The organism is Flavivirga algicola (assembly GCF_012910715.1).
Lineage (GTDB): Bacteria > Bacteroidota > Bacteroidia > Flavobacteriales > Flavobacteriaceae > Flavivirga > Flavivirga algicola.
Genome location: NZ_JABBHF010000010.1, coordinates 173,014 through 213,838, shown reverse-complemented (window position 1 = coordinate 213,838; position 40,825 = coordinate 173,014). Strand labels below are relative to the sequence as shown.

Annotated in this window: 27 protein-coding genes; 17 read left to right on the top strand and 10 right to left on the bottom strand. The window is 35.0% G+C overall.

Annotated features, from left to right (window positions below):
* Nucleotides 1–55 precede the first annotated feature (55 nt).
* Nucleotides 56–1,051, bottom strand: coding sequence for an IS110 family RNA-guided transposase (locus tag HHX25_RS16910; protein WP_169670953.1), 996 nt, complete (start codon nt 1,049–1,051; stop codon nt 56–58).
* Between the two features lie 437 nt (nt 1,052–1,488).
* Here HHX25_RS16910 and HHX25_RS16905 point away from each other — a divergent pair, with 437 nt between their 5' ends.
* Nucleotides 1,489–1,815, top strand: coding sequence for a hypothetical protein (locus HHX25_RS16905; protein WP_169675940.1), 327 nt, complete (start codon nt 1,489–1,491; stop codon nt 1,813–1,815).
* Between the two features lie 10 nt (nt 1,816–1,825).
* Complete coding sequence (locus tag HHX25_RS16900; RefSeq protein ID WP_169675938.1) at nt 1,826–2,356, top strand: RNA polymerase sigma-70 factor; 531 nt, start codon at nt 1,826–1,828, stop codon at nt 2,354–2,356.
* A gap of 104 nt (nt 2,357–2,460) precedes the next feature.
* Here HHX25_RS16900 and HHX25_RS16895 read toward each other — a convergent pair whose 3' ends face one another.
* The 3 genes from HHX25_RS16895 to HHX25_RS16885 all read right to left on the bottom strand — a co-directional run bounded on the left by HHX25_RS16895 (nt 2,461) and on the right by HHX25_RS16885 (nt 4,617).
* The gene (locus HHX25_RS16895) at nt 2,461–2,766 is read right to left on the bottom strand and encodes a GIY-YIG nuclease family protein (RefSeq protein ID WP_169675936.1); all 306 of its coding nucleotides are present in this window, start codon (nt 2,764–2,766) and stop codon (nt 2,461–2,463) included.
* A 529-nt stretch (nt 2,767–3,295) separates the two neighbouring features.
* The gene (locus HHX25_RS16890) at nt 3,296–3,643 is read right to left on the bottom strand and encodes a hypothetical protein (RefSeq protein WP_169675934.1); all 348 of its coding nucleotides are present in this window, start codon (nt 3,641–3,643) and stop codon (nt 3,296–3,298) included.
* A complete protein-coding gene (locus HHX25_RS16885) occupies nt 3,643–4,617 on the bottom strand; it encodes a polyprenyl synthetase family protein (protein WP_169675932.1) in 975 nt (324 codons plus the stop codon). Before HHX25_RS16885 ends, HHX25_RS16890 begins: the two co-directional genes overlap by 1 nt.
* Before the next feature lie 124 nt (nt 4,618–4,741).
* On the opposite strand from HHX25_RS16885, the gene HHX25_RS16880 reads away from it, so the two are divergent.
* The 4 genes from HHX25_RS16880 (at nt 4,742) to HHX25_RS16865 (ending at nt 11,507) form a co-directional block, all read left to right on the top strand.
* On the top strand, nt 4,742–5,347 hold the full coding sequence (locus tag HHX25_RS16880) for a TetR/AcrR family transcriptional regulator (protein ID WP_169675930.1): 606 nt from the start codon (nt 4,742–4,744) through the stop codon (nt 5,345–5,347).
* A 1-nt stretch (nt 5,348) separates the two neighbouring features.
* Nucleotides 5,349–6,692 (top strand): TolC family protein, encoded by a 1,344-nt coding sequence (locus tag HHX25_RS16875; RefSeq protein ID WP_169675928.1) that lies wholly within the window; start codon nt 5,349–5,351, stop codon nt 6,690–6,692.
* Between the two features lie 12 nt (nt 6,693–6,704).
* The gene (locus HHX25_RS16870) at nt 6,705–7,874 is read left to right on the top strand and encodes an efflux RND transporter periplasmic adaptor subunit (protein WP_169675926.1); all 1,170 of its coding nucleotides are present in this window, start codon (nt 6,705–6,707) and stop codon (nt 7,872–7,874) included.
* A 96-nt stretch (nt 7,875–7,970) separates the two neighbouring features.
* Nucleotides 7,971–11,507, top strand: a complete 3,537-nt coding sequence (locus tag HHX25_RS16865; protein WP_169675924.1) for an efflux RND transporter permease subunit — start codon at nt 7,971–7,973, stop codon at nt 11,505–11,507.
* A 150-nt stretch (nt 11,508–11,657) separates the two neighbouring features.
* On the opposite strand, the gene HHX25_RS16860 is transcribed toward HHX25_RS16865, so the two are convergent.
* Entirely contained in the window at nt 11,658–14,537 is a 2,880-nt protein-coding gene (locus tag HHX25_RS16860; protein WP_169675921.1) for a TonB-dependent receptor, read from the bottom strand.
* A gap of 256 nt (nt 14,538–14,793) precedes the next feature.
* Between HHX25_RS16860 and aspS the strand changes: the two genes are divergently transcribed.
* From aspS to HHX25_RS16845, 3 genes are all read left to right on the top strand, one after another.
* Nucleotides 14,794–16,548, top strand: coding sequence for an aspartate--tRNA ligase (gene aspS, locus HHX25_RS16855; RefSeq protein WP_169675919.1), 1,755 nt, complete (start codon nt 14,794–14,796; stop codon nt 16,546–16,548).
* A gap of 45 nt (nt 16,549–16,593) precedes the next feature.
* Nucleotides 16,594–18,381: a chloride channel protein gene (locus tag HHX25_RS16850; protein WP_169675917.1), complete on the top strand. Its 1,788-nt coding sequence runs from the start codon at nt 16,594–16,596 to the stop codon at nt 18,379–18,381.
* 167 nt (nt 18,382–18,548) lie between these two features.
* A complete protein-coding gene (locus HHX25_RS16845; RefSeq protein WP_169675915.1) occupies nt 18,549–18,785 on the top strand; it encodes a hypothetical protein in 237 nt (78 codons plus the stop codon).
* Between the two features lie 117 nt (nt 18,786–18,902).
* On the opposite strand, the gene HHX25_RS16840 is transcribed toward HHX25_RS16845, so the two are convergent.
* On the bottom strand, nt 18,903–19,352 hold the full coding sequence (locus HHX25_RS16840) for a nucleoside deaminase (RefSeq protein ID WP_169675913.1): 450 nt from the start codon (nt 19,350–19,352) through the stop codon (nt 18,903–18,905).
* A gap of 41 nt (nt 19,353–19,393) precedes the next feature.
* On the opposite strand from HHX25_RS16840, the gene dxs reads away from it, so the two are divergent.
* The gene (dxs, locus tag HHX25_RS16835; RefSeq protein WP_169675911.1) at nt 19,394–21,163 is read left to right on the top strand and encodes a 1-deoxy-D-xylulose-5-phosphate synthase; all 1,770 of its coding nucleotides are present in this window, start codon (nt 19,394–19,396) and stop codon (nt 21,161–21,163) included.
* Between the two features lie 477 nt (nt 21,164–21,640).
* On the opposite strand, the gene HHX25_RS16830 is transcribed toward dxs, so the two are convergent.
* From HHX25_RS16830 to HHX25_RS16820, 3 genes are all read right to left on the bottom strand, one after another.
* The gene (locus HHX25_RS16830) at nt 21,641–22,327 is read right to left on the bottom strand and encodes a fibronectin type III domain-containing protein (RefSeq protein ID WP_169675909.1); all 687 of its coding nucleotides are present in this window, start codon (nt 22,325–22,327) and stop codon (nt 21,641–21,643) included.
* A gap of 10 nt (nt 22,328–22,337) precedes the next feature.
* The gene (locus tag HHX25_RS16825) at nt 22,338–26,327 is read right to left on the bottom strand and encodes a thrombospondin type 3 repeat-containing protein (RefSeq protein ID WP_169675907.1); all 3,990 of its coding nucleotides are present in this window, start codon (nt 26,325–26,327) and stop codon (nt 22,338–22,340) included.
* 75 nt (nt 26,328–26,402) lie between these two features.
* On the bottom strand, nt 26,403–27,746 hold the full coding sequence (locus HHX25_RS16820) for a deoxyguanosinetriphosphate triphosphohydrolase (protein ID WP_169675905.1): 1,344 nt from the start codon (nt 27,744–27,746) through the stop codon (nt 26,403–26,405).
* A gap of 163 nt (nt 27,747–27,909) precedes the next feature.
* Here HHX25_RS16820 and HHX25_RS16815 point away from each other — a divergent pair, with 163 nt between their 5' ends.
* From HHX25_RS16815 to HHX25_RS16800, 4 genes are all read left to right on the top strand, one after another.
* Entirely contained in the window at nt 27,910–28,290 is a 381-nt protein-coding gene (locus HHX25_RS16815; protein WP_169675903.1) for a carboxypeptidase-like regulatory domain-containing protein, read from the top strand.
* Nucleotides 28,291–29,060: 770 nt separating this feature from the next.
* Complete coding sequence (locus HHX25_RS16810) at nt 29,061–31,814, top strand: TonB-dependent receptor (protein WP_169675901.1); 2,754 nt, start codon at nt 29,061–29,063, stop codon at nt 31,812–31,814.
* Nucleotides 31,815–32,067: 253 nt separating this feature from the next.
* Nucleotides 32,068–34,122 (top strand): hypothetical protein, encoded by a 2,055-nt coding sequence (locus HHX25_RS16805; protein ID WP_169675899.1) that lies wholly within the window; start codon nt 32,068–32,070, stop codon nt 34,120–34,122.
* A 213-nt stretch (nt 34,123–34,335) separates the two neighbouring features.
* Nucleotides 34,336–35,709 carry a thrombospondin type 3 repeat-containing protein gene (locus HHX25_RS16800; RefSeq protein ID WP_169675897.1) on the top strand — a complete coding sequence of 458 codons (1,374 nt, stop codon included), beginning with the start codon at nt 34,336–34,338 and terminating at the stop codon, nt 35,707–35,709.
* 81 nt (nt 35,710–35,790) lie between these two features.
* On the opposite strand, the gene HHX25_RS16795 is transcribed toward HHX25_RS16800, so the two are convergent.
* Nucleotides 35,791–36,144 (bottom strand): toxin-antitoxin system YwqK family antitoxin, encoded by a 354-nt coding sequence (locus HHX25_RS16795; protein ID WP_169675894.1) that lies wholly within the window; start codon nt 36,142–36,144, stop codon nt 35,791–35,793.
* A 384-nt stretch (nt 36,145–36,528) separates the two neighbouring features.
* Between HHX25_RS16795 and HHX25_RS16790 the strand changes: the two genes are divergently transcribed.
* The 3 genes from HHX25_RS16790 to ppnP all read left to right on the top strand — a co-directional run bounded on the left by HHX25_RS16790 (nt 36,529) and on the right by ppnP (nt 40,559).
* Nucleotides 36,529–37,719: a porin gene (locus HHX25_RS16790; RefSeq protein ID WP_169675892.1), complete on the top strand. Its 1,191-nt coding sequence runs from the start codon at nt 36,529–36,531 to the stop codon at nt 37,717–37,719.
* Nucleotides 37,720–37,789: 70 nt separating this feature from the next.
* On the top strand, nt 37,790–40,075 hold the full coding sequence (locus tag HHX25_RS16785) for an inorganic phosphate transporter (protein ID WP_169675890.1): 2,286 nt from the start codon (nt 37,790–37,792) through the stop codon (nt 40,073–40,075).
* Between the two features lie 202 nt (nt 40,076–40,277).
* Complete coding sequence (ppnP, locus tag HHX25_RS16780; protein ID WP_169675888.1) at nt 40,278–40,559, top strand: pyrimidine/purine nucleoside phosphorylase; 282 nt, start codon at nt 40,278–40,280, stop codon at nt 40,557–40,559.
* The last annotated feature ends 266 nt before the right edge of the window (nt 40,560–40,825 follow it).

Sequence of the window (40,825 nt, the reverse complement as noted above, 5' to 3'; positions counted from 1 at the left end):
GCTCACGTATTCTATGATTAAAACAAATTTTTACCGATAAATTTATTAGTTTATTTCAAGCAGCATATTTTTTAATATCTACATAAGGGGTTCCTCTTTGTACTACTGCAAAAACTCTGGCCAATAATTTATTTCTTATCACATTTATTGTGCTCCTTCTATTTTTACCTTCTTCGACTTTCTGCTCATAATATAATTTCATTTCAATATTATGTTGGATGGCTGTTTTAGCACACATATCCAGCAAACTCTTTATCTTTTTATTGGCATAGTGGCTTATCCTTGTCCTCTTTCGAATACTACTTCCTGAAGAATATGGAAATGGGGCTATTCCGCAATATGAAGCAAATTTCCGAGCATTCTTAAACTTCGTAAAACCGTTGGTATGAACGATTAAAAACAAAGCAGTTTGAGCACCTATACCTTTAATGCTGGTTATCAGTCTGTAATGCTCTTTTAGTTTAGAGCTACTATCAATGATATTCTTCATTTGACCTTCTATAGCTTTAATCTCAATTGACAAATATCGGATCAATTTCTTATGGGATTGAAAGAAAATCCTGTTTTCAACTCTACAAAACAGCCTCTGGTATTCTCCCAATGAATTTTTATAGCCTGCTCTGTGCTTTACCATTCGGTCACGAAGTGATAGTAGCCGTTTTAATTTATTAATTGCATTAGTAGGCATTTGAAACAGAGTAATTTCATCCCTGAGCCTATATGCATATAAGGCTATTTTAGTGGCATCTATTTTATCGTTCTTACCTCGGACTATTCCCAAAGACTTTTTTATTTCCAGTCCAGAGATCACTGCAAAGGAAATATTGTCTTCGGACAAAAACACGGACAACCCATGTGAATACAGTCCTGTATGTTCAAAAACAAATATCGTTTCCGTGTTTAAATAACGTGTGTTCTTTCTCACCCATTTCAGCATTTTTCCATATCCTTTCAATGTGTTTTCAAAAACGTTGAACGCCTGACTACTATGAATCCTTACATCCAAAGTCAATTTACTAATGTCGATCCCTACCGTTTCTTTAATTTTCATAATTTTATGTTTTAAGTTAATGGTTACATTGACTAAAACCTTTAATAGGTAAACGCTATGATTCTATTTGGTCCTTTGTAACCAGTTTTAAAGAACGGAGACTAATACGTGAGATAGTTCTTGTTTACTAACGGGCGTGCAAGTTCACTCCGTTCTTTTTACTACCCTTAAAATTAATAACAATTTTAAAGGGTAAGAGTCTTCCCCAGACCCCATCTTTTTAACATAATTATAAATCCCTTTTTTAATCTTTAATAAAAACAAATCTAAAGGTACCCGGGCGTGGGCTCTCTTATCGCTGCACGGTATACCAGTACCTCTTTTCAGGTAAGTTGAGTTCCACGCCTTTTTTACTTCTAAACATAAAGGTTTAACGGGCATTTGCCCATTTTTTGGAAACTCAAAAAAAATTAAGTTTCATCAAAAAAATTTAAGCCATGCCGCAAGCCAAAACCCAGAAATTGCCACAACCCTTTTTAGTATCATGCTACACCAACATTGCCCTAATAACAATGTTGCTCGATAAATCGAGATTAAGCAGTGTCGTTAAAAAACATTGCAAAACGGGGCTCAAGGTTCTTGAAATTATTTATGCCCACCAGGTCTTTAACACGGGTACCAATGTGCTATCTTCAAAAGAGTTCGATGCGTTTTTTAAACACATGCCTGCGGCATATTTTAACAACCGAGAGGACATCTCCATTGGTACGCTTATTAAAAACATAAAACAGTGCATAGCCACAGACCATGTTGCAAACACTTAACAATAAGCTTATGCCAAAAGAAACAAAAAACGAACAGACGCTCAAGGAATTCGAAGCACTTTTTAAGGGTCTGTACCCACAGCTCTGTGTTTTTGCACACAGGTATATTAACGATATGGATACCTCTAAAGATATTGTACAGGACATTTTTATTAAGGTTTGGGAAGACCAGATTGTTTTTAAAACACAGAGTCACACTACGGGCTTTTTTTACAAGGCCGTAAAAAACAGATGCCTTAACTACCTTAAGAGCAGCCGCTACAAAACTACAGAGCACTGCGACCTTGCAGATCTGGAGGTTTATGAAACCGAGACCTTCTTTATGTCTCAGGCTGTTACCATAGAGACCACGGCCGTTATAGAAAACGCCATAAACAAATTGTCTGCCAAGGCCGCCCAGGTTATCAGACTGAGCATAAAAGACTATAGCAATAAAGAGATTGCAGACCTATTGGCCATTTCTGTTAATACGGTGAAGGATCGCAAAAAAGGAGCTTATCGCAAATTAAGAGGGTTCCTTGGTTTTTTGTTTACTAATTAACAGGTTTTTGCCATTTAGAAGGAGGCACGACTGAAGCATCTAATAACATTAAAGATTCTTCGCTTCGCTCTGAATGACATAATTGCTATGAAAGACAGCCTTTTTTAAATAGTATCGTTAAGAAATTTCCATTCAGGATTGGTATTTGTAATTAAGCTGTTCTTTTTATCTCTACTCCAGCCCTTGATTTGCTTTTCCCTTTTTATAGCATCTTCTATTTCGAAAAAATGTTCATAATAAATAAGGTAAAAACATCTATATCTTGAAGTAAAAGCTTTTGAAAATGGCTCGGGGTTACCGTGAAAATAGAGCCGTTCTTTTAAGTTGTTGGTTACTCCTGTATATAAGACTGTTTTTCTTTTATTAGTGAGTATATAAACATAATAATTATGTGTTCCTTTTGTTTTCATTTTATATTCTGGCTATGAGATTCTTCGCTTCGCTCTGAATGACACGGTTGTTCTTAAACAGCACTTTTATTTACAATGAACAAGCACCACACCTTAGGCAAAACGCCCCTGTCATTCTGAAGGAGGCACGACTGAAGAATCTAGTTCACAACAAGCAATGTTAAAGATTCTTCGCTTCGCTCTGAATGACACGGTTGCTCTTAAACAAAGCTCTTCTTTACAATGAGCAGCACCACACCTTAGGCAAAACGCCCCTGTCATTCTGAAGGAGGCACGACTGAAGAATCTAGTTCACAACAAACAATGTTAAAGATTCTTCGCTTCGCTCTTAATGACACGGTTGTTCTTAAACAGCACTTTTATTTACAATGAACAAGCACCTCACCTTAGGCAAAATGCCCCTGTCATTCTGAAGGAGGCACGACTGAAGAATCTAGTTTACAATAAGCAATGTTAAAGATTCTTCGCTTCGCTCTGAATGACACGGTTGCAAAAATGTTACTATCCTTTAAACAAAAGGATTTTCTATTCAAAAATTGTTTCTAAACCATACCTTCTGCCATTCGCGCTTTAAAATTAAAAAGGATACTTCTTCAGAGAGTTTTAATATATCATCTCCATCCAGTGCTTTCACCTGTTTTTCGGGAACATCAATAATGTAAAGCAAATTTAAATATTCGGTGAATTTTTCCTGAATTAACTTATAAATCGTTTCATGAAGCAACAGTTTTAAACTGGAAGGCAGTACCTCTTCATGAAAATCCAGATCGATATTGGCTAAAAGAAAATCTTTATTAAGTTGCCGAATTAATTTTTTATATAAATTGGATTGATTGGCGTCTTCAATCAATGTCTCGAAAGTTGAAGGTAACTGCATTATACTTTTCTATTCATTAAGCTATTACCAAAATCGCGCAAAAGCGCTTTTTTCTCATCAGAAATATCTAACGATTCTAAAACTAAAAAAGCCTTATTGGTATAGTTTTTAATTTCTTTCTTGGTAGCATCAGAGGCCCCAGAGATTTTAAAAATTTCTTTTACAGTATGAATCTTGACATCGTTATCTTCAAGAGTCGTATTAAACAAATTTCTTAATTTAGAACTATTATCGTCATTCGAAAACGCTAAGGCCTTCAGATATAAATAGGTTTTTTTGTTTTCAATAATGTCACCACCAACCTGTTTTCCAAATGTTTCTGGGTTGCCAAAAGCATCTAAGTAATCATCTTGTAACTGGAAAGCAATTCCTAGATTTCTACCAAACTCGTAAATATTATTTTGATCGGTCTCCGATGCATTAGCAACAATAGCGCCCATTTTCATTGCTGCGCCTACCAAAACAGCGGTTTTATATTCAATCATTTTTAGATATTCAGGAATCGTTACATCGTTTCTGGTTTCAAAATCAACATCATATTGCTGACCCTCACAAACTTCTATAGCCGTTTTACTAAACAGTTTTGCTAAAGATTGAAAAGTACTCGCCTCGTAGTTTTCAAATAACTGGTAGGCCATAATCAACATAGCATCACCAGAGAGAATCCCGGTATTAACGTCCCATTTTTCATGCACAGTTTCCTTACCTCTACGCAAAGGCGCATCATCCATAATATCGTCATGAACAAGTGAGAAGTTATGAAAAACCTCAATGCTTAATGCAGCATCCAAAGCCTTGTTATAATCACTATTAAAAATTTCGGTAGTCATTAAAGTTAAAACCGGGCGTAACCGTTTGCCTCCCAAGCCCAAAATATATTGAATAGGTTCGTAAAGGTTTTTAGGTTCTTTTAATGTTGAATATTGTTCTAAATAAGCAACAAACTCTTTTTGATATTTTTCTATTGAAAGCATAAGGCAAAAATAAAGTAATTCGTCACATTAAAAAGTTTAATCCAAGTGATATGTTAAATTATTACTAAAACCTAGGAAACTTTTTTGGTTTTTAAAGTTTCCACCTCTATATTTGCACCCGATTATGAGAGACAAAATATTATTAAGTGCTACAGATTTATTCTTAAACTATGGTTTTAAGAGTGTTACTATGGACGATATTGCCAACGCTTTAGGAATTTCCAAAAAAACCATTTACCTGCACTTCGACAATAAAACCAAGCTAGTCAATGCCTCCACCATGCATTTGTTTGAATTTATAGCAAAAGGCATAGACCAAATTTGTTCTTTAGAAAAAAACCCTATTGAAGAAATTTTCAACATCAAGCAATTCGTTATGGAGCATTTAAAAGATGAAAAGTCCTCACCTCAATACCAATTACAAAAATATTACCCAAGCATATTTAATACTTTAAAAAGTAAGCAGTTTGAGGTCATGCAAACATGTGTTATAGATAACCTTAATCGCGGTATTAATCTGGGGCTTTATAGAAAATCAATCCATGTTGAATTTATTTCAAGAATTTATTTCTCCCTCATGCTAGCCATTAAAGACAAAGAATTATTTCCTAATAACGAATTCTCCATGCCCATGCTTATGGAAAACTATTTAGAATACCATTTACGTGGCATATGCACACCAAAAGGTCTAGAATCTTTAAACAAATTTATAACATCAAATCAATCATAAAATGAAGAACAAACTAATTTTTATATTTAGTTTATTATGCTCTATCACTATGTTTTCTCAAGAAAGCACTAAAAGCTTCTCTTTACAGGAAGCCATAGATTTTGCACTAGAAAATAACAGAACTGCAAAAAACGCTGCACGCGATATTAAAGCGGCCGAAAAGCAAAAGTGGGAAACCATAGCAACTGGTTTGCCTCAAATAAGTGCTAGCATAGATTATCAAAACTTCTTAAAACAACAGGTTTCTGTTATCCCTGCCGAATTTTTTGGTGGTAATCCAGGTGAATTTGCAGAGGTTGTATTTGGTACAAAACAAAGTGTCAACGCTTTTGCAAAACTGGATCAGAAAATTTTTGATGGTTCGTATTTGGTTGGTCTTCAATCTGCCAAGGTCTTTTTAGAAATCTCGAAAAACGCTAAAGAAAAAACCGATTTAGAAGTTAGAAAAGCGGTTATTAATGCTTACGGAAATGTTTTATTAGCCGAAGAAAGTGTAAAAATTCTAGAGCGCAATATTGAAGTTTTAAAGAAAAACCTCAACGAAACCACTAAAATATATGAAAATGGTTTAGGTGATGAAGAAAGTGTAGAACAATTGCAAATTACCCTATCTGGTGTAGAAAGTAATTTAAATAATACGTCGCGCTTAAAAACCTTAGCTTACCAAATGCTTAATATCACTATAGGTACCGAGATTGACTCTAAAACCATATTAACCGATAACCTGGAAAACCTAACAGCTCAAAATATTGTTTTAGGCTTGATAGATACCCCAGAAAACATAGAAAACAATATTGATTTTAAAATTGCAGAAAACGATAAAGTTTCAAAAGAGCTGCTTTTAAAATTAGAAAAAAGCAAAGCCTTGCCTACTTTAAATGCTTTTGTTAATGCCGGTTATTCTACTTTCAGTAATGATTTTGTTTTTACAAATAGTAATCAAAAATGGTTTGGCTCCTCATTATTGGGTGTTAGTATGAATATCCCTATTTTTAGTTCTGGCGGGAGAGGCGCTTCAACCCAAAGAGCAAGAATTAATCTTGAAAAGGCAAAAGAAGACTTAACAGAAACCCAGCAAAAATTAAAGCTTCAAATAGCATCTGCAAAAAGTGATTATCAATTTGCTATTGAAGATTACGATAATAAAAAGCAAAATTTAAATCTGGCCGAACGTATTGAGCAAAAAAATCAGACCAAATTTTATGAAGGGATTGCCACAAGTTTCGAGCTAAGACAAGCCCAAACACAACTATACAGTTCTCAACAAGAATTTTTGCAAGCCATGCTTGATGTTATAAATAAAAAGGCTGAATTAGAAACCGTATTAAACACTATAAACAAATAATCAATCAATACAATGAAAAGAATATATTCACTAGTAATCGTAACGCTTGTTTTAGCATCTTGTGGAGGCGATAAAAAAATGTCTGTTGAAGACATTATAGCCTCTGGTAATTTAGAACAAATAAGAAAAAAGAAAACGGAACTGGATGCTTCTGCTCAAGAAATTTCTTCTCAGTTAAAGCAATTGGAATTAGAAATTAAAAAACTAGATCCACAGGAACGCATTCCTTTAATTACAACATTTGCTGCTAAAGAAGCTGTTTTCAATCACTTTGTAGAACTGCAAGGAAGTGTAGACACCAAGAAAAACCTTGTCATTTATCCTGAGTATCCAGGAACTTTAACACGTGTTTATGTTAAAGAAGGACAGAAAGTATCTAAAGGACAAATACTTGCTAAAATTGATGATGGTGGTTTAAGTCAGCAAGTAGCGCAACTAGAGATTCAGGCCGAATTAGCTAAAACCACTTTCGAACGTCAAGAACGTTTATGGAATCAAAAAATAGGTAGTGAAATTCAGTATTTACAAGCGAAATCTACATATGAGGCACAGCAAAGAGCCGTAAACCAATTAAAACAACAAGTAGGCAAAACGGTGGTTCGCGCTCCTTTTTCTGGTACTATCGATGATGTTATCACAGAGCAAGGTAGCGTTGTTGCCTCAGGACAATCTCAGCTTTTTAGAATTGTAAACCTTCAGGATATGTATATTGAAACAGATGTACCAGAACGTTACATCTCTAATATTACTCCTGGTAAGAATGTAGAAGTAGAATTTCCAATATTAGGAAAAAAGATGGATGCAAAAATTCGTCAGGCAGGAAATTTTATAAACCCAGCAAACCGAACTTTTAAAATTGAAGTGGCCGTTCCTAATAAAGATAGATCTATAAAACCAAACTTAACGGCAAAACTTAAAATTAACGATTACCAAAATGGGAAAGCCATATTAATACCTCAAAGTATTATTTCTGAAAATGCAGAAGGTCAGCAATATGTATACACAGTTACAGATAAGGTTGAAAACAAAGCGAAAGCGAAACGTGTTATTATAGAAACGGGGAAAACACAAGGTGATTATATTGAAGTACTTTCTGGTCTGGAAAATGGAAATGAGATTATTGATGAAGGCGCCAGAAGTGTAAAAGATGGACAAGATATAAAAATACTTGTTGTAGAATAGACTTGTCATTCCTGCGCAGGCAGGAATCCACTTTATTAAAATTCAGTTTCAAAATATAAGATTCCTGCCTTCGCAGGAATGACAAAATAAAAGCTAATGAGTAAAAACAAAAAACAAAAGAAAGTAGATAAAGAGTTTGGTTTATCGTCATGGGCAATAAATAATAAAACAACCATGTATGTTTTAATTGCCTTGATCTTATTTCTTGGTGCTGGTGCCTATTTTAGTATGCCCAGAGAGAATTTCCCCGAAATTAAAGAAACCAAAATCTATATTAGCTCTGTGTATCCTGGGAACACAGCCGAGGATATTGAAAAACTAATAACCGACCCCATTGAGGACAAGCTAAAAACGGTTAGTAATGTTGTTGAAGTTACATCGACATCTCAAGAAGACTACTCTATTATTATTGTAGAATTTGACGAGAAAATTTCTGTAGAAGCAGCAAAGCAAAGGGTAAAAGACGAAGTAGACACGGAAACTTCTGGTGAAGATTGGCCAACATTTAATGGTGCTAAAGTAGAGCCTAATGTATTCGATTTAAGCATGTCTGAGGAAATTCCAATCCTTAATATTAATATTTCCGGAGATTACCCTGTTGATAAGCTAAAGGAATATGGAGAGTATTTAGAAGATGAAATTGAAAGTCTTTTAGAGATAAAGCAAGTTGATATTCGTGGTGCCCAGGAAAAAGAGGTAGAAGTTGCTGTAGACATCTATAAAATGATGGCAGCTCAGGTGAGTTTTCAAGACATTATCAATACGATAAGCAATGAAAACATGACCATGTCTGCAGGTAATTTAATTACTAGCGGGCAGCGACGTACTATTAGAATTATTGGTGAAATTGAAGACCCTGAAGAATTAGAAAGTTTTGTAGTAAAATCTGAAAACAACAATTCTATCTATTTAAAAGATATTGCCAAAATTACTTTTAAAGATGAGGATAAAACAACCTATGCTAGAGAGTTTGGCGCCCCCGTTGTGATGCTCGATGTTAAAAAACGTGCTGGTGAAAATATGGTGGCTGCTGCAGAACAGATAGACGCTATTGTTAAAGACGCTACTGCCAATGTATTCCCTCCAGACTTAACAGTTACCATAGCTAACGACCAATCTTCAAAAACGATTGGTCAGGTTGACGATTTGGTAAACAACATCATATTTGGTATCATTCTCGTAGTGACTGTTTTGATGTTCTTTTTAGGGTTTAAAAATGCCTTGTTTGTTGGTTTTGCTATCCCAATGTCCATGTTTATGTCACTTATGATTTTAGACATGGCTGGTTTCACCATGAACACCATGATCCTTTTCGGACTTATTATGGGGCTAGGTATGTTGGTTGATAATGGAATTGTACTGGTGGAAAATGTGTATCGCTTGATGAATGAAGAAGGCTTGAACAGAATCCAGGCTGCAAAAAAAGGAATCGGTGAAATTGCTTTCCCAATTATTATATCAACAGCAACAACAGTCGCCGCATTTATACCATTAGGCTTATGGCCTGGTGTTATGGGACAATTTATGATATATTTCCCTAAAACTCTCGGAGTTGTTCTAGGTTCTTCATTATTCGTTGCCATATTCTTTAACTCAGTTATGGTATCCCAATTTATGACGACCGAGGATAAAGAGATGCCTTTAAAAAACATCATCAAAATTTCTGCAATAGTTGGAGGCATTGGTCTGCTCATTATGTTAGTTGGAGGCAGCTATAGAGGTTTGGGTACCCTAATGATCTTAACTGTTATTTTGCTTTGGATCTATCGTTTATTCCTTAGAAGTTGGGCCAATGGATTTCAAAATAACATATTACCTAAATGGGAACGCTTTTATGAAAAAACCCTTCGTGCTTCATTAAGCGGAAGAAAACCAGCTGTTATAGCTATTGGCACATTTGTTTTGCTTATTGTCGCCTTTATGGGCTTTGGAGCCTCTGTTGGAAGCCAGCGTACAAAAGTTGAGTTTTTCCCAGACAATACGCCAAACCAGATTATTGTTTATATAGAATATCCTGAAGGTACAGATATTAAAAAAACCAATGCCATTACAAAAGATATTGAAGAACGTGTTTATAAAATTATAAACGAAGAAACCTATATGCATAGTGATTTCAATTTCTTGACCGAAAGTGCCGTATCTCAAGTAGGTGAGGGTGCTGGAAACCCTCAAACAGATGGTGGTTCTCAAGCAGAAATGCCACATCGTGGTAAGATAACGGCAACCATGCGTGAATACAAGTTTAGAGATGGTGCCGACAGTAATATCCTTCTTAAAAAAGTCCAAGAGGCTTTAAAAGACATCTACCCAGGTGTTGCTATTTCGGTTGAAAAAGATGCTGTTGGCCCTCCAGCAGGTTATCCTATAAATCTTGAATTGGAAGGAAACGATTATGCCGAACTTATTGCCACGGCAGAAAAAATGCGTGACTTCATCAATTCAAAAAATATCCAGGGTATTGACGAATTAAAAATTGATGTTAATAGGTCTAAACCATCCATGCAAGTTCAAGTAGACAGAAAAAAAGCTGGAGAACTGGGCGTAACTTCTGGTCAGGTAGGACAACAACTGCGTAATGCTATCTTTGGAGCCAAAGCGGGCATCTATAAAGAAGACGGTGAAGACTACGACATTTATGTGCGTTTTAATGAAGAAAACAGGTATAATACAAGTGCTATTTTCAATCAGAAAATCACGTTTAGAGACCCTTCCAATGGACAAATAAAAGAAATACCTGTTTCGGCTGTTGCCAAACAAAGTAATACCTCTGGCTTTAGCGCTATAAAACATAGAGATGTTAGACGTGTGGTAACTTTATACTCTGCTTTAGCACCAGGATTTACCGATGCTGGCGCCATTGTTTCGCAAATTCAAAATGAAATGCAGGGTTTCACAGAACAACCAGCTTCAGTAAAAGTTGATTACACAGGACAAATAGAGGAACAAAACAAACAGATGGCATTTTTAATGGGTGCCTTCTTTACTGGTTTAGGCTTAATTTTCTTTATTCTAATTTTCCAATTTAATTCTGTTTCTAAACCAGGTATCATTATGCTGGCCATCTTCCTGAGTTTAATAGGTGTATTTGGTGGTATTGTTATTACTGGTAGTGCCTTTGTAATTATGATGACCATGATGGGTATCATTTCCCTTGCGGGTATTGTAGTAAACAATGGTGTGGTACTTTTAGATTACACCCAGCTTTTAATTGACAGAAAGAAAGTAGAATACGATTTGGAAGATGATCAATATCTGGAAACCCCAGATTTATTAGAAGCTATTATTAAAGGCGGAAAAGCACGTTTACGTCCAGTGTTATTAACGGCCATCACAACGATTTTAGGCTTAATTCCTCTGGCAACAGGGTTAAACATCAATTTCTTTACCTTGTTTAGCGAATTCAATCCACATATTTATATAGGTGGCGATAATGTGATTTTCTGGGGGCCACTTGCCTGGACTGTTATTTATGGACTATTCATTGCTACGTTCTTAACATTAATCGTAGTACCTATACTGTTTTATTTAGTGACTAAATTCAAAATGTGGCTGTACAGTAACAGAGCAGCCAAGTATTCTAAAAATGAATTAGAAGAAGCAAAAGCTTTAAATATGGGTAAACAATTAAATTAATGCCATAGTTTCTAATTCAACACATACAACTTGAAATACAGTTGTTACAATAATCCTTTAACCCTATATAAAGGATTGATTGATAGCAGAAAAGCCTCAACATAATGTTGGGGCTTTTCAAATATTACTCTAAATTTTATCCTAACATACTTACTTCAACTTAAAACTAAGTCTGGCAAAAAGGAAACGCCCACCAATACCAAATTGCTGTGCCCGTCTGGACCAGTCAAAACGTCCGCCACTTCTGTTAGTACCACCATCAGATAATACTTCGGCTGCTCTATCTGGATAAATATCTAACAAATTATTGGCTCCTACTGTTAATGTCAAACTTTCTGAAGCTTTATATCCCAAAGACAAATCGGTCACTAGCTTTGTTCCAAAAACTTGCTGTCTATCCACATTAGTTGTTGCTTCTGTCACTTCTCCGAAATACACGTTTCTTAAAAACACATTAAATTTTCCCGAAGTCAAATTATTGGTCAAATTCAGTTTTGTTCTAGGCACGGCTTCTTCTAAATAAACACGACTGTCTTCAGGGAAATATGTATCTACTAAACCAGCATCTTCTAAAATTTGGGAAGCCTTTATAGCACCCACCTTTTTTGTTTTAGAAAAAGTTCCTGATAAGTCTGATTTTAATTTCATATGAGTTCCCAAATTAGCTTTATGGGTAATCACTATGTCTAATCCTTTAGATTCTGTATCAATAGCATTTGCAAAAAATGAAGCTGCAGAAGCATTAGCCTGCGCTAATTCTGCTGCTATGCCAGCTCCGCTAAATTGTCCCGTATATACCACACGATCGTCAATGGCAACAAAATAACCATCAACCGTCACGCTCATATTAGCATCTGGTAATTTAGCTGTTAGTCCTAAACTAATACTTTTAGAAGTTTCTTCTTTTAGCTCTGGTATTCCTAATATTTTTGCAACCCTACTATCATTAGCAAAAGTTCCAACTTCTACTGGATTTCCATTTTGATCAAATATGGTTGATGTAGAATTAAAATTCAACTGGTGTAATGAAGGCGCTCTAAAACCTGTATTTAAGGCCGCTCTAACATTAACATTTTCACTGGCTTTTAACCGTGTTGCCAACTTAAAGTTAATCGTTGATCCAAAATCTGAATAATTCTCAAAACGCGTAGCAAAACTAGCTAAAAAGGTTTCAGAAAAATCGGCTTCTAAATCAAAATATCCTGCAATACTGCTACGTCCTCTAGACAATTCGTTATTAGGACTAAACCCAGGGAAAACTTGAGAGCCTCCAGGTCTAGAATTACCAAAAAAGTCCTGAGCAGCCACTTGATCAGCTAAAGTTATAACCTGACCTTCTGCCGTATATCTTGAGTACGACGCTTCTTCTCCTGCTTCAATTTCATAATTCTCTAACCTATATTCTGCACCAAACGCCACATTAAGCCCATTAAGGATATCATCATAAAATTGATTGATATCTAAATTAACCGTATTCTGCATAAAATTAAACCCACCAGCATCAAATGTGGTTGGCGAGGCATTTTGAAAAGACGCATTAAAGGTATTTCCTATAGTATATAAAAAGGCATTCTTTCCCCAAGTATTACTTAAATCGACATTCCAATCGTTTATTTTCCCTTTAATTCCAACTGCAAAGGATTTATCGGTTATGGTCGAATTAATCTCTGGTAAAAAGCCATTGAAATAGGCTGGCGTATAAGTCCTACTTTGATTTGGCAGTCTGTAAAACCCCGCAGAATTCCCTTTTCTGGAACTAGCTCCTGCAAATGAATAAAGTTCGGTACCATTATCATCCAATGGTAACGATAAATTAGCAAAAAATCGCCCCCCTCTTACTTCCGATTGACCAACACGCATGTTAAAATCGCTTCTAACAAGTCCTCTTGCTGCCAACTCGGCCTCTGTATTATCTGCTGATAAAATAGCTTGTAATTCCGCTTGGGTCGTAGCGCCTCCTAAATTAATCCCTGCAGCATTGGCATATTGTATAACGTCTGTTACATCGTCACCATCTAATAAGTCCGATAAATTGTAACCATCATTTCTAGCAAATCTTTCAACGGTATTATAAAGGTTAAAAACATTGCCTTCCCATTCTTTCATTCGACCATAATCTTCTCTAAAATCGAAATCTCCCGTAAAATTGATAAATCCACCGTGCTCTCCTAAGGGCAAACCATAATTAGCACTAATATTAACGGTCTCTCCATCTACTCCGCCTGTTTGGTTGTTAGCATTTTTTGTAAAATTGGCTCCGGTTGTAACATTTAATGTCAGTTCATTTACATTATTATTTAGTACGATGTTAATAACTCCAGCAATGGCATCCGATCCATATTGGGCAGCTGCTCCATCACGCAAAACCTCTAATCGTTGAATAGCTCCAGATGGAATGGCATTTAAATCGGTCCCTACACTTCCACGACCAAACGTTCCATTAACATTAACTAAAGATGAATTGTGTCTTCGTTTTCCATTTATTAAAACAAGTACCTGGTCGGGCCCTAAGCCTCTTAATGATGCTGGGTCTATATGATCCGTTCCGTCAGAAATTGTTTGTGTATTCGAAGTGAATGAAGGCGCCACAAAATTCAAAATTTGATTTAAATTAACTTGTGGTGCTTGCGATGTTAGCTCAGAAATATCAATAACATCAACTGGAACAGGCGTATCGACTGCTGTTCGACTTGGGTTTCTAGACCCAATCAAAATGACTTCATCTAAAGCGACACCTTCCTCTAGTGTGATATTAATTTTTTGAGAAGAAGACACATTAACTTCCTGGGTGTCAAATCCTACCGAAGACACAACCAGAATCACAGGGAAACCGTCTACGTTTAAAGTAAAGTTTCCATCAAAGTCTGAAATGGTACCTGTGGTAGTTCCTTTAATAACAATATTTGCTCCTGCTAAAGGCAAATTTGTAGCTCCGTCTATTACTGTACCTGAAACCTGCTGCGATAAAGCGAAAGCAGGCAAAAATAATAACAGAATTAGGAACATTTTAAATTGTAAAAGTTTGCTCATAATATTTTTCATTTGAATTAGTTCCTCTAAATATGCAAAAAAAATATGAATAAACATAAGTATTAGACTACAAAAATTACAATTTAACAAAAAAAGACGCTCAATATTAAGAATATAACAAAGTGGTTTTTATTTAAATCTTTGTAAAAAACGTTATACTACAAAGTAATATCTTCATAAATTTGCAATCTGTTTAATGCATCGAACCGCTATCTAATTTACTTGAAGTAGTAAGGGTGCACATCAATTTTTAACTATGTATAGAAGTCATAATTGTGGCGAATTAAACGCTGCAAATATAAATGAAGACGTAACCCTTGCAGGCTGGGTTCAAAAATCTCGTGATAAAGGATTTATTGTTTGGATAGATTTACGAGACCGCTATGGAATCACGCAATTGGTTTTTGATGAAGAACGTACTTCAAAAGCCATGATGCAACAAGCACAAAACCTTGGTCGCGAATTTGTCATTCAAGTAAAAGGAACCGTTATTGAACGTGCTTCAAAAAACCCGAATATACCAACTGGAGATATTGAAATACTAGTTTCAGAATTAAATGTATTAAACGAAGCATTACTTCCTCCTTTCACCATAGAAGATAACACAGATGGCGGCGAAGATTTACGTATGAAATACCGCTACTTGGATATACGCAGAAACCCTGTAAAAAATAGTTTAATTTTTAGACATAAAGTCACTCAAGAAGTTAGAAACTATTTATCTAAGGAAGGTTTTATTGAGGTTGAAACGCCTTATTTAATTAAATCGACTCCTGAAGGGGCTCGTGATTTTGTCGTGCCATCGCGTATGAACGAAGGGCAGTTTTATGCCTTACCACAATCTCCCCAAACTTTTAAGCAATTGCTTATGGTAGGTGGTATGGATAAGTACTTTCAGATTGTAAAATGCTTTAGGGATGAAGATTTACGGGCAGACAGACAACCAGAGTTCACTCAGATAGATTGTGAAATGGCATTTATTGAGCAAGAAGATATTTTAAATGCTTTTGAAGGATTAACACGCCATCTATTAAAAGAAGTGAATGGCGTTGACATAGAAAAATTCCCAAGAATACTTTATGATGATGCCATGCGTTTGTACGGTAACGACAAACCCGATATACGTTTTGGGATGGAGTTTGGTGAGTTAAACGAAGTCGCTCAACACAAAGAGTTTAATGTATTTAATTCGGCAGAATTAGTGGTTGGTATTGCTGTTCCTGGAGGCAATATTTACACCAGAAAAGATATAGACAAATTAATTGATTGGGTAAAACGTCCGCAAATTGGTGCTTTGGGAATGGTTTATTGCCGTTGTAATGACGATGGTACTTTTAAATCGTCGGTCGATAAGTTTTATGATCAAGACGATTTAGCCAAATGGGCAGAAGCCACCAATGCAAAAGCTGGCGACTTAATTTGTGTGCTATCTGGTAATAAAAATAAAGTACGTACTCAATTAAGTGCCTTACGTATGGAATTGGCAGAACGCTTAGGCTTGCGCAAACCAAACGAGTTTGCCCCGCTTTGGGTTATGGACTTCCCTTTATTGGAATGGGATGAAGAAACAGAACGCTATCATGCCATGCACCATCCGTTTACGTCACCAAAACCAGGACAAATTGATTTGCTAAAAACAGATCCTGGTGCCGTAAAAGCCAATGCTTATGATCTTGTATTGAACGGAAACGAAATAGGAGGAGGCTCTATTAGAATTCATGATAAAGAAACACAATCTTTAATGTTCGATTATTTAGGGTTTACCCCAGAGGAAGCCAAAGCGCAATTCGGATTTTTAATGGATGCCTTTCAATATGGTGCACCACCACATGGGGGATTAGCTTTTGGACTGGATAGATTGGTAGCTATTTTAGGCGGACAAGAAACTATTAGAGATTTTATTGCATTCCCTAAAAATAATTCGGGGCGTGATGTGATGATAGATGCGCCTGCTCCCATAGATGATGAACAATTAACAGAACTAAGCTTAAAACTTAATTTGAAATCATAAAATTTTAATCCTGCTCTATGCAGGATTTTTTATTAATTTTATAAAATGCCTCTAAGCAGTAAAAGTCTTTTACGCAAATTTTTGATTTGGAAATACAAACATATTTCTGAGCTTCAATTTATCTATATCCTGAGTATCCTAGTTGGTTTTTTAGCAGGAATGGGGACCATGCTCCTCAAAAACTTAACGCATTATATTCGGTTACTTTTTAAACTAGACTTTTTTAACAACTACCAAAACTCGCTTTACTTTATATTTCCGATTATGGGCCTTTTGCTGGTTTATATTATAAAACAAACCTGGTTGAAAAAACATATAGGCCATGGTATTTCCTCGACTTTGCATGCTATTTCAAAACTAAATGGAATTATCCCAAGATATAATATTTATGCCGCATTAATAACCGCACCTTTAACTGCTGGTTTTGGTGGATCGGTTGGGTTACAAGGTCCCGCTGTAAGCGTTGGGTCTGCTTTAGGTTCCAATGCCGCACGCTTATTCCATATGAATACAAAAACAAGGATGCTTTTAATTGGCTGTGCTGCAGCTGGTGCCATGGCATCCATGTTTAAAGCGCCTATCGCAGCTATTATTTTTGCTGTCGAAATATTTAGCTTGGACATTGCTTTTACCTCACTAGTCCCACTATTATTAGCTTCTGTTTCTGCTGTGGTAACTTCTTATATGTTTTTAGGTACCGATGTTTTATTACGATTTGAATTAACCGATAAATTTGAAGTTAACGATATCTTATTCTATATCCTATTAGGTCTTGTAACTGGTATCGCATCGGTTTATTTTTCTAAAGTCTTTTTTGGAATTACCAATTTCTTTAAGCAATTTGAAAGCCGTGCCAAACGTTTATTAATTGGGGGTGTCGCTATAGGTTCTATGCTGTATTTTATTCCGCCGCTTTACGGTGAGGGTTATGGTATTATGAATAACCTTTTAAAAGGCGATCACTTATCTGCCATTGGTACAACTCCTTTTAATTTAGATTTATCTAATATCTGGATCATTATCGCATTATTACTTGGCATCGCCATATTTAAAGCCATAGCAATGACGACTACCTTTGGTGCCGGGGGTGTAGGTGGTGTCTTTATCCCAACGCTTGTTATGGGTAGTGCACTAGGTAATGCCTTTGCAAAAATCATCAATAATATTGGTTTAGACTTTCAAGTATCCGAATCAAATTTTACTTTGATTGGTATGACAGGGTTAATGGCTGGTGTACTACATGCACCTCTTACAGCCATTTTCCTTATTGCTGAAATCACTGGTGGATATGAGTTGTTCGTACCATTAATGATTGTATCAACCATTTCGTTTGCTATGACTAAATATTATGTTTCTCATTCCATTTACACGCTCAAACTGGCAGAACGTGGTGAGTTGATGACACACGATAAAGATCAAAATGTATTAATGGTCTTAGATATTGATAAGGTTATAGAAACGAATTTCATTATTTTAAAACCAGACATGAAACTTGGAGATATACTAAAAAAGGCTGTTGCAAAATCTTCACGAAATCATTTTCCTGTAGTTAATGATGATCATGAGTTTTTGGGTGTTATCCGTTTAGATGATGTAAGGCATATTATGTTTAACTCCCAACTTTACGACAAGGTTGATGCCTCAAATTTAATGCATGCCGATGCCGATATTATTGTTTATGAAGAAAACTCTATGAACGATATTATGGATAAGTTTAAAAGCAGTGGTGCCTGGAATTTACCTGTTGTTAAACATGGTAAGTATTATGGGTATATCTCAAAATCTAAATTATTAACGGCTTACAGACAACAATTAATTAATTTTACAAAATGAAACTGAAAAGTCATCCTAAATTAACTTGTCAGGTTGGGCTTGTCGAAACCGATATTGATTATCAAACGGATAAATTATTTCGACAAAGCTTGTGCTGAGCGAAGTCGAAGTACTCAATATGACATGCATTTTACTTTTCAGACTTTTAATAATTTTACTCATAACTCATGAAATATATTATTCTTTTTTTGTTTCTAGCTGCTACAGGTAGCATTGTAGCTGGCTATTTCTTGGAAAATGAATGGTCTCAAAAACTCATTGGTTTTGGTGTTGCTGGCTTATTTCTTGTGGTTTTTCCTTTGTTTTCCTATTACCGCTGGAAAGACAAAGACGTTAAAGATTATATACTTACTAAAGAGAATCTGGACAAAATGCGCGAGAATGAGCGTAAAAAAAGGCACTGATTAAGAGGTCAATGTCATGCAACACACATATGAGACATCTCATTATGGTTATTTGATTCTTCTAACGTCGAAATGATTCAGAACGTAGTTAACCCTTTAATTTATTAGGAATAACCATTAATTCAAATTTCGTTTTTCAATAAAAAACCGCTTCATGAGCTCGGAAGCCTCATTAGCCATGACACCGCCTTTTATAGTTGTTTTAGGGTGTAGTTTTGTATTTAAGCCAATACAACCACGTTCTTCATCCCTAGCCCCATAAACAATATGGGAAATCTGACTCCAATATAAAGCCCCAGCGCACATTTGGCAAGGTTCCAAAGTAACATAAAGCGTACATTTTTTTAGATACTTGCCTCCTAAAAAATTAGCCGCTGCTGTAATGGCTTGCATCTCTGCATGCGCCGTAACATCAATTAATGTTTCAGTTAAATTATGTCCTCTAGCTATTATTTTGTTGTCTACAACAATAACAGCACCTACAGGAATTTCTCCTTTTTCATAAGCTGCTTCAGCTTCCTGAAGTGCTTTTTTCATAAAATAGGCATCATCAAAAGGTTCTATCATAAAAGCAAAAATACAATTTCAAATAGTACATTTGTAATCGCATGCAAAAATTATTAGACCACATTAACACACCAAAAGAGCTTCGTCTTTTAGATCAAAAAGACTTACCTCAACTTGCCAAAGAATTGCGCGAATTTATAATTAATATCGTTGCCACCAAAGAAGGACATTTAGGAGCTAGTTTAGGTGTAGTGGAATTAACCATTGCATTACACTATATTTTTAACACACCCGAAGATCAGCTTATTTGGGATGTAGGCCATCAGGCTTATGGTCATAAAATACTAACTGGCAGAAAAGATAGTTTCCATACCAACAGACAAGTTGGTGGATTAAGTGGTTTCCCAAAACGAGCAGAAAGTAACTATGATGCTTTTGGTGTGGGGCATTCCTCTACATCCATTTCCGCAGCACTTGGTATGGCTATTGCTTCGCGGTTAAAGGGAGATACCAAAAAACAACATATTGCCATTATTGGAGATGCTTCCATTGCCAGCGGGATGGCTTTTGAAGGTTTAAACCACGCTGGTGTTACGAACGCCAATTTACTGGTTATTCTAAATGACAATGCTATTGGAATTGATCCCAGTGTTGGTGCATTAAAACAGTATTTAACAAATGTTAAAAAAGAAACTCAAAAACAAGACAATATTTTTGAAGCTTTAAATTTTGACTACTCGGGGCCTATAGATGGCCATGATATAAACGCTATTATTTCGGAATTAGAACGTTTAAAAACCATAAGCGGTCCTAAATTTTTACATGTTATCACGACCAAGGGGAAAGGATTAAAACAGGCTGAAGAAGATCAGGTTAAATACCATGCACCAGGGAAATTCAATGCACAAACTGGTGATTTAATTGCAAGAACTGAAACCAATCAGCCCCCAAAATATCAAGATGTATTTGGACATACCATTGTAGAATTAGCAAAACAAAACGAAAATATTGTTGGGATTACGCCCGCCATGCCAACGGGTAGCTCATTAAAATACATGATGGATGAAATTCCCGAACGTGCTTTCGATGTAGGTATTGCAGAACAACACGCCGTGACATTAGCTGCTGGAATGACTACACAAGGTTTAATACCCTTTTGTAATATTTACTCCACTTTTTTACAACGGGCTTACGATCAAGTGATACACGATGTGGCACTTCAAAAACTCCCCGTTATTTTTTGTTTGGATCGTGCGGGATTGGTTGGACAAGATGGTGCTACGCATCATGGTGTTTATGATCTGTCGTATTTAAGATGCATTCCTAATCTTATTATTTTTGCCCCTAGAAATGAAATCGAGCTACGTAATATCATGTACACAGTGCAATTAGGCCTAAAACATCCTATAGCCATTCGTTACCCTCGCGGACGCGGCGTTACTATAGATTGGAAACAGCCATTTTCTAAGATAGAAATGGGTACAGGCATTCAATTAAAAAAGGGGAATCGATTAGCTGTTTTAAGCATAGGAGCCATCGCTAAAAATGTCGCTAAAGCCATTAAAAACTGTCAAACACCTCAAAGTATAGCACATTACGACATGCGTTTTGTAAAACCTTTAGATGAGTCACTTTTACATGCTATTTTTAAACCACACGAAACCATTATTACTGTTGAAGACAATGCTGTAAAAGGTGGCTTTGGTAGTGCTATTTTAGAATTTGCTTCTGAAAACAATTATAAAAATACAATACATGTATTAGGTGTTCCTGATCATTTTCTTGAACACGGGAGTGTTAACACATTACACCAGTCTATTGGATTGGATGCTGACAGTTTAACGCTCTATTTTAATAAGACATTACTATGATTGCACACTGTCATTCCTACGAAGGCAGGAATCCATTTGAATGTTAGGAGTACTAATAGGTTTTATCCTTATTCAAGAATGTAGCTTAAAATCATTTGCTACATAAACGAAAAAGGTTTAATGTTTTATCGATTTAATGTAGAGATCCTATGACAGGGCACTTGTTGTCAGGTAATCAGGCATTTTATAAACTAGTGGATTCCTGCCTTTATTTCGACTGTGCTCAATATAAACTCTGGAATGACAACCTGAGCAGATAAGCATGTACTAGGTATAACACGAAAGAATTCCTTAAAACGAACCACCTCTAAGGCAGGGACGTAGAAGCAAGTTTCCGCTTTAGCTTATCTTAAGTACTTCGGCTGCGCTCAGCATAAACTCAAAGACAAAAGATTCAGCATAGGTTTCGTTTGTTTTACACCCAATTCAAATTGAGCACAAAGTTTTATAACCCTAAGTTGACAAATCGAAATCCAGTTAATTCACATGAAACTTCCAGACTTGTCCAATAGTTTTTGCTCCTGAATTATCTGATGTATTTATTTTCCAGTAGTATGTTTTTCCTGAAGTAACATTAACATCTGAAGTTTCGGAAGACAAATCACTTGCCAATAACGGTGGATTTTCTTCTTCACCAAAATACAGCTCATAGGTTAATACATCATCTGTGTTTGTATCTGCCCCCGTCCAATTTAAGCTAACTATACCAGCATCTACATGACCATCATCATTCGGACCCACCAATGCTGCAGTGAACGGCGCATAGTTAGAGATCCCAACGCCTTCTGTATAAAATGCTTGAGTTCCTGTAGGCTGTCCTTCGTTACCCTCACTATCTACTGCAATCACCCTCCAATAGAATGCTGCTGCCTTTTGTAATGTTATGGTCACGCTGGTTGAATTCACGGTACGCTGTTCTACAACATCTGTTAAAGCCCTATCCTTTGCGACAGTCAATTTATAACTAACTGGATCATCATCAGGGTCTGTAGCTGCATTCCAATTGAACGCAATGGTATTATCAATACATAGTAAATCTACCGATGGGTAAACCAATTGAGCTGTTGTGGGCGCCGAATTGGGAGGTGGGCCATCACTTCCTCCGCATGCAAAAACAAAAAACATGATTGCAAAAATGGTATAACCCTTAATTATCTTTTTCATAGTCATTTTTCTATTTAATAATCTTAAAAGCCACTGGTTTTTCAATATTCAATCTCACAAAATAAATGCCTTTGTTCAAATTTTGAAAAGGTATTTGTATAAAATTGGAATCGCCTTTATTTATCATAGCACTAAAAAGCAACTGTCCGTCAATATTATAAACCTGTACTGGGATTTGTTGCTCTTTAATAGCTGGTAATGTTATCTTTAAATTTTCAATAACGGGATTGGGGCTTGCTATAAATTTGCTAGAATTATTTACATGATCAATGACCTCACTAACAATACCTTCACAAGCCTTGGAAGACGATATCTCTAAAAGCCCAGACCCTGATGTTTCTACCTCAAAAGCAATTTCACTGGTGGTTCTTATAGTATTTCCATTAAAAGCCACGGTAAATGGCGGGGTTCCTTTATTTATGGTCACTGATGTTATATTGGAATTGTTTTTAGCATGCTTTTCAAAAACAGCTCCTAAGGCCTCAGCAGGTGCTACACTAACTTCAAAACACTGTTCAAATGATCTGCCATTTACATTGACACACAAAGTATAATCCCCTACGGCTATATCTTCAAAAATATGAGTGGTTTCAAGTTCTTGGTTTAGATTCAAACCATTACCTGTCAATGTTACTGTATAAGTCACATAGGTTTGAGCCACAGCAACCACAATCCTTCCATTGTTTAACCCCTGGCATGTTTCGGATATTATTTCCAGATTTATATTATTTGGATTTTCATAGCTGGTATCGCAAACATCACCAATACCATTTCCGTTTGTATCCTTTTGGTCTGCATTTGCCATGCTAATGCAATTATCATCGCCATCAAGAACACCATCTCCATCACTATCTCCACAAGCATCACCAACACCGTCCCCGTCACTATCTGCCTGGTCTATATTTGAATGCTCTGGGCAATTATCATTGATATCCAATACGGTATCGTTATCGGTATCTTGACAGGCATCCCCAATACCATTGCCATCAGAGTCTGCCTGATCTGCATTCGCAACCTGTGGACATATATCTACATTATTAAGAACACCATCACCATCCAGATCTCCTGTTGGATCTATTTCAAATTGCCCTGAAAAGACCCCTCTACCGTACGTTGATGCAAAGACCATGTTATCGTCCCTTAAATCCAAGTCGGTTACTATAACATTACTCATCCCATTGTATGCCTGATTCCATGTAGGTGATGCAGCAGAAAAATCGCTAGTAAACCAAACACCAAGATCGGTACCTATAATGACCTCTTCATAATTTAAAGGGTTCTGTAAAATTGTTTTTACGGGCATATCTGGTAAATTACCATCTTTATTTTCCCAATTCGCTCCCCCATCATTTGTATACCAAATATTGGTTACGCCATAATTATGCATGGTAACAAATATTTCATTTTCGTTAGCACCCAATTCTATATCAGAAATACTTCCTACAAAACCTGCTCCTGTTATTTCCGACCACAAGGGCATATCTCCATCGGCATTCTCTGCTTTTAAAACTTTTCCTAAAACAGTCCCAACAAATAATTTTGATGAATTTGTTGTATACGAAGAAACTGTTAATGCTGTTGGTCTGGATGTTAGTAAAGCATCTGTTAAATTACTTTTGGTAACCGTTGCCTCAGATTTTATTTGGGCATATCTTTTTATAATGTTATTCCCCCCAGATGAGTAATTAGAGTATAGAATATCTAAATTAGAGTCTAACGCTTGCGGATTAATAAACGAGCCATTATTAGTGTCTTCAGAATTGATAGTCACGTATTCGCCTTCATTATAATCATACAAGAATACTAATTTATTGTAAACAATATTTCCAATGAAATAGCGGTCATTTCCATCTTGATCGAAAAAACTATAAGCACCATCGCCTCCTCCAGCTTCAAAGGATGCATCTGGTCCGTTCTTGCTAGCATCTTGAAATAATTGTGTCCCATTATCCTGAGCGCCTGCCAGGAAGTAATCGCCCGTTAAGGCACTTGTTGGTGCCACACCTACCGTATAAAATTGAGTCACATTATATCCTCTATTTCTAGAACTGATGGTTGCTCCTCCATCATTTGAATAATAAACACCACCATCGTTTACGAACAAAACCTTATTAGTATCGCCACTAGCATATACCATATTATGTTGATCTGCATGCACTATAGGAGCTGCTAAATCTTTAAGCGGATTATCATTTCTGCCTTCAGTCCATTTAGATATTTGGTTCCACTCGTCGCCACTATTTGTGGATTTAAACAAGTCGATGCCCCCAGTATAAACAATATCGTCATCAACGGGATCTACAGAGATCATTAAATCGTAAAAGGCTTGTCCTCTTGTAAAATCGTTTGCAGGAATACCAGAATCTGCATCATTAGGAAGTCTTAATCTGGAGCTTGTAGCAAAACCATCATCGGTATATTCTATTATTACTGGTGTGTCATCTCTTCCTTCTGCTAACACATATGCCTTTTGTGCATTGGTTGCAGATACTGCAATTTGTGTTCTATCTGCACCCGAAATCTCATGTGCTTTGCTAAATGTTATACCATCTACAGAAGACAAAATGGTACCACCTCCATCTCCAAAAATCACACTATTGGTTGTAGCAACCCAAACTTTATTATCTGCACCAATCTCAATATCGTTAGGTGCATATTTATTACCATTTGTTGTTAATGTTAATGAGATTTCAGACCAATTTAAACCACCATCTGTAGATTTGTACAATCCAAATTCTGGTCCTCCCAAAAACGTATTGGTACTTGCATCACTATAAAAAGAATCGCCTGCTGCCACATAAATTTCTGAAACGCCAGCATTATTCCTAACAACCACATCATTAATATGTTGTATCCCAGGAACAAGCACCCCTGTAAAATCCCCGTTTCTTGGGTTTAATGAAATATTAACGACTTCTGTAGCTAATGTACTTTCTATTAAATCGCCAGCTTCTTTGGTAATCATGACTGCTGGAATCATAATTGATGCATCATCACCACCCATATTAATAGGATCGCCATCAATATTATTCATTACTATAACAGCTATGGCCCCAGCATTTTCAGCACGCTTTACTTTATCTGTAAAATTGCAACTCCCCCGCCTTACCAGTGCTATTTTACCATTCAATTCGGCATTGTTAACTAAGTCACTACAACCATCGCTTACTTCACCATCGTTATCATTTACCAAAATAACATCTGCTGTAATGGCCAAATTAATTGATGTTCCAAAATTTGTTGTTGGTCGGTATGGCAGATCACCTGCTATAGCCCCTGGGGAATTAATCGTTAAATTGGTTGCCGATTGAGAAAAGCTATCACCGCTTACCCCGCCAAAAACTTTAGTCCAAGTATTTCCTCTATCTTCAGATTTCCACAATCCGTCCCCATTTACATCACCGCTTACATAGGATTCACCTGTACCGACATAAAAAATATCGGTATTATTTGGATCGTAAGCGATACTTGAAATTGCCAAATTTTCAGGAATATCAACTCTGGCCCATTGGGAATTTGCATTCGAAATACTGGTGTTTTTCCATAAACCACCACTAACACCACCTGCAAAAACAATTTCATTCGTTGCATCGTTGGGATCGAACATCACTGCTCTGGTTCTACCGCCTACATTGTTTGGCCCTCGCTCTACCCAAGCATTGTCAACCTTCTCGCCTGGCACCTTTTGCGCCAAACTATTTAAAGCTCTTAACTTAGCCTGTTTTTTCTGTAATTCTCTTATTTTTTCACGGGTAGGTCTCCCTAATGCGGGATTCATCTCTAGTAAATATTGTTCTTCGAAATATTTATTTGGAGGTATTCTTAATGCTTTTCTTTCCTTTTTACTAAGTTTTAATGTTTCATTATAGGGATGTGACTCTAAAAAAGAGGCGTGTTGCTCTCTAAGTATATCGATATTGGAAGTGTCCGTATTCGGAAAAAACAAAATAGCAAAAATGGTAAAAACTGAGGCAATAACTAAAAAAATACGTTTTTTCATATAAGTAGTAGTCTAGATTTAGGTGTATAGTTTACAAAACTACATGGATTATCTATTTTTAAACTATTAAAACTGTTAATTTATATTGATGCCTCTTATTTTATTATATAATAGTATCGCATTGCTATCGGACATATTGGAGACAAAACTACAGGCTTTAAAAATCCTATGGTATAACGTATTTTGTATTTCTATATCATTTTCTGGCAAAAGATTCAGCACTAGTTTATCGTAATTTGATGCTTTATTGGCATAAGAATTATTGATGGCCGCTATGAAAACGTCCAGCAGGTCAGATAAAATTCTATAACCAGCTATTTCCTTTTCGATAACTTCCTTGCTTTGATATACTTGTTCTACACTAATTTTAATAATGTCGTTAATCTGTGCCTCATATTTACTTTTATCCAGCAAAGCACAATTAAAATTACCGTTTAATATGGCTTCTTCATTTTGCATAAAAATAGTGACCGCTTCATTTATCAAAGTATTTATTGCCAAAGCCCGTAAATAACTAACTCTATCTTTTGTGTTTTTTAATTGATGGTACTTCTCTGTGTTTATAGTGCCCCTTACCAAATTAATTAAATACTCCAAGGCAAACGCTTCTTGGATCAAGCCTAGATTGATTCCGTCTTCAAAATCGATTATGGTATAGCAAATATCGTCTGCCGCTTCTACCAAAAAAGCAAGCGGATGCCTGGAAAAACTAATATCTGTATTGCTCCTTTTTAATAAACCTAATTCTTTAGCCACATCTGTAAAGGCTTCTTTTTCACTTTGAAAAAAACCATACTTTTTATCGGCAATATGCTTTGTTGGTTTTTTAGGCAAGGACTCTTTTGGATATTTCATGAAAGCACCCAAGGTAGCATAACTCAATCGCAGTCCACCATCGCGCCCTGCTCGACTTTCGGTTAAAATTTTGAAGCCATTGGCATTGCCTTCAAAATCACATAAGTCCTGATATTCTTTTTTGGTTAGCTGGTCTTTAAACAACTTTCCGTGCCCTGTTTTAAAAAATTCACCTATAGCTTTTTCTCCTGAATGCCCAAAAGGTGGATTTCCTATATCGTGTGCTAACGCTGCTGCTGCTACAATAGCGCCGAAATCGTTAGCTTGATACCCGTGTACATTTTGTAAATGCGGATGTTTTTCTAATAATTTTTTACCAACAAGCCTTCCTAATGAGCGTCCAACAACACTCACTTCCAAACTATGCGTTAATCGGGTGTGTACAAAATCTGTTTGTGATAGGGGAATCACCTGTGTTTTATCCTGAAGACTTCTAAATTCTGAGGAAAAAATAACCCGATCGTAGTCTACTTCAAACCCTAAACGGGTTTCGTCTTGTTCTTTTCGAATGCGTTTATTGGTATCGCCATAGCGTTTTAAGGATAGTAATTGTTCCCAGTTCATTTTTTTTATTTAAGACTAGCAAGATAATTAAATTCAATAATAATTTCTCTTCAAAAATCTCTTAACATTAAAGTAACATTTTAGTGACCGTTCTTTAATAATTTGATAACATATAACTAATTGTAATATTAGTTCTTTGCATCAGTTATTTTACTATAAATTAATGAAACATCTTATAACACTTTTTATATTACTTTTTACTTCATTTTGTTTTGCACAACATACTGGAGTTATAACTGGAAAATTGTTAGACAGAGAGTTTAACAACAGTCCTTTAGTATTTGCAGATGTTACCATTAAAGGAACTTCCATAAAATCAACCACAGATCAAACAGGTTTGTTTTTTATTGAAAACATAGAAGACGGGGACTATACCTTAATATGTAGTTTTGTAGGTTATGAAACAAAGGAATTAAAAGTAAAAGTAATTTCTGGTGCTTCTAAATTTATCAAAACATCTTTAGGAGCCAGCACGGTTTCTTTAACTGATCTTGCATCGATTGCTAATCTTAGCGAAAAAAGTAGCAAAACGGCTTCTCGGTAATCAATAATTAAGCATAAAAAATTATTCAGTTTTTCACGCTAATTTAGCCACACTTCTCTTTTTTAATATCATTGAACGAAATTATTTCATCACTACGCTGAAATCACTAAAAAAAGGATCATGTCCAAAAGTTGTGTTTGAGTAAAAAATTGAATGGACTGGAAGAGGAAGAATTCAACATTTTTTTCCATATCTTTTTTGCATTGCCCAAAAAAGAAACAAAAAAGTCTAGCCTTAGATTTTCGACGGTCAAATTGGTTTTCGGTGTCTAAAAGAAATAAACTCGTATAATGAGCTCTCTTGGTTTGCTATCCTTATTCCCTAAACTTTTTGCTTGGCTATTTTGTTGTTTGGCTGCGCTCAAACAGCATTTCTTTTTTAACGACACCTTCAAACATTTGACACTCGTCTACAAATCCCATGGCCTTTGGCTACGATCCATGTGCTTGCAATTTTATAAACACATGATCATTTGTGGGTGCACCATAGTAGAGACAGGCAGGTATAGGTATAGACAATGATTTTGTTTAAGTCAAAAAACAAACTGTAAACCATCATTTACCAAACGTTTTAGACAGCTCACTTTGTTGTTTTCTATAAAATCTATTCTTTTTAAGATGTTTTCAATGTTAACTTATTGTTTCCAAATTAAAAAACAGACCTGTTTTAGGTAACATTTAGATAACTCTTTAGTTACTGTTGTTTAATCTAAAGGTAACACACCCTTTACATAACCTACCGTTCTTTGCAGCTAGAAATAAAATGAAATAATGAAAAAAATTTTAGTATTATTAGCAGTCTTCACTGCTACATTTTCGCAAGCTCAAAGCACTGGTTCTGTGGTTGGTAACCTAACGGACAAAGAATATAACAATGAGCCTTTAGCTTTTGCTAATGTATTAATAAAAGGGACTACCAAAGGGACGACTTCAGACTTCGATGGACATTATATTTTCGAGGGTTTAACCCCAGGAGCTTATACACTAGTATTTAGCTTTGTTGGATATGAAACTCAAGAAATAAATGTACAAATCGTTGCTGGTAAAGTAACCGAAGTCAATGTACCTATGGGTGCAAGTGCAGCATCTTTAGATGAGATTGTAATTAAGACGACGACTAAGAGAGAAAGTGAGACTGCACTTTTATTAGAACAGAAGAAAGCTGCTGTAATAAAAGAAAGTATTGGAGCTGAAAGATTAGGAAAAATAGGTGTTTCTAACGCAGCTACGGCAACAACTAAAATATCTGGGGTTACTAGAAGTGAAGGAACTGGTAAAATCTATATAAGAGGTCTAGGGGATAGGTATCTTTCTACAACCATGAATGGACTACCTATACCATCCGATGATGTTGATAATAAAAATATTAATTTAAATTTATTTTCAACAAACATGATTGAAAATGTAGGGATTAGCAAAACTTATACTACATCTGGTTATGCAGACCAATCTTCTGGAAATGTAGATATCTCTTCAAAAGAATATTCGAAAAAACAATTTTCTGTTAGCGTTAGTTCTGGATATAACACAAATGTTTTAGGAGTAGACGGTGATTTTAAGAGAAGTGTTGCTTCTGAGGATGTCACGCTAGGTTTCCATAAAAAACAATTTGCTACGGTCGATCTTATTACAAGACAAGGTTGGGATCCATTAGATCAAAAAAGTACTGGGAACTATAGTCTATCTTTATCTGGCGGACATAAGTTTAATATTTTTGGAAAAGAGCTATCAATCTTTGCTTCTGGTTCTCATTCAAAATCTTACGGTTATCAAGAAGGTGTATTTAGGAGCTACAGATCTAATATATTAGATAACGAATTTACAGACGTTGAGTCGTTTACTACTAATACAAATTCTACTGGGTATGTAAATTTAGGACTTAAAATAAACAGTGAAAATAGAATAAAAATAAGCAGTTTATCGGTTAATAGAAGTACAGATAATGTTTACGAACAGGGCAGAAATGGTTTAGGTTATGTTTTTGACCAAGACCCACAAGAAGACGGTGCTTTTGTTAGAGATCAAAATTTCAAACAAACCAGGTTGCTTGTTAACCAAATAATTGGTAATCACAAAATAAGTGAAAACAATACACTTAAATGGGCAGGTGGTTATAATTTTGTATTGGCCGAAGAACCTAACAGAATTAGAAATGAAGCCAATATTTTAGATATCAATACATCTAATTTAACTCAATATGCGCATGTTGGTGATTTTCAACAAAGAAAATCTAAGCAGAAAATTGAAGATACTGAGTTTAATGCTTACTTAAAAGATGAAATTACTTTTGGAGAAGCTGATGAAGATGATAACAAACCTTTTAAACTTCATGTAGGAGCTAATATTCGTAAAAAAGAAAGAGTCTTTAGCTCACTATTTATTGGCGTTAGAGCTAGAGGTTTTCAAGTGCCTTCTGTTGATGAGTTCTCTCTTACTTTTACCGAAGACAACTTTAATAACGGTTTAGTTTTAAGAGAAAGAGATCCAGACAGATATGATGCAGATTTAACTATTATATCTGGTTTTGCTAATTTAGATTTCAGATTAAACGAAAAAATCTCTGGAAATGTAGGAGTTAGATATGAGAAAGATGAAATCAATGTCTTATGGGATGTTGCAAACTTTGTTGGACGTGTTGGGTCGATCACAAAAGATTATAATGATATCTATCCAAGTCTCAATTTAAAGTATGAATTAAATGAAAAACACTTTTTACGATTTGCTTCAAGTTTAACTCAAACGCTACCTGAGTTTAAAGAGTTATCACCGTTTGAATATGTTTCGCCAACAGGTCGGGTTACAAGAGGAGATCCAGATTTAGAAAAATCTGATGTTTTTAATGTTGATTTAAAATGGGAATTTTTCCCTAAACAAGGTGAGCTTGTTTCTGCTACAACATTTTACAAACAAATAAAAAACCCAATTAACTTGGCTTTAACTAGAGGGTCTGCAGGAATCTTTGAATTTTCAAATACTGGTGAAAAAGCTAAAGTGTTTGGTGTTGAGCTTGAAACGCGATTAAACTTAATTGAAAATGAGGAAGAAGACCCTATTCTTAATTTCAACACCAACATTACTAAAATGTGGTTTAATCAAGATTTATTAGAAGAATTTCAATATAAAAATGTTACAGAATCAGATTTACAAGGCGCATCAGATTTGATTTTAAACGGAGCATTAAGCTACAACTCTCAAAAAGAAAAAGAATTCATCGCCACGTTAACAGGTAATTATTCATCAGATAAAATATTTGCATTAGGATCTCCTGAAGATTTTGCCAATAGTGCCACCCTTTATAATGATGAAATTATTGAAAAGGGATTCTTTACTATGGATTTAGTAGTCAGCAAAAAAATAACCGATAAATTATTAGTAAAATTTACTGGAAGAAACCTTCTTAATCCAGACATACAACAAACACAAAAGGTTAGAGACTTTATTATTACTAATGAAGAAACTAACAAAGTTGTTAGCTCTTATAAAAAAGGAAGTTTATTAAGCTTAAGTTTAAAATATACATTTTAAATCTAGACAAAAATTTATCTCAAAAATGAAAATATCCCAGAGAAAATCTTGGGATATTTTCGTTTAAACAGTACAGTATTTGTCAGAATTAAGCGGTCATGCCAATAATTAAATCTTGGCGCTTTTTAATTAACATTTTGGTAACAAAAACAAGTGTTTCGAATGAAAAACGTAACCTAGTTTTAATATTCTAATAAACATGAAGAGACACTAATCATTTTTCTTTGCATAACATTAAAAATTAATAACAAAAATGAAAAAATTATCTTTAAAATTATTCACCATAATATTAGCAATAGCTACTATTAATTTAACAAGTTGTAGCTCTGATGATCCAGCTCCAATAGTACCAGATCAATCTGACGTTTTGAAAAACTTAGAATCTGGAGTAATGAACGGTACTTTAGAAGAAAGTTATACACTAGATGCCTCAACTCTTTACAACTTAACAGGTCAATTTATTATAGCAGACGGTGCTACATTAAACATTCCTGCAGGTACAAAAATTCTAGCGGATAATAAAGGAACAGATATCTATATTGCTGTCTTAAAAGGTGGTGAAATCAACATCAATGGAAATGCAAGCAATCCTGTTGTAATGTCTTCTGCGGATGGAAATCCTGGAGATTGGGGTGGCTTAACCCTATGCGGTAAAGCAACTACGACTGCTGGTGTAGATGCTCAGGCTGAAGTTGGTGGTTTCATTTATGGAGGTAACGATGACACTGATAGCTCAGGAATTATAAGATACTTACAAATTGTTGGTACTGGAGCTCAAATCAGTATAGATTCTCAATATAACGGTGTTTCATTTTACGCTGTTGGTTCTGGCACATTAGTAGATCATGTGGCGGTAATAAATGGTGAAGATGATGGAGTTGAGTTCTTTGGTGGTACTGTAGCTGTAAGCAACTTATACCTAGAAAACAACTTTGATGATTCCATCGACTGGACAGAGGGATGGAATGGATCTGTGACTAATGCTTATATTTCTAATACAAAGAAAGATAAAGATGGTAACAGTTTTTCTACAATTTTTGAAGGCGATAAAACTAATGGAAACCCAACTTTTACCAATATTACAGGAATTTCTACAGTAGGTGGTACGGCTTTACAATTTAAATTACAATCTGGTGGTACTATAAGCGGCCTTTCTTTAAGTGGTTATGATATTGACTTAGATATGAAAGATGGTGGTGACACTGCTAATGTAATTTTCTCTGATGGCTACTCTCCTGTCGCTATGGCTACTCCTGAAAAGCAAGTAGAAACTGGTGAGTATTTTTATTCTTTAAATACTTCTGTTGTTCCTACTGTTAATGTTGATGACTTCTCATGGGTTGAATCTAGTTTATCTTTTGAAAGCAGTCTTTTACAAGGAGCTGTTACTGGAGACATTACTTTAGACCCTTCTGTAAATTATACATTAAACTCTTCTTATATTGTTCAAGATGGTGGTAAATTAACAATCCCTGCTGGAACTAAAATTACTGCTAGAGATGGTGGTACAGGAGTTTACATAGCTGTTCTTCAAGGTGGAGAAATAGATATTCAAGGTACTGCTTCAGCCCCTGTTGTAATTGCTTCTGCAAATGCTGAAGGAGGAGACTGGGGTGGCTTAACTATTTGTGGAAACGCTACTACAACAGCAGGTGTTGATGCTGTAGCTGAAATAGGTGGCTTTGTTTATGGTGGTACTACAGACAATGACAACTCTGGTTCTATAACATACTTAGTGCTTAAAGGAACTGGTGCTCAAATTAACTCTGAATCTCAATATAACGGGCTTTCTTTATACGCTGTTGGTTCTGAAACTGTTATAGAAAACATATCTGTAATAAATGGTTCTGATGATGGCGTTGAATTTTTTGGAGGAACTGTTTCTGCTACAAACTTATACTTAGAAAACAATGACGACGATTCTATCGACTGGACTGAAGGATGGAATGGATCTGTAACTAACGCTTACATATCTCATACCGTTAGTGGTTTCTCAACTGTTTTTGAAGGAGATAAAGACAATGGTAACCCAACATTCACTAATATCACTGCTATTTCTAGTGTAGGTGGTACCGGTTTACAGTTTAAAAAGCAGTCTGGTGGTACAATTACTGGCTTACATTTAACTGGTTACGATGTAGATTTAGATATGAAAGATGGCGGAGCTTTATCTAACGTACAAATAGAAGGTGCTGATGCTGATGCTACTTTACTATCTGGAGAAACTAGCAAATACACTTTAAATTCAGGAAAAGATGCAGCTGCATTAGATATTTCAGGATGGACTTGGAGAAATGCTGGTCTATAATATAAAATAGTATATTTTTTTAGACAAAAAGCCTTGCAATTGCAGGGCTTTTTGTTGTTAATAAATGTCTCGTCCTGAAATAAGTTGACACAAAATCGACTCATTATGAAAAACACAAAGGAAATTCAAGTTAAATAACTCATAAATAACACTAGCAAAAGCCTACGTTAACATGTGTGTTTTATCTTTCTTCAAATTTAAACCCCAAATGTTATGAAAAAAAAATCACTTATGTTATTTTGTTTATTGTGCTTATCATTCATAATTGATGCACAAAATTATCATCGCCTAGAGACATATCCTACTAACAATCCTGCGGCAGCTTGTACAGAAACAGGCAATCAGAAATATAGAGTAAAAGTTAACATCAACATTGATTATTTATTAGATCTAAATAAATTTTATAGAATAGATTTAGGTACTAATTTTAATTTGGGTGTTAGATATTGCAAAGTGCTTAATCGTGGTATTGGTCCTGGAGATGCCGACTTTGACTTAGAAAGTACAGATATTAAATCTGAAGTCGATGTTTGCGAATTCAACTTTTATAGATATCACCGTTTTGAAACATTTACAACTTTAGAAAAAGCCAAGAATAACATTTGCGGACAAACTACTGCTCATGATGGAAGATCAAAAGCTAATATAAAAATCACTCAACTATTAGATGTAGGAAAGGTATATTTAATAAATTTAGGAAATGGACTAGGTACTAGATATTGTAAAATACTGAATAGATATAATGGTAGAGGGGACGCTGATTTTGATATAGACGACATAGATTATCAAACTGTATTTCCTCCAATTACTTTTAATTGTAGTGAGCCTGATACTGATGGTGATGGCGTACCTGATAGCCAAGACAACTGCCCTAATGAGGCTGGTCCTTCTTCCAATAACGGATGTCCACTTCCTACTGGTAAACCAAATCTGTATATGTCTAGTTTAAAAATTTTAAGACAAAGTAATAACCAAGTTATCTTTAACTACCCTAATGGCAGCACAAACACGCCAACATTAAACAATAATAATTGGTATGACATTATTGTAGGCGTGAAAAATGATGGACAAACTACAGCACAATCAGTTTCGTTAGACGTCATATTCACAAATAACACATCTAGAGAATATCCTCATCCTAGTGTCCCGTTCTATGGCGTCGAAACCGATGCAAACATAGGAAATATCGGTACCAATCAAGTAATAGAAAAAACCTTTTCTATTTTTGTTGGAAATAATATAGGAGTATCTCCTAACTTAAGTAATAACTCGATTTATCGATTATTTTTTGATATTGATATTAATGATGATATTGATGAGACAAATGAAAGTGACAATATTAAGTTTACTCAATTTAAATATTCTTCATCAACCAATAAAAACCATTCAAAATTAAACCAACCTCAACCTAGTTTTGAGAACGTTTTAAAACCATACCCTATCGACATTTATAATTTCCAGGGGCGAAAAGTTTTGTCCAAAGAAGTCAGCTCAAAAGAAGAAGAAGGCAAACTGATACAATCTTTAACTAGCGGTTTATATGTTATTAAGTCTAAGGATAAAACTTATAAAGTTTCTATTAAATAGAAAGTAAATTTAACAAACTAAAAAAGCATCCTAAAATTTAGGATGCTTTTTTAGTTTGGTTAGCTATTTTTGTTCTTAGGTTTAAAAACTCTGTTTTCCTTTAGTTTCAGACTCCTTTAAACCTGCTATAGCATTAGCGTTATAATCTACTTCTTTTACAGTTCCGTTTTTCCAATAGAACCACTTGCCGACTTTTTTACCATTATCATAATTTGCAGAAACTTCTTTTTTACCTTCTGTGTTAAAACTTAGCCACTCACCGTGTAATTTACCATCTGCTGTGTAAGTTCCTGTTTGGCTTACAACACCATTGTCGTGATAATAAACAACCTCAATTAAGTTAGTTTCTTTGTTAAGTTTTAAATCTCTCTTTTGCTGAGCAAAAGATACCACAGTAATTAAAAAGGCAAAATAAAATAAAATTGATTTCTTCATAATTATGGGGGTTTTTAACATTATATACCAAATATACAAATAAGCTAACATTAAATCAACCTTTACATAACATTAATTTAACATTAAACATGTATGTTTCTGATTTTAAGAGTTTTAAATACAAAGATTTAACATTGGAAAATCTTAATAATTACTTAATATTACCATCACATTTAAGTTACTTTAAACTAAGAAATTTGCAGCGTCTTTAGACACAATTAGTATTTCATTATAATCTATTAGTTTTTGTCGACTACATTATTATGATTTCTAATGAGGCTGCCTTGGCCAAGGCAGCCTTTATTTGTTTTTATATTAACCCTTAGTTAACATTAAGTTAACATTAGTATTGGTTCTTTGCAGCGACAAAAACTAATACTGACAATGAAATTTAAAACTACGCTAGTAGCAATTTGCCTATTTGCTATTAACTTCTTGTATTCGCAAGAAACAAACACCCCAAAATTTGGAAAAGGATTATTTAATCTCGTAGGTAAGGATAGTTCTTGGACCATGAAAATTGGAGCAAGAATGCAATTTTTAGCAATCTCTAATTGGGAAAATGGGGAAAGCAATGAAGCTAATTTTTTAGTAAGACGTGCCCGTTTAAAATTTGATGGCTATGCTTTCACACCAAAACTTAAATATAAATTAGAACTCGGATTATCAAACAGAGATATTTCAGGAGCCTCACCATTTACAAGTAACGCCCCTCGATACATTTTAGATGCGGTTATGAAATGGAACTTTGCACCAAACTTCGAGTTATGGTTTGGTCAAACAAAGCTACCTGGAAACAGAGAGCGTGTTGTTTCATCTGGGAATCTTCAACAGGTAGATCGTTCTTTATTAAATAGTAGATTTAATATAGATCGTGATGTGGGCGTTCAATTAAGACATCGTTTTAATCTTTCGGACACATTTATTGTTAAAGAAATGTTATCTATATCTCAAGGGGAAGGAAGAAATGTAACTACAGGTAATCTAGGTGGCCACCAATATACTGGCCGTATTGAGCTATTCCCATTTGGAAATTTTTCCAGTAAAGGAGATTATTCTGGAAGTGATTTAAAGCGTGAAAAAACACCTAAACTATCGCTTGCAGCAACTTACGATTTCAATAATAATGCTGTTAAAAACAGAAGTAATCAAGGTTCTTATATGATTACAGATACTGGCTTTTATGAAACCAATATAAGTACTATCTTTATTGATGCCATGTTTAAATACAAAGGGTTTTCATTAATGGCAGAATATGCAGATAGAGATACTGATGACCCTTTTGCAAAAAACTCGGATGGTACATTAACTGGAGACGAAGTTCAGGTTGGAAAAGGTTTAAATATACAAACCGGTTATTTGTTAAAAAGTAATTGGGAAATTTCTGGTCGATATACAAATATAGAATTGGACAGGGCAATTACTGGCAAAAACCCAGAAAATCAATATACATTAGGGGTTTCAAAATATATAGTGGGTCATAAACTAAAAGTACAAACAGACATTAGTCATTTAGAAGTGGATAATGGTAATAACGAGCTTATGTGGCGATTACAATTTGATATTCATTTTTAAAAACATAACATTAACATAACACACTACTTGGAAACACTTAGGATATTTGCAAACTTATTTTAATTAAATTATGGACAATATTTATTTATTAATGCTAATTGCCATTACAGTTCTAGCGATAGCTGATATTGTAGTTGGTGTAAGTAATGATGCTATAAATTTCCTAAACTCGGCTATTGGCTCTAAAGCCATTTCTATGCGAACTATTATGATCGTTGCAAGTTTAGGTATTTTTATTGGAGCTGTTTTTTCAAGTGGAATGATGGAGGTTGCACGTAAAGGGATCTTCGTACCAGCCATGTTTAATTTTGAAGAGATCATGTATATTTTTATGGCTGTAATGATTACAGACATCTTACTGTTAGATTTCTTTAATACTTTAGGTTTACCAACCTCTACAACAGTTTCTATTGTATTTAATTTATTGGGAGCTGCCGTAGTTATGTCTTTAATAAAAATTAGTGCTTCAGACTCTCAAACCTTCACAGATTTAGGAGCATATATAAATACTAAAAAAGCATTCGAAATTATACGGGGTATTATCATGTCGGTATTTATTGCTTTTACTGTTGGTGCCATCGTACAATGGGTCTCTCGTTTGGTTTTTACATTTCATTACGAAAAGAAAATAAAAAACTTCGGTGCTATTTTTGGTGGCATCTCTTTAGCAGCAATAACCTATTTTATCTTTTTAAAAGGGTTAAAGGGAACGCCTTATTATAAAGATCTTAAAGGGCTCCTAGAAGGCAATGAGCTTTTTATTATACTTGGAAGCATTGTTTTTTGGACATTATTCTCTTTTGCATTTCAAAAAATATTTAAAAAAACCATATTAATTGTAGTAATAGCGATAGGAACTTTTGGTTTGGCATTGGCCTTTTCAGGCAATGATTTAGTGAACTTTATTGGTGTACCTATGGCGGCTTACCATTCTTACGAAGCTTGGTTTAGCTCTGGTGTTGATCCATCTATGTTTTCCATGGAAGTACTTGACAAAAAAGTCCCTGCAGAACCTTTACTTTTATTCATAGCTGGGGGGATTATGGTATTAACCTTATGGCTTTCTAAAAAAGCTAAAACAGTAGCCGAAACGGAAATAAGCTTATCTCGCCAGGGAGAAACACACGAAAAGTTTGAGCCAAATTTATTATCGAGAAGCGTCGTAAAAGGATCGACTTGGTTATCTGAAGCAATAAGCGCAATTATACCTGCATCAACTCAGGAAAAAATAGGCAAGAGTTTTGAAAAACCTAATGTTGTACTAACTAAAGATCAAAGTATCGATGCGCCTGCTTTCGATATGATTAGAGCCTCTGTAAACTTAATGGTTGCAGGCGTGTTAATTGCGATAGCAACATCCATGAAATTACCTTTATCGACAACGTACGTAACATTTATGGTTGCTATGGGTACATCTTTTGCAGATCGTGCTTGGGGTAGAGAAAGTGCCGTTTACAGAGTTGCTGGTGTATTAAATGTTATTGGAGGATGGTTTGGTACTGCTATTGGTGCTTTTATAGCAGCAGGAACTGTTGTCTTTTTAATTAAATGGAATCCTAGCGTTATGACACCTATTTTGTTGTTGTTAACTGTTATTTTACTTGCTAGAAATTATTTATCACACAAAAAGAATTCAAAAAATGTTATTGATGAAGATAGTTTAACGCAGGCAGAAAGTAGTTCTATTCAAGGTGTTATTCATGAGAGTGCAAACAATATAGCTAATGTTGTAAAACGTGGTAATAAAATTTATTCAAGCGCTATTAGTGGTTTAGCGAAACAAGATATTGTTTTATTAAAAAAGAATAAGAAAAATATAGTCAAGTTGTCTACTGAAATTGATGAACTACGTGACAATATTTTCTACTTTATCAAAAATTTAGACGAATCCAGTTTAGGAGCAAGTAATTTCTACATTAATATTTTAGGGTATTTACAAGACATGACACAGTCGTTAGAATATATATCTAAGGCAAGTCATAAACATGTAAACAATAACCATCAAAAACTTAAATTCAATCAAATTAAAGAGCTAAAACAAATTGATCAGGATCTTGAGTCGTTATTTAACACAACTAAAAAAGCTTTTGACTCTAGATCATTTGAACAAATTGGTGCTATTTTAAATAACAAGAAAGAGGTTTTTGATTTGGTGACTGAAAAAATACAAAGTCAAGTTGAACGTACTAGAACGGAAGAATCCAGTCCAAAAAATACAACCTTATATTTTGGTCTTCTTTTAGAAACAAAAGACCTATTAACAGCCACTATGAATCTCTTGGAAGAATATCATAATGCCCATGATAGTTCTGTTGAACCTGCTACACTTACTAGCCCTGAAGCAGAAGAAGAATAATAAATAATATACTTACCGTTAAAGGAGGGTGTCTAAAAAGTCTTTGTAATTTGATTTGTCAGGTTGAGCTTGTCGAAACCAATATTGATTATCAGTATTTTAAAAATATTTCGACAAGCTCAATATGACATAGAACATATTTTTTAGACACCCTCTTTCTTGGAAGCATTTAAATGATTTTATTAAACCTTTTTAAAAAAATATGATTTCAACAAACAACTACTTTGACGGAAACGTTAAATCTTTAGGTTATACTACAAAAGCAGGAAAATCTACTTTAGGGGTTATGAACGCGGGCGATTATGAATTCGGAACTTCAACTCACGAAACAATGATTGTTATTGAAGGAGAAATGAACGTTAAATTGCCTGGCGCATCAGAATGGACAATCTATAAAGCTGGAGAAACTTATCAAATTGAGGCCAACACAACGTTTCAAGTAAAAGTATCTGAGCAAACATCTTATTTATGTCAATATAAATAGGATGCTTTATTAACAGAAAACAAAAAGCATCTTTCTTAAAGGGAGGTGCTTTTATTTTTAGTAAAACTATCTCTAAATATTTTCATTCCACAATTCTGTGTTATCTCTTTTTTGCCATTTTCTATTTCAATTATGGGCTTATCAACAACATATCTCCACAGAAGTTTAAATAAAAAATTCCGAAAAACAATCCTTTTTAAATGCCAATAATACAACTATTAGAATTACAAAAACATGTAAATATTGTCTTACTTCTCATTAGTATG

What these genes read in the sequence shown, in the direction of transcription:
- HHX25_RS16870 (WP_169675926.1), top strand. Translation starts at nt 6,705, where the DNA reads ATGAAAAGAATATATTCACTAGTAATCGTAACGCTTGTTTTAGCATCT.
- HHX25_RS16805 (WP_169675899.1), top strand. Translation starts at nt 32,068, where the DNA reads ATGAAAAAATTATCTTTAAAATTATTCACCATAATATTAGCAATAGCT.
- HHX25_RS16890 (WP_169675934.1), bottom strand. Translation starts at nt 3,643, where the DNA reads ATGCAGTTACCTTCAACTTTCGAGACATTGATTGAAGACGCCAATCAA.
- HHX25_RS16850 (WP_169675917.1), top strand. Translation starts at nt 16,594, where the DNA reads ATGCCTCTAAGCAGTAAAAGTCTTTTACGCAAATTTTTGATTTGGAAA.
- HHX25_RS16905 (WP_169675940.1), top strand. Translation starts at nt 1,489, where the DNA reads ATGCCGCAAGCCAAAACCCAGAAATTGCCACAACCCTTTTTAGTATCA.
- HHX25_RS16900 (WP_169675938.1), top strand. Translation starts at nt 1,826, where the DNA reads ATGCCAAAAGAAACAAAAAACGAACAGACGCTCAAGGAATTCGAAGCA.
- HHX25_RS16840 (WP_169675913.1), bottom strand. Translation starts at nt 19,352, where the DNA reads ATGATAGAACCTTTTGATGATGCCTATTTTATGAAAAAAGCACTTCAG.
- HHX25_RS16895 (WP_169675936.1), bottom strand. Translation starts at nt 2,766, where the DNA reads ATGAAAACAAAAGGAACACATAATTATTATGTTTATATACTCACTAAT.
- dxs (WP_169675911.1), top strand. Translation starts at nt 19,394, where the DNA reads ATGCAAAAATTATTAGACCACATTAACACACCAAAAGAGCTTCGTCTT.
- HHX25_RS16885 (WP_169675932.1), bottom strand. Translation starts at nt 4,617, where the DNA reads ATGCTTTCAATAGAAAAATATCAAAAAGAGTTTGTTGCTTATTTAGAA.
- HHX25_RS16820 (WP_169675905.1), bottom strand. Translation starts at nt 27,746, where the DNA reads ATGAACTGGGAACAATTACTATCCTTAAAACGCTATGGCGATACCAAT.
- ppnP (WP_169675888.1), top strand. Translation starts at nt 40,278, where the DNA reads ATGATTTCAACAAACAACTACTTTGACGGAAACGTTAAATCTTTAGGT.
- HHX25_RS16825 (WP_169675907.1), bottom strand. Translation starts at nt 26,327, where the DNA reads ATGAAAAAACGTATTTTTTTAGTTATTGCCTCAGTTTTTACCATTTTT.
- HHX25_RS16830 (WP_169675909.1), bottom strand. Translation starts at nt 22,327, where the DNA reads ATGAAAAAGATAATTAAGGGTTATACCATTTTTGCAATCATGTTTTTT.
- aspS (WP_169675919.1), top strand. Translation starts at nt 14,794, where the DNA reads ATGTATAGAAGTCATAATTGTGGCGAATTAAACGCTGCAAATATAAAT.
- HHX25_RS16875 (WP_169675928.1), top strand. Translation starts at nt 5,349, where the DNA reads ATGAAGAACAAACTAATTTTTATATTTAGTTTATTATGCTCTATCACT.
- HHX25_RS16910 (WP_169670953.1), bottom strand. Translation starts at nt 1,051, where the DNA reads ATGAAAATTAAAGAAACGGTAGGGATCGACATTAGTAAATTGACTTTG.
- HHX25_RS16880 (WP_169675930.1), top strand. Translation starts at nt 4,742, where the DNA reads ATGAGAGACAAAATATTATTAAGTGCTACAGATTTATTCTTAAACTAT.
- HHX25_RS16800 (WP_169675897.1), top strand. Translation starts at nt 34,336, where the DNA reads ATGAAAAAAAAATCACTTATGTTATTTTGTTTATTGTGCTTATCATTC.
- HHX25_RS16810 (WP_169675901.1), top strand. Translation starts at nt 29,061, where the DNA reads ATGAAAAAAATTTTAGTATTATTAGCAGTCTTCACTGCTACATTTTCG.
- HHX25_RS16860 (WP_169675921.1), bottom strand. Translation starts at nt 14,537, where the DNA reads ATGAGCAAACTTTTACAATTTAAAATGTTCCTAATTCTGTTATTATTT.
- HHX25_RS16790 (WP_169675892.1), top strand. Translation starts at nt 36,529, where the DNA reads ATGAAATTTAAAACTACGCTAGTAGCAATTTGCCTATTTGCTATTAAC.
- HHX25_RS16785 (WP_169675890.1), top strand. Translation starts at nt 37,790, where the DNA reads ATGGACAATATTTATTTATTAATGCTAATTGCCATTACAGTTCTAGCG.
- HHX25_RS16845 (WP_169675915.1), top strand. Translation starts at nt 18,549, where the DNA reads ATGAAATATATTATTCTTTTTTTGTTTCTAGCTGCTACAGGTAGCATT.
- HHX25_RS16795 (WP_169675894.1), bottom strand. Translation starts at nt 36,144, where the DNA reads ATGAAGAAATCAATTTTATTTTATTTTGCCTTTTTAATTACTGTGGTA.
- HHX25_RS16815 (WP_169675903.1), top strand. Translation starts at nt 27,910, where the DNA reads ATGAAACATCTTATAACACTTTTTATATTACTTTTTACTTCATTTTGT.
- HHX25_RS16865 (WP_169675924.1), top strand. Translation starts at nt 7,971, where the DNA reads ATGAGTAAAAACAAAAAACAAAAGAAAGTAGATAAAGAGTTTGGTTTA.